Annotated in this window: 51 protein-coding genes (2 of these 51 running past the window's edge); 28 read left to right on the forward strand and 23 right to left on the reverse strand. The window is 68.8% G+C overall.

The window, feature by feature from the left end; translation table 11 throughout:
* The 4 genes from KVT39_RS19180 to KVT39_RS19195 form a co-directional block, all read left to right on the forward strand.
* Positions 1 to 795, forward strand: partial view of a DegQ family serine endoprotease gene (locus KVT39_RS19180; RefSeq protein ID WP_217589991.1) — the 3' portion only. Its footprint begins 690 nt before the window's first position; only the last 795 of its 1,485 coding nucleotides appear in the window; the start codon falls outside the window, past its left edge; the stop codon is at positions 793 to 795.
* Positions 796 to 896: 101 nt separating this feature from the next.
* A complete protein-coding gene (locus KVT39_RS19185; RefSeq protein ID WP_034178906.1) occupies positions 897 to 1,334 on the forward strand; it encodes a carboxypeptidase-like regulatory domain-containing protein in 438 nt (145 codons plus the stop codon).
* A gap of 136 nt (positions 1,335 to 1,470) precedes the next feature.
* Positions 1,471 to 1,830: a DUF427 domain-containing protein gene (locus tag KVT39_RS19190; protein WP_034179415.1), complete on the forward strand. Its 360-nt coding sequence runs from the start codon at positions 1,471 to 1,473 to the stop codon at positions 1,828 to 1,830.
* 28 nt (positions 1,831 to 1,858) lie between these two features.
* Positions 1,859 to 2,566 carry a CoxG family protein gene (locus KVT39_RS19195; RefSeq protein ID WP_217589992.1) on the forward strand — a complete coding sequence of 236 codons (708 nt, stop codon included), beginning with the start codon at positions 1,859 to 1,861 and terminating at the stop codon, positions 2,564 to 2,566.
* A 66-nt stretch (positions 2,567 to 2,632) separates the two neighbouring features.
* Here the strand turns inward: KVT39_RS19195 and KVT39_RS19200 are convergent, their stop codons facing one another.
* Entirely contained in the window at positions 2,633 to 3,640 is a 1,008-nt protein-coding gene (locus KVT39_RS19200; protein WP_217589993.1) for a helix-turn-helix domain-containing protein, read from the reverse strand.
* A gap of 152 nt (positions 3,641 to 3,792) precedes the next feature.
* Here KVT39_RS19200 and KVT39_RS19205 point away from each other — a divergent pair, with 152 nt between their 5' ends.
* Positions 3,793 to 4,446: a cysteine hydrolase family protein gene (locus tag KVT39_RS19205; protein WP_217589994.1), complete on the forward strand. Its 654-nt coding sequence runs from the start codon at positions 3,793 to 3,795 to the stop codon at positions 4,444 to 4,446.
* Between the two features lie 110 nt (positions 4,447 to 4,556).
* On the opposite strand, the gene KVT39_RS19210 is transcribed toward KVT39_RS19205, so the two are convergent.
* Positions 4,557 to 5,198, reverse strand: a complete 642-nt coding sequence (locus KVT39_RS19210; protein WP_217589995.1) for a TetR family transcriptional regulator — start codon at positions 5,196 to 5,198, stop codon at positions 4,557 to 4,559.
* 398 nt (positions 5,199 to 5,596) lie between these two features.
* Between KVT39_RS19210 and KVT39_RS19215 the strand changes: the two genes are divergently transcribed.
* The 3 genes from KVT39_RS19215 to KVT39_RS19225 are packed head-to-tail and all read left to right on the forward strand — an operon-like array spanning position 5,597 to position 11,613.
* Positions 5,597 to 6,874 carry an efflux RND transporter periplasmic adaptor subunit gene (locus KVT39_RS19215; RefSeq protein ID WP_034178902.1) on the forward strand — a complete coding sequence of 426 codons (1,278 nt, stop codon included), beginning with the start codon at positions 5,597 to 5,599 and terminating at the stop codon, positions 6,872 to 6,874.
* A 15-nt stretch (positions 6,875 to 6,889) separates the two neighbouring features.
* Positions 6,890 to 10,090 carry an efflux RND transporter permease subunit gene (locus tag KVT39_RS19220; RefSeq protein WP_105390039.1) on the forward strand — a complete coding sequence of 1,067 codons (3,201 nt, stop codon included), beginning with the start codon at positions 6,890 to 6,892 and terminating at the stop codon, positions 10,088 to 10,090.
* Positions 10,090 to 11,613: an efflux transporter outer membrane subunit gene (locus KVT39_RS19225; protein ID WP_175748923.1), complete on the forward strand. Its 1,524-nt coding sequence runs from the start codon at positions 10,090 to 10,092 to the stop codon at positions 11,611 to 11,613. The genes KVT39_RS19220 and KVT39_RS19225 overlap by 1 nt, the downstream gene beginning before the upstream one ends.
* 133 nt (positions 11,614 to 11,746) lie before the next feature.
* Here the strand turns inward: KVT39_RS19225 and KVT39_RS19230 are convergent, their stop codons facing one another.
* Positions 11,747 to 13,123, reverse strand: a complete 1,377-nt coding sequence (locus KVT39_RS19230) for a nucleobase:cation symporter-2 family protein (RefSeq protein WP_034178899.1) — start codon at positions 13,121 to 13,123, stop codon at positions 11,747 to 11,749.
* A gap of 449 nt (positions 13,124 to 13,572) precedes the next feature.
* On the opposite strand from KVT39_RS19230, the gene KVT39_RS19235 reads away from it, so the two are divergent.
* The 3 genes from KVT39_RS19235 (at position 13,573) to fghA (ending at position 17,253) form a co-directional block, all read left to right on the forward strand.
* Positions 13,573 to 15,039, forward strand: coding sequence for a xylulokinase (locus tag KVT39_RS19235; protein ID WP_217589996.1), 1,467 nt, complete (start codon positions 13,573 to 13,575; stop codon positions 15,037 to 15,039).
* A 242-nt stretch (positions 15,040 to 15,281) separates the two neighbouring features.
* On the forward strand, positions 15,282 to 16,388 hold the full coding sequence (locus tag KVT39_RS19240; protein ID WP_034178897.1) for an S-(hydroxymethyl)glutathione dehydrogenase/class III alcohol dehydrogenase: 1,107 nt from the start codon (positions 15,282 to 15,284) through the stop codon (positions 16,386 to 16,388).
* Between the two features lie 16 nt (positions 16,389 to 16,404).
* Positions 16,405 to 17,253: an S-formylglutathione hydrolase gene (gene fghA / locus KVT39_RS19245; protein ID WP_217589997.1), complete on the forward strand. Its 849-nt coding sequence runs from the start codon at positions 16,405 to 16,407 to the stop codon at positions 17,251 to 17,253.
* Between the two features lie 105 nt (positions 17,254 to 17,358).
* On the opposite strand, the gene KVT39_RS19250 is transcribed toward fghA, so the two are convergent.
* From KVT39_RS19250 to KVT39_RS19265, 4 genes are read right to left on the reverse strand one after another with little or no spacing between them, the layout of a single operon-like run.
* Positions 17,359 to 18,141, reverse strand: a complete 783-nt coding sequence (locus KVT39_RS19250; protein ID WP_034178895.1) for a metal ABC transporter permease — start codon at positions 18,139 to 18,141, stop codon at positions 17,359 to 17,361.
* Entirely contained in the window at positions 18,134 to 19,018 is an 885-nt protein-coding gene (locus tag KVT39_RS19255; protein ID WP_034178894.1) for an ABC transporter ATP-binding protein, read from the reverse strand. The genes KVT39_RS19250 and KVT39_RS19255 overlap by 8 nt, the downstream gene beginning before the upstream one ends.
* Positions 19,019 to 19,032: 14 nt before the next feature.
* Entirely contained in the window at positions 19,033 to 19,947 is a 915-nt protein-coding gene (locus tag KVT39_RS19260; RefSeq protein WP_217589998.1) for a metal ABC transporter solute-binding protein, read from the reverse strand.
* A gap of 46 nt (positions 19,948 to 19,993) precedes the next feature.
* A complete protein-coding gene (locus KVT39_RS19265; RefSeq protein ID WP_212107441.1) occupies positions 19,994 to 20,455 on the reverse strand; it encodes a Fur family transcriptional regulator in 462 nt (153 codons plus the stop codon).
* 334 nt (positions 20,456 to 20,789) lie between these two features.
* Here KVT39_RS19265 and KVT39_RS19270 point away from each other — a divergent pair, with 334 nt between their 5' ends.
* A complete protein-coding gene (locus KVT39_RS19270; protein ID WP_034178892.1) occupies positions 20,790 to 21,566 on the forward strand; it encodes an L-iditol 2-dehydrogenase in 777 nt (258 codons plus the stop codon).
* Positions 21,567 to 21,584: 18 nt separating this feature from the next.
* Here the strand turns inward: KVT39_RS19270 and KVT39_RS19275 are convergent, their stop codons facing one another.
* Positions 21,585 to 22,637: an RNA-guided endonuclease TnpB family protein gene (locus KVT39_RS19275; protein WP_034178891.1), complete on the reverse strand. Its 1,053-nt coding sequence runs from the start codon at positions 22,635 to 22,637 to the stop codon at positions 21,585 to 21,587.
* Positions 22,638 to 22,807: 170 nt separating this feature from the next.
* Between KVT39_RS19275 and KVT39_RS19280 the strand changes: the two genes are divergently transcribed.
* From KVT39_RS19280 to KVT39_RS19310, 7 genes are all read left to right on the forward strand, one after another.
* On the forward strand, positions 22,808 to 23,764 hold the full coding sequence (locus tag KVT39_RS19280; RefSeq protein ID WP_034178890.1) for a sugar kinase: 957 nt from the start codon (positions 22,808 to 22,810) through the stop codon (positions 23,762 to 23,764).
* Complete coding sequence (locus KVT39_RS19285) at positions 23,752 to 25,113, forward strand: D-tagatose-bisphosphate aldolase, class II, non-catalytic subunit (protein ID WP_217589999.1); 1,362 nt, start codon at positions 23,752 to 23,754, stop codon at positions 25,111 to 25,113. The genes KVT39_RS19280 and KVT39_RS19285 overlap by 13 nt, the downstream gene beginning before the upstream one ends.
* A gap of 58 nt (positions 25,114 to 25,171) precedes the next feature.
* Entirely contained in the window at positions 25,172 to 26,497 is a 1,326-nt protein-coding gene (locus KVT39_RS19290) for a sugar ABC transporter substrate-binding protein (RefSeq protein ID WP_034178888.1), read from the forward strand.
* Between the two features lie 114 nt (positions 26,498 to 26,611).
* Complete coding sequence (locus tag KVT39_RS19295) at positions 26,612 to 27,559, forward strand: carbohydrate ABC transporter permease (RefSeq protein WP_175748916.1); 948 nt, start codon at positions 26,612 to 26,614, stop codon at positions 27,557 to 27,559.
* Positions 27,556 to 28,407, forward strand: coding sequence for a carbohydrate ABC transporter permease (locus KVT39_RS19300; RefSeq protein WP_034178886.1), 852 nt, complete (start codon positions 27,556 to 27,558; stop codon positions 28,405 to 28,407). The genes KVT39_RS19295 and KVT39_RS19300 overlap by 4 nt, the downstream gene beginning before the upstream one ends.
* Positions 28,404 to 29,102: an HAD family phosphatase gene (locus tag KVT39_RS19305; RefSeq protein ID WP_034178885.1), complete on the forward strand. Its 699-nt coding sequence runs from the start codon at positions 28,404 to 28,406 to the stop codon at positions 29,100 to 29,102. The genes KVT39_RS19300 and KVT39_RS19305 overlap by 4 nt, the downstream gene beginning before the upstream one ends.
* A 58-nt stretch (positions 29,103 to 29,160) precedes the next feature.
* Positions 29,161 to 30,270, forward strand: coding sequence for an ABC transporter ATP-binding protein (locus tag KVT39_RS19310; RefSeq protein WP_034179413.1), 1,110 nt, complete (start codon positions 29,161 to 29,163; stop codon positions 30,268 to 30,270).
* A 13-nt stretch (positions 30,271 to 30,283) separates the two neighbouring features.
* On the opposite strand, the gene KVT39_RS19315 is transcribed toward KVT39_RS19310, so the two are convergent.
* On the reverse strand, positions 30,284 to 31,168 hold the full coding sequence (locus KVT39_RS19315; protein WP_034178884.1) for a LysR family transcriptional regulator: 885 nt from the start codon (positions 31,166 to 31,168) through the stop codon (positions 30,284 to 30,286).
* A 114-nt stretch (positions 31,169 to 31,282) separates the two neighbouring features.
* On the opposite strand from KVT39_RS19315, the gene KVT39_RS19320 reads away from it, so the two are divergent.
* Both KVT39_RS19320 and KVT39_RS19325 read left to right on the forward strand, forming a co-directional pair.
* A complete protein-coding gene (locus tag KVT39_RS19320; RefSeq protein WP_217590000.1) occupies positions 31,283 to 32,479 on the forward strand; it encodes a serine hydrolase in 1,197 nt (398 codons plus the stop codon).
* Positions 32,476 to 33,687: an MFS transporter gene (locus KVT39_RS19325; RefSeq protein ID WP_217590001.1), complete on the forward strand. Its 1,212-nt coding sequence runs from the start codon at positions 32,476 to 32,478 to the stop codon at positions 33,685 to 33,687. Before KVT39_RS19320 ends, KVT39_RS19325 begins: the two co-directional genes overlap by 4 nt.
* 16 nt (positions 33,688 to 33,703) lie before the next feature.
* On the opposite strand, the gene KVT39_RS19330 is transcribed toward KVT39_RS19325, so the two are convergent.
* From KVT39_RS19330 to KVT39_RS19345, 4 genes are all read right to left on the reverse strand, one after another.
* Positions 33,704 to 34,660 carry a sugar-binding transcriptional regulator gene (locus tag KVT39_RS19330; protein ID WP_034178881.1) on the reverse strand — a complete coding sequence of 319 codons (957 nt, stop codon included), beginning with the start codon at positions 34,658 to 34,660 and terminating at the stop codon, positions 33,704 to 33,706.
* Between the two features lie 122 nt (positions 34,661 to 34,782).
* Positions 34,783 to 36,264: a xylulokinase gene (xylB, locus tag KVT39_RS19335; protein WP_217590002.1), complete on the reverse strand. Its 1,482-nt coding sequence runs from the start codon at positions 36,262 to 36,264 to the stop codon at positions 34,783 to 34,785.
* Between the two features lie 104 nt (positions 36,265 to 36,368).
* On the reverse strand, positions 36,369 to 37,778 hold the full coding sequence (dalD, locus tag KVT39_RS19340) for a D-arabinitol 4-dehydrogenase (RefSeq protein WP_217590003.1): 1,410 nt from the start codon (positions 37,776 to 37,778) through the stop codon (positions 36,369 to 36,371).
* 196 nt (positions 37,779 to 37,974) lie between these two features.
* Positions 37,975 to 38,886 carry a LysR family transcriptional regulator gene (locus KVT39_RS19345; protein ID WP_217590004.1) on the reverse strand — a complete coding sequence of 304 codons (912 nt, stop codon included), beginning with the start codon at positions 38,884 to 38,886 and terminating at the stop codon, positions 37,975 to 37,977.
* A gap of 99 nt (positions 38,887 to 38,985) precedes the next feature.
* Between KVT39_RS19345 and mdlC the strand changes: the two genes are divergently transcribed.
* The 4 genes from mdlC (at position 38,986) to KVT39_RS19365 (ending at position 44,697) form a co-directional block, all read left to right on the forward strand.
* Complete coding sequence (mdlC, locus tag KVT39_RS19350; RefSeq protein ID WP_217590005.1) at positions 38,986 to 40,593, forward strand: benzoylformate decarboxylase; 1,608 nt, start codon at positions 38,986 to 38,988, stop codon at positions 40,591 to 40,593.
* Positions 40,594 to 40,622: 29 nt separating this feature from the next.
* Positions 40,623 to 42,074, forward strand: coding sequence for an aldehyde dehydrogenase (locus KVT39_RS19355; RefSeq protein WP_217590006.1), 1,452 nt, complete (start codon positions 40,623 to 40,625; stop codon positions 42,072 to 42,074).
* A gap of 14 nt (positions 42,075 to 42,088) precedes the next feature.
* Positions 42,089 to 43,033 (forward strand): ketopantoate reductase family protein, encoded by a 945-nt coding sequence (locus KVT39_RS19360; RefSeq protein WP_217590007.1) that lies wholly within the window; start codon positions 42,089 to 42,091, stop codon positions 43,031 to 43,033.
* 266 nt (positions 43,034 to 43,299) lie between these two features.
* Positions 43,300 to 44,697: an MFS transporter gene (locus tag KVT39_RS19365; protein ID WP_217590008.1), complete on the forward strand. Its 1,398-nt coding sequence runs from the start codon at positions 43,300 to 43,302 to the stop codon at positions 44,695 to 44,697.
* 30 nt (positions 44,698 to 44,727) lie between these two features.
* On the opposite strand, the gene kynA is transcribed toward KVT39_RS19365, so the two are convergent.
* The 3 genes from kynA to kynB all read right to left on the reverse strand — a co-directional run bounded on the left by kynA (position 44,728) and on the right by kynB (position 47,694).
* Positions 44,728 to 45,681 carry a tryptophan 2,3-dioxygenase gene (kynA, locus tag KVT39_RS19370; protein ID WP_217590075.1) on the reverse strand — a complete coding sequence of 318 codons (954 nt, stop codon included), beginning with the start codon at positions 45,679 to 45,681 and terminating at the stop codon, positions 44,728 to 44,730.
* Positions 45,682 to 45,773: 92 nt separating this feature from the next.
* Positions 45,774 to 47,024, reverse strand: a complete 1,251-nt coding sequence (gene kynU, locus KVT39_RS19375; RefSeq protein WP_217590074.1) for a kynureninase — start codon at positions 47,022 to 47,024, stop codon at positions 45,774 to 45,776.
* Between the two features lie 28 nt (positions 47,025 to 47,052).
* Positions 47,053 to 47,694 (reverse strand): arylformamidase, encoded by a 642-nt coding sequence (gene kynB, locus KVT39_RS19380; protein WP_034178872.1) that lies wholly within the window; start codon positions 47,692 to 47,694, stop codon positions 47,053 to 47,055.
* 130 nt (positions 47,695 to 47,824) lie between these two features.
* Between kynB and KVT39_RS19385 the strand changes: the two genes are divergently transcribed.
* Positions 47,825 to 48,325: an Lrp/AsnC family transcriptional regulator gene (locus KVT39_RS19385; protein ID WP_006477992.1), complete on the forward strand. Its 501-nt coding sequence runs from the start codon at positions 47,825 to 47,827 to the stop codon at positions 48,323 to 48,325.
* Here the strand turns inward: KVT39_RS19385 and KVT39_RS19390 are convergent.
* The 4 genes from KVT39_RS19390 to KVT39_RS19405 form a co-directional block, all read right to left on the reverse strand.
* Entirely contained in the window at positions 48,312 to 48,821 is a 510-nt protein-coding gene (locus KVT39_RS19390) for a flavin reductase family protein (protein ID WP_034178871.1), read from the reverse strand. The genes KVT39_RS19385 and KVT39_RS19390 overlap by 14 nt on opposite strands.
* A 302-nt stretch (positions 48,822 to 49,123) precedes the next feature.
* On the reverse strand, positions 49,124 to 49,789 hold the full coding sequence (locus KVT39_RS19395; RefSeq protein WP_175961924.1) for a hypothetical protein: 666 nt from the start codon (positions 49,787 to 49,789) through the stop codon (positions 49,124 to 49,126).
* Positions 49,786 to 51,192: a selenium-binding protein SBP56-related protein gene (locus KVT39_RS19400; RefSeq protein WP_105390059.1), complete on the reverse strand. Its 1,407-nt coding sequence runs from the start codon at positions 51,190 to 51,192 to the stop codon at positions 49,786 to 49,788. The genes KVT39_RS19395 and KVT39_RS19400 overlap by 4 nt, the downstream gene beginning before the upstream one ends.
* A 393-nt stretch (positions 51,193 to 51,585) precedes the next feature.
* Positions 51,586 to 51,753 carry a hypothetical protein gene (locus tag KVT39_RS19405; protein WP_165948103.1) on the reverse strand — a complete coding sequence of 56 codons (168 nt, stop codon included), beginning with the start codon at positions 51,751 to 51,753 and terminating at the stop codon, positions 51,586 to 51,588.
* An 18-nt stretch (positions 51,754 to 51,771) separates the two neighbouring features.
* On the opposite strand from KVT39_RS19405, the gene msrA reads away from it, so the two are divergent.
* Positions 51,772 to 52,332, forward strand: coding sequence for a peptide-methionine (S)-S-oxide reductase MsrA (gene msrA, locus KVT39_RS19410; protein ID WP_034178868.1), 561 nt, complete (start codon positions 51,772 to 51,774; stop codon positions 52,330 to 52,332).
* A gap of 33 nt (positions 52,333 to 52,365) precedes the next feature.
* Here msrA and KVT39_RS19415 read toward each other — a convergent pair whose 3' ends face one another.
* The 3 genes from KVT39_RS19415 to pdxH all read right to left on the reverse strand — a co-directional run bounded on the left by KVT39_RS19415 (position 52,366) and on the right by pdxH (position 55,676).
* A complete protein-coding gene (locus KVT39_RS19415) occupies positions 52,366 to 53,667 on the reverse strand; it encodes a DUF72 domain-containing protein (RefSeq protein ID WP_217590009.1) in 1,302 nt (433 codons plus the stop codon).
* Positions 53,668 to 53,690: 23 nt separating this feature from the next.
* Positions 53,691 to 54,911: a cyclopropane-fatty-acyl-phospholipid synthase family protein gene (locus KVT39_RS19420; RefSeq protein ID WP_105390061.1), complete on the reverse strand. Its 1,221-nt coding sequence runs from the start codon at positions 54,909 to 54,911 to the stop codon at positions 53,691 to 53,693.
* Between the two features lie 120 nt (positions 54,912 to 55,031).
* Positions 55,032 to 55,676, reverse strand: coding sequence for a pyridoxamine 5'-phosphate oxidase (gene pdxH, locus KVT39_RS19425; protein WP_034178865.1), 645 nt, complete (start codon positions 55,674 to 55,676; stop codon positions 55,032 to 55,034).
* Positions 55,677 to 55,804: 128 nt separating this feature from the next.
* Here pdxH and tcdA point away from each other — a divergent pair, with 128 nt between their 5' ends.
* On the forward strand, positions 55,805 to 56,489 hold the 5' portion of the coding sequence (gene tcdA, locus KVT39_RS19430) for a tRNA cyclic N6-threonylcarbamoyladenosine(37) synthase TcdA (RefSeq protein ID WP_034178864.1). The gene runs 173 nt beyond the window's last position; only the first 685 of its 858 coding nucleotides appear in the window; it begins with the start codon at positions 55,805 to 55,807; its stop codon lies off the right edge, out of view.

The raw sequence follows: 56,489 nt of genomic DNA on the forward strand, positions 1-56,489 counted from the left end.
ACGCCGTTCATCCAGACCGACGTGCCGGTGAACCCCGGCAACTCGGGCGGCCCGCTGTTCAACCTGCAGGGCGAGGTGATCGGCATCAACTCGATGATCTACTCGCAGACGGGCGGCTTCCAGGGCCTGTCGTTCGCGATCCCGATCAACGAGGCGATCAAGGTGAAGGACGAACTCGTGAAGACGGGCCACGTGAGCCGCGGCCGCCTCGGCGTCGCCGTGCAGGGGCTGAACCAGACGCTCGCGAGTTCGTTCGGGCTGCAGAAGCCGGACGGCGCGCTCGTCAGCTCCGTCGATTCGAACGGCCCGGCCGCGAAGGCGGGCCTGCAGCCGGGCGACGTGATCCTGTCGGTCAACGGCTCGCCGGTCGCCGATTCGACGTCGCTGCCCGCGCAGATCGCGAACCTGAAGCCGGGTACGAAGGCCGACCTGCAGATCTGGCGCGACAAGTCGAAGAAGTCGATCAGCGTGACGCTCGGCGCGATGGCCGATGCAAAACTCGCGTCGAACGACGGCGGGCCGGTCGAGCAGGGCCGCCTGGGCGTCGCGGTGCGTCCGCTGTCGCCGCAGGAGCGCAGCGCCAGCAACCTGTCGCACGGGCTGATCGTGCAGCAGGCCGGCGGGCCGGCCGCCAACGCGGGCATCCAGCCCGGCGACGTGATCCTCGCGGTCAACGGCCGCCCGGTCACGAGCCCCGAGCAGTTGCGCGACGCGGTGAAGGGCGCGGGCAACAGTCTTGCTCTGCTGATCCAGCGCGATAATGCACAGATCTTCGTGCCGGTCGACCTGAGCTGACCGGCGACGGCCGACGGCCGGCCAGGCCGGCCGCGGCGGGCGCCGTCGTCCGACCCCGTGGCGTGGCGCCCCGTATGTGTTCCGACCCAAAGGAGAGAGCCATGCAATATCTACGCAACGTGTCCCGATTTGCCGTCGCCGCGGCGTTGGCCGCCGGCCTCGCAGCCGGCGCGACCGGCGCGTACGCGCAGTCGGACGGCTTGCCCGCCGCGCGCCAGCAGGGCGACGTCACCTTCGTGTCCGGCGGCATCGGGCTGGACGAATCGACGGCGTTCCAGCGCAACGAGGCGAAGTGGCCGCTGGCGCTGCGCTTCACCGGCAAGGGCGGCGAATTCCTGGCCGACGTCCATGTGCGGATCGTCGACGGCAAGGGTGCCGAAGTGCTGAAAACCGACACGCGCGGGCCGTACATGCTCGTGCAGGTGCCGCCGGGGCGCTATACGGTGCAGGCGTCGTACCAGGGTAGCGACGAATCCCGTACCGTCACGGTCGGCGCGAAGGGCGGCGCGAAAGCCGCGTTCCAGTGGAGCGCGCAGTAGCCCGCCGCACGCAGCCCCCGCCCGGGTTGCGCAATCGGACGAAGTTTCGCCCATAATGAAAGCCACGGCACTCGTGCCGTGGCTTTTTTCGTTTCCTGTCACCGGCCTGCCTGCCGGGCCGCCCGAAGGAGAAACGATGTCAGACGCCGCCGCCCCTCACGTTGAAATCGTGCCCAACCGCCATCGCGTGCGCGTGATCCACCGCGGCATCACGTATGCCGATTCGCACGGCGTGCTGACCGTGCGGGAAGCGGGGCTGCCGGACGTCCATTACCTGCCGCGCGGCGACGTCAACATGCGCAGGCTCGTGAAGTCGGGCGTGACGAGCGCCTGCCCGTTCAGGGGCGAAGCCGTGCATTTCGACTTGCAGACGGAAGACGGCGTGATCGAGAACGCTGCATGGAGTTACGAGGAACCGAAGGCGGCCGCTGCCGCGCTTGCGCACTACGTCGCCTTCGATGTCGCACGGATCGACAGTCTCGTCGAGACGTCCTGATGCGGCGCGCGTTCATCGGGGAGACATCATGGAACTGAACGACACGTTACGCGTCCCGCTCGCGCCGCCTGTCGTGCGGGAGGCCTTCGAGGATCCCGCATTGCTGCGGGCGAGCTTCGACCATTGCGAATCGTTCGTGAAGCTCGCGCACGGCGAGTTCGCGCTGACGATCACGGTGCCGCTCGGCCCGCTGCGCGCACGCTACGACGTGCGTGCGCATGCGGCCGGCGAGCAGGGCGATGCGGAAGGGCGGCCGCGCCGCGTGATCAATTTCAAGGCGCGGGCCGACGGCCTCGGCGCGCTGCGCGGCCAGGTCGAACTGGTGCTGCTGCCCGATGACGAGGCGAACGCCACAAGCATCGAGTACGTGGTCTGGGCGACGGCGAGCGGGCCGCTCGTCGAGTTGCCGGCGCGGCAGATCGAGAATGCGCTGCGCGAGTGGACCGACGATTTCTTCCGCGAGTTCTGCGCGGTCGTGCAGGCGAAGCACGGCCTCGCGCCGAATCGCGCGAACCCGGCCGCACAGCGGCGCCAGCATGTGTTCCTGCGGCCGGCGTCGCTGATGGCCGCGACGAAGCGTCCGCTGCCGCCGCACGCTGGCGGCGCGCCGACCGGGCGTGCGGCCAGCGTGCTTCATCATCGTGCTGCCGGCACGGTGCCCGTCTGGGCATGGGCGGCGATGATCGTGTTCGTCGCGCTGCTGCTTTATGCGGCGCGCTGGATCAACGGCGGCTGAGCGGCCGAGCCGCTGAACCCCGCCGGTTTCGCTTCACGGCCCGCCCGCCTCCGCGCGCGGCGAGCATCACTGCCTCGCATCGGCGCCGGCTCCGGCGCCGCGGAATTCCCTTCGATACGCAGACGGCGACGTGCCGAGCGCGCCCGCGAAATGCTGGCGCAGCGACACGCTCGACCCGTAGCCGGCCGCCTGCGCGATCGCGTCGATCGATTGCCCGGTGGTTTCCAGCAGATGCTGCGCGCGCGCGAGCCGCTCGGCCTGCAGCCACGCGGTGACGGTCGTGCCGGTCGCCTGGCGGAAGTGGCGCGTGAACGTGCGCCGGCTCATCAGCACGCGTTCGGCGAGCGAATCGACGCTGTGCGCGGCGTCGAGGTGCGCGCGCACCCAGTCGAGCAGGCCCGCGAGCCGCGCATCGCGCGGGTGCGCGGCGACCGGCTGCGGCACGTACTGGGCCTGCCCGCCCTGGCGGTGCGGCGGGATCACGAGGCGGCGCGCGATCCGGTTCGCGGCATCCGAGCCGAAGCGCCGCCGCACGACGTGCAGGCAGCAGTCGAGCCCGGCGGCCGTGCCGGCCGACGTCATCAGGTTGCCGTCGTCCACGTACAGCACGTCGGGATCGAGCTTCACGCGCGGAAAGCGTTGTGCGAAGTCGTCGGCCCACGCCCAGTGCGTGGTGGCCGGGCGGCCGTCGAGCAGGCCGGCCGCGGCGAGCACGTACGCGCCGAGGCACAGCCCGACGAGCTGCGCGCCGCGTGCGGCGACCGCGCGCACCGCGTCGAGCAGCTCGTCGGGCGGCGCTTCGTCCGGGTCGCGCCACGCCGGCACGATGACGATGTCCGCGTCGTCGAGTGCGTCGAGCCCGTACGGCGCGGTGATCGTGAAGCCGCCCGTCGTCGCGAGCGGGCCGCGCTCGGCCGAGCAGACGCGAAACTCGAACGCCGGCGATGCGACCGCGTCGCGCTCCTTGCCGAACACGACGGACGGCACCGACAGGTGGAACGGGCTGATGCCGTCGTATGCGATCACGGCGACGACGGTCGGGGCAGGCGAGGCGGGTGACGCGACGGCGGTCATGACGGGCTCCGGAATGGCGATGGCCCGATTTTATCGAAGAATGGCTATCGGGCCACTGTCCGCACGGGCGATGCGGTCCGACAATGCATCGCATCGCGCCGCTGGCCGCCTCGTTCCGGGGCGGGGCCGCGCGTCAGGACCAGGAGCCATTCATGTCGAACACCGCCTCGCATACCACCTCCCGCCGCGCGCTGATCGTGATCGACGTCCAGAACGAATACGTGACGGGCAACCTGCCGATCGAGTATCCGCCGCTCGACGTGTCGCTCGCGAACATCGGCCGCGCGATCGACGCCGCGCATGCGGCCGGCGTGCCGGTGATCGTCGTCCAGCACGTCGCGCCGGCCGGCGCGCCGATCTTCGCGCCCGGCACCGACGGTGTCGCGCTGCACGCAGTCGTCGCCGGCCGGCCGTACGCGCACCTGATCGAGAAGGCGCAGGCGAGCTCGTTCGCCGGGACCGATCTTGCCGCATGGCTCGACGCGCACGGGGTCGACACGCTCGCGGTGGCCGGCTACATGACGCACAACTGCAATGCGTCGACGGTCTATCACGCGGCGCACGCGGGACTGAACGTCGAGTATCTCGAGGATGCGACGGGCGCGTTGCCGTACGAGAACGAAGCGGGCGCGGCGAGCGCCGAAGAGATTCACCGCGCGTACACGGTGGTGTTCCAGTCGAATTTCGCGGCCGTGATGTCGACCGACGCGTGGATCGCCGGGCTGGCCGGCGCGCCGATGCCGAAGCGCGATTCGGTAGCCGCGTCGAACCGGCGGGCACGCGCGCATCGCGCGAAGGCGGCCTGAGCCTGGCGGGGAGACGGAGGCGGGCAAGCGCATTGCCGCGACTGTTGCGCGGCCCGGCCCGGCTCGCCGATCGATGAAAATGAAACGGCGCGCGGGCGGCCGCCGTGCCGTCAGTCTTTTTCCTTCAGCATCGCCGGGCTGTAGCGCAGCATGTCGAAGCAGCCGTCGACGAGCTTTTCCGCATGCTGCTCGGCGTCGATCTCGTCGGGCAGCATCAGCATGTCGCGCACGAAGCCGCTGACGAGCGTGTGCAGCATCAGCGTCGCGCGCCACGTATCGAGCCGCTCGGGCAGCAGCTTGAGCCGCACGGCGCCCGCGAGATCGGCGTCGATCGTGTGCAGCGCCTCGCTCATCCCCGCGCGGTTGCGCTGCAGCAGCGGCTCCATGTCCGCGACGTATTCGCACTTCATGAACAGGATGCTGAACACGCGCCGCAACTGCGAGTCGCGCTGCACGCCGAGCAGGCACCAGATCAGGATCTTGCGGATCTTCTCGAGCGGATTGCCGCCCGGTGCATCGAGCGGCATCCGCTTCAGCTCGTCGATCGGCAGGAACACGCGGTCGAACATCGCGTCGAACAGCTCGCTCTTGTTCGCGAAATGCCAGTAGATCGCGCCGCGCGTGACGCCGGCGTGGTGGGCGATGTCCGCGAGCGACGTGTGCGACACGCCCTTCTCGAAGAACACGTGTTCGGCGGCATCGAGAATGCGATTGCGCGTCTCGAGCGCCTCCTCCTTGGTACGTCTGACCATGTGCAGGCCTGATTGGATCGATCGTAGGTGAATATAGGGTCCGCAACCCTCGTTGCCGTCATGCGGATTGGCTATGCTTGCGACGGGTAATAATTCGTAAGACTGGACAGTCGGCGCGATACAAACGGGCTTTTTACATACATTCGTGAATGTATATACAATACCACCCTACGATCGAATGACCCAAGTGGCAATCAGTTAATATCCCACTCTGCTGATTCCCGCCCCAAGTACCATCCGCAGTTCGCGGCATCCCGTCGGCATGGAGGTTTCGTGCCGACGTGCTGTATCCAGCAGTCCAGTAATTCAGGTGTTCGATCTGCGCCGCGAGGCGCATCCGTGTTGCGCTCCCGCCGGGTGCTGCACTTATTCCATTGGTTACACACAGAGGTCGCTCCATGCGCGTCGAACGGGTTCCATACCGCTTGATCACTGTCGCGGCAGCCGCGGTTTTCCTGGCTGCCTGCGGAAAAAAAGAATCGGCACCGCCGCCGCAAACGCCGGAAGTCGGCGTCGTCACCGTCCAGCCGCAAGCCGTACCGGTCTTCAGCGAGCTGCCCGGCCGCACCAGCGCGTTCCTCGTCGCGCAGGTCCGCGCGCGGGTCGACGGCATCGTGCTGCGCCGTGAATTCACCGAAGGCACCGACGTCAAGGCCGGCCAGCGTCTGTACAAGATCGATCCGGCGCCGTATATCGCCGCGCTGAACAGCGCGAAGGCGACGCTCGCGAAGGCGCAGGCGAACCTCGCCACGCAGAACGCGCTGGTCGCGCGCTACAAGGTGCTGGTGGCCGCGAACGCGGTCAGCAAGCAGGACTACGACAACGCGGTGGCCACGCAAGGGCAGGCCGCGGCGGACGTCGCGTCCGGCAAGGCGGCGGTCGACACCGCGCAGATCAACCTCGGCTACACCGACGTGGTCTCGCCGATCACCGGCCGCGTCGGCATTTCGCAAGTGACGCCGGGCGCGTACGTGCAGGCGAGCCAGGCGACGCTGATGTCGACGGTGCAGCAGCTCGACCCGGTGTATGTCGACCTCACGCAGTCGAGCCTCGAAGGCCTGAAGCTGCGCCAGGACGTGCAGAGCGGCCGCCTGAAGACGAGCGGCCCGGGCGCGGCGAAGGTGTCGCTGATCCTCGAGGACGGCAAGACCTATGCGGAGCCGGGCAAGCTGCAGTTCTCGGACGTGACGGTCGACCAGGCCACCGGCTCGGTGACGATCCGTGCGGTCTTCCCGAACCCGGGCAAGGTGCTGCTGCCGGGGATGTTCGTGCGCGCCCGGATCGAGCAGGGCGTGAACGAGAACGCGTTCCTGGTGCCGCAGATCGGCGTCACGCATGACCAGAAGGGCCAGGCGATCGCGATGGTGGTGAACGCCGGCAACAAGGTCGAGCCGCGTCCGCTGAAGACGACGGGCATGCAGGGCCAGAACTGGATCGTCGAAGGCGGTCTGCAAGCGGGCGATCACGTGATCGTGCAGGGCGGCGAGAAGGTACGCCCGGGTGCGACCGTGAAGTCGGTACCGGCGCAGCTCGCACCGGCGGCCGATGCCGCATCGGGCGCCGCCGCCGCAACCGCCGCACCGGCTGCCGCCGGTTCCGGCGCCGCCGCCGCTTCCGGTGCCGCCGCATCGGGCGCCGCGCCGGCGAGTGCTGCCGCTGCTTCGAGCGCGCAATAACAGGGAGCCTGTTTCATGGCAAAGTTTTTTATCGATCGCCCGATCTTCGCGTGGGTGATCGCCATCATCCTGATGCTGGCCGGGGTCGCGGCGATCTTCACGCTGCCGATCTCGCAGTATCCGACGATCGCGCCGCCATCGATCCAGATCACCGCGAACTACCCGGGTGCTTCCGCGAAGACGGTGGAAGACACGGTGACGCAGGTGATCGAGCAGCAGATGAGCGGTCTCGACAACTTCCTGTACATGTCGTCGACGAGTGACGACTCGGGCAACGCGACGATCACGCTGACCTTCGCGCCGGGCACCAACGCCGACATCGCGCAGGTCCAGGTGCAGAACAAGCTGTCGCTCGCGACGCCGGTTCTGCCGCAGGTCGTGCAGCAGCTCGGCCTGTCGGTGACGAAGTCGAGCAGCAGCTTCCTGCTGGTGCTCGCCTTCAACTCCGAAGACGGCAGCATGAACAAGTACGACCTCGCGAACTTCGTGGCGTCGCACGTGAAGGATCCGATCAGCCGGTTGAACGGCGTCGGTACCGTCACGCTGTTCGGCTCGCAGTACGCGATGCGGATCTGGCTCGACCCGAACCGCCTGACGAACTACGGCCTCACGCCGGTCGACGTGAGCTCGGCGATCACCGCGCAGAACGTGCAGATCGCGGGCGGCCAGATCGGCGGCACGCCGGCGAAGCCGGGCACCGTGCTGCAGGCGACGATCACCGAATCGACGCTGCTGCAGACGCCCGAGCAGTTCGGCAACATCCTGCTGAAGGTCAACCAGGACGGCTCGCAGGTGCGCCTGAAGGACGTCGCGAAGCTTGAGCTCGGCGGCGAGAACTACAACTTCGACACGAAGTACAACGGTCAGCCGACCGCGGCACTCGGTATCCAGCTCGCGACCAACGCGAACGCGCTCGCGACCGCGAAGGCCGTGCGCGCGAAGATCGACGAGCTGGCACCGTTCTTCCCGCACGGCCTCGTCGTGAAGTATCCGTACGACACGACGCCGTTCGTGAAGCTGTCGATCGAGGAAGTGGTCAAGACGCTGCTCGAAGGTATCGTGCTGGTGTTCCTCGTGATGTATCTGTTCCTGCAGAACCTGCGGGCGACGATCATCCCGACGATCGCGGTGCCGGTCGTGCTGCTCGGTACGTTCGCAGTCATGTCGCTGGTGGGCTTCTCGATCAACACGCTGTCGATGTTCGGCCTCGTGCTCGCGATCGGCCTGCTGGTCGACGATGCGATCGTGGTGGTCGAGAACGTCGAGCGCGTGATGGCGGAAGAGGGCCTGTCACCGAAGGAGGCAACCCGCAAGGCGATGGGCCAGATCACCGGCGCACTCGTCGGCATCGCGCTCGTGCTGTCGGCCGTGTTCGTGCCGGTCGCGTTCTCCGGCGGTTCGGTCGGCGCGATCTATCGCCAGTTCTCGCTGACGATCGTGACGGCGATGGTGCTGTCGGTGCTCGTCGCGTTGATTCTGACGCCGGCACTGTGCGCGACGATCCTGAAGCCGATCCCGCAAGGGCATCACGAAGAGAAGAAGGGTTTCTTCGGCTGGTTCAACCGCACGTTCAACAACAGCCGCGACAAGTACCACGTCGGCGTGCACCACGTGATCAAGCGCTCGGGCCGCTGGCTCATCATCTACCTGGCCGTGATCGTCGGGGTCGGCCTGCTGTTCGTGCGCTTGCCGAAGTCGTTCCTGCCCGATGAAGACCAGGGCCTGATGTTCGTGATCGTGCAGACGCCGTCGGGTTCGACGCAGGAAACGACCGCGAAGACGCTGGCGAACATTTCCGACTACCTGCTGAAGGACGAGAAGGAAATCGTCGAATCGGCGTTCACGGTGAACGGCTTCAGCTTCGCGGGTCGCGGCCAGAACTCCGGTCTCGTGTTCGTGCGCCTGAAGGACTACTCGCAGCGTCAGCATGCGAACCAGAAGGTGCAGGCACTGATCGGCCGGATGTTCGGGCGCTATGCGGGCTACAAGGACGCGATCGTGATCCCGTTCAACCCGCCGTCGATTCCTGAACTCGGTACGGCCGCCGGCTTCGACTTCGAGCTGACGGACAATGCCGGTCTCGGCCACGATGCGCTGATGGCCGCGCGCAACCAGTTGCTCGGGATGGCCTCGAAGGATCCGACGCTGCAGGGCGTGCGCCCGAACGGCCTGAACGACACGCCGCAGTACAAGGTCGACATCGACCGCGAGAAGGCGAATGCGCTCGGCGTGACGGCGGATGCGATCGACCAGACGTTCTCGATCGCGTGGGCGTCGAAGTACGTGAACAACTTCCTCGACACCGATGGCCGGATCAAGAAGGTCTACGTGCAGGCCGATGCGCCGTTCCGGATGACGCCGGAGGACATGAACATCTGGTACGTGCGCAACGGGTCGGGCGGGATGGTGCCGTTCAGCGCGTTCGCGACCGGTCACTGGACCTACGGTTCGCCGAAGCTCGAGCGTTATAACGGCATCTCGGCGATGGAAATCCAGGGTCAGGCCGCACCGGGCAAGTCGACCGGTCAGGCGATGACCGCGATGGAAGGGCTCGCGAAGAAGCTGCCGGTCGGTATCGGCTATTCGTGGACCGGCCTGTCGTTCCAGGAAATCCAGTCCGGTTCGCAGGCGCCGATCCTGTACGCGATCTCGATCCTCGTCGTGTTCCTGTGTCTCGCGGCGCTGTATGAAAGCTGGTCGATCCCGTTCTCGGTGATCATGGTGGTGCCGCTCGGCGTAATCGGTGCACTGCTCGCGGCGACGATGCGCGGCCTCGAGAACGATGTGTACTTCCAGGTCGGCCTGTTGACCACCGTGGGCTTGTCGGCGAAGAACGCGATCCTGATCGTCGAGTTCGCGCGCGAGTTGCAGGTGACGGAGAAGATGGGGCCGGTCGAGGCCGCACTGGAAGCGGCGCGCCAGCGGCTGCGCCCGATCCTGATGACGTCGATGGCGTTCATTCTCGGCGTGATGCCGCTCGCGATCAGCAACGGCGCGGGCTCGGGGAGCCAGCACGCGATCGGCACGGGCGTGATCGGCGGGATGATCACGGCGACGTTCCTCGCGATCTTCCTGATCCCGATGTTCTTCGTGAAGGTCCGCGCGATCTTCAGCGGCGAACGGGAAGATGCCGACGAGGCATTGCGCCTGGCTCAGGAGCACGCGAAGCACGAAGAGAAGCCGGGCAACGGCGACGAAGGCAACAAGGGACAGTGATGATGCAAAAACACGCTTTGACTGCAATCGCGGTCGCGCTCTTTGCCACGGGCTGCACGATGGCGCCGCATTACAAGCGGCCCGACGCACCCGTTGCGCAGGCGTACCCGGCCGGCGGCGTCTACGCGACGCAGCCGGGCGCTGCCGGCGCGCGCAGCGCGAACGGCCAGGCGGCGACCGCCATCGGCTGGCGCGAATTCTTCGTCGATCCGCGCCTGCAGCGGCTGATCGAGATCGCGCTGAAGAACAACCGCGACCTGCGCGTGTCGGTGCTGAACATCGAGGCGGCGCGCGCGCAGTACCAGATCACGCGCGCGGGCCTGTTCCCGACGCTCGACGGCACCGGTACGGGCAGCATCCAGCGGTTCCCGGCCGGCGTGTCGTCGACGGGGCAGCCGCTGATCTCGCGCACCTACAACGTCGGGCTTTCCGCGTCGTGGGAGCTCGACCTGTTCGGCCGCGTGCAGAGCCTGAAGGATCAGGCGCTCGCGCAGTACCTGTCGACCGCATACGCGCGGCAGGCGTCGGAAATCTCGCTGGTGTCGCAGGTGGCTGACCAGTACCTGACGCTGCTGTCGACCGACGATCTGCTGAAGGTCACGGAGAACACGCTGAAGTCCGCTCAGGCGTCGTACGACCTGACGAAGCTGCAGTTCGACAACGGCACGGGCTCCGAGCTCGAGCTGCGTCAGTCGCAGACGGTGGTCGAGACGGCGCTCGCGAACCAGCAGGCGCAGGCGCGTGCGCGTGCGCAGGCGCTGAACGCGCTGGTGCTGCTGATCGGCGAGCCGCTGCCGGACGACCTGCCGCCGGGCATGCCGCTCGACGCGCAGAACCTGCTGACGGACGTGCCGGCCGGGTTGCCGTCGGACCTGCTGACGCGCCGTCCGGACGTGATGCAGGCCGAGCAGACGCTGCTGGCCGCGAACGCGAACATCGGTGCGGCACGCGCGGCGTTCTTCCCGAAGATCTCGCTGACCGCGGCATTCGGCACCGCGAGCCCGACGCTCGGCGGCCTGTTCAAGGCCGGTACGGCGGCGTGGTCGTTTGCGCCGAGTATTGCGCTGCCGATCTTCGAGGGCGGTTCGAACATCGCCAATCTCGATCTCGCGCACGTGCAGAAGCGCATCGAGATCGCGAACTACGAGAAGGCGATCCAGTCGGCATTCCGCGAAGTGTCGGACGGGCTGGCCGCACGCGGCACGTACGACCAGCAGATCGCCGCGCTGGAGCGCAACGAGCACGCGCAGCAGCGTCGTTTCGACCTGTCGGACCTGCGCTACAAGAACGGCGTCGACAGCTACCTGTCGGTGCTGACCGCGCAGACGGACCTGTACTCGGCGCAGCAGACGCTCATCAGCGCGCGCCTGGCGCGCTGGACGAACCTGGTCGACCTGTACCGCGCACTGGGCGGCGGCTGGACCCAGCGGGCCGGCGAGACGCCGCGCGCGCCGGATGAGCCGGTCGACTACGACAAGGCGGCCGCCCCGGCGCCCGCGTCGGCAGCGGCAACCAACGGGTAAGCGCGAAGCAGCGCGGGAGCGGGCAACCGCTCCTGTCCGTCGAACCGGCGGTATGTGGAAACGACAACGCCACGGACGAAAGTCCGTGGCGTTTTTTCATTACCGCGTTGCGCCGTCGTCCGGCGCGGCGCGATCAGTGGTGCACGTCGGCGGGGCGCCCGTCGAAGTCGTGTCCGGCGCGGCGGATGTCGCAGCGCGCATCCTTTTCGCCTTTCACGCCGTTGAACACGATGTTCAGGATCACGGCCGTGGCCGATGCCAGCAGGATGCCGCTGTGCAGGATCGGTGCGAGCGCGGGCGGCAGCTTCGAGAAGAAGTGCGGCGACACGACCGGCACGAGGCCCATGCCGACGCTCACGGCGACGATGAACAGGTTGTGGCTGTTGTTCACGAAATCGACCTTCGACAGCACCTTGATGCCGTTCGCGGCCACCATCCCGAACATCACGATGCCCGCGCCGCCGAGCACGAACGGCGGCACCGACGCGACGACCTGCGCCATCTTCGGGAACAGGCCGAGCATCACGAGGATCACGCCGCCCGTCGCGCACACGAACCGGCTCTTCACGCCCGTCACGCCGATCAGGCCGACGTTCTGCGAGAACGACGTATGCGGGAACGAGTTGAAGATGCCGCCGATCAGCGTGCCGAGGCCGTCGACGCGCAGGCCGCGCACCAGGCGATCCTGGTCGACCGGACGATCGACCATGTCGCCGACCGCGAGGAACATGCCGGTCGATTCGATGAACGTGACGAACATCACGGTGACCATCGTCGCGATCGACAGCGGGTCGAAATGCGGCCAGCCGAAGTGGAACGGCATCACGAAGCCGACCCACGGCGCGAGCGACACGCCTTCGGTGTTCACGCGGCCGAGGATGAACGCGATCACGAAGCCGGCGACGATGCCGAGCAGCACCGAGATGTTCGCGATGAAGCCGCGGCCGAACTTGTTGATCAGCAGGATCAGCGTGAGCACGAGCAGCGACAGGCCGAGATAGACCGGGCTGCCGTATTCGGGGTTGCCGACGCCGCCGGCGGCCCAGTTGATGCCGACCTCCATCAGCGACAGCCCGATCACGGCAATCACGGTGCCGACGACCACCGGCGGGAAGAACCGCAACAGCTTGCCGATCGTCGGCGCCAGCACGATGCCGATGATGCCGGCCGCGATGGTCGAGCCGAAGATGTCGAGAATGCCGAGGCCGGGGTTCGTACCGATCGCGATCATCGGGCCGACGGCCGCGAACGTGCAGCCCATGATGACGGGCAGGCGGATCCCGAAGATCCACAGGCCCAGCGTCTGGATCAGCGTGGCGATGCCGCACGAAAACAGATCGGCGCTGATCAGGAACGCGATCTGGTCTTTCGGCAGCTTGAGCGCGCCGCCGACGATAAGCGGCACGGCGACGGCGCCGGCGTACATGACGAGGACGTGTTGCAGGCCAAGCGTTACCAGCTTGCCGGTCGGCAGCACCTCATCGCACGGATGGACCGTGTTCGATTGCATCTGTCTCACTCCATGATCTTGTTTTCGGGGTGATACGAAGTTATGCGGAATGAATCCACGCAACAAGAGCGCTGGGTTCTATTCCGTGCTTTGCTGGTTCGATATGCCATTTCGGCATGAAACAGGGTGTCGATCATCGGGAAACTGCCGCAGGAGTGAGGTTCCCCGGTTTTATAGCCCTTCAAAATAGCGCCGGCCCCCATGTCAAATATCGGCCGCTTTATGGTGTGTATCGGCGCGGCCGCATAGTGGCAAAAAGGGGTGTCGGAAAACCGCGCCGGGTTAACCCGCGAACGGCCGCTTTTGCACGCAAGGTGCAGCCCGGCGAAACCCGGCTGCCGACTGCGGCTTCCGTGCATCGCATTGCGCTGCGGTGACCGCAAAAGCCGGGGCGAGTATCGCGATCCCGTTATCATCGACATCCGTTCATTCGAATTCACCGTCACGTCATGCGCCTGCTCGGAATCGACCTCGGCACCGGCTCCGTCAAACTCGTCACGCTCGATGCCGATGGCGTCGAGCGCGCGGTCGCGAGCGAACCTTATGCGTTGTCGTCGCCGCGGCCCGGCTGGGCCGAGATCGCGCCCGACGCGTGGTGGCAGGCGCTCGTGCGCGCGGCCGCGCGCCTGCCGGCCGGCGAGCGCGCGCAGGTCGCGGCGATCGGCTTCTCGGGGCAAATGCATGGCGTCGTGCTGATCGACGCGGCCGGGCAGCCGGTGCGGCCCGCGCTGCTGTGGCCCGACACGCGCGCGGTGCGCGAAGCGGACGCGTCCGATTGGTCCGTCGCCGGATCGCCCGCCGCCGGATTGCCCGTCGCCCCGAACCCCGTTGCGCCGGGCATGGCAGGCCCGCTGTTGCGCTGGCTGGCCGAGCACGAACCCGATGCGCTGCGCGCCGCGCGCTGGGCCGTGCAGCCGAAGGACTGGTTGCGCATCGTGCTCGGCGGCGACGTCGCGGCCGATCCGAGCGATGCGTGCGCGACCGCGCTCGCGACGCCCGACGGTGCATGGGATACGGCATTGATCGCAGCGCTCGGCCTGCCGGCCGACCGGTTCGCGCCGGTCCTTGCGTCGACTGCGCGCTGCGGTACGCTCGGTGCGCAGGCGGCCGCGGCGCTCGGCCTGCCGGCCGGCGTGCCGCTGGCGACGGGCGCGGCCGACACCGCATGCGCGGCGCTCGGCAGCGGGCTCGCCGCGGCCGGCGACGCGCTGCTGACGACGGGCAGCGGCGGCCAGATCGTCGTGCTCGCGGACGCGCTGCCGCCTGCGCGGCGCGGGCTGCATCGCTATCGCGCCGCGGCCGGCGGCGGTTATTACACGATGGCCGCGATGCAGAACGTCGGGCTCGCGCTCGAAGCCGTGCGCGGCTGGCTCGGCTATTCGGGATGGGCGGATGCGTACGACGACGCGTTCGCGCAACCGGCGTCGGAACGGCTGTGCTTCCTGCCCTACCTGACCGGGGAGCGTTCGCCGTGGATGAACCCCGATGCGCGCGGCGGCTGGCTCGGTCTCGGGCTCGGCGACACGCGCGGCGCGATGATGCGTGCCGCGTTCGAAGGCGTCGCGTTCGCGTTGCGCGCGGGGCTCGATGCGATCCGCGATGCGGATCGTCGCGACCCGGTGACGACGCTGCGTCTCGCGGGCGGCGGCTCGGTCGATCCGCGCTGGCGCCAGTTGCTCGCCGACGCGCTCGGCGCGTCGCTGCACGCGATCGATTGCCCGAACGCCGCGACGCGCGGCGCCGCGCTGCTCGCGGGCGTCGCGATCGGACACTGGCGCGAAGATGCGTTGCGCGCGCTGGCGCCGGCCGCGTCGCCGGTCGCCGCGCCGCGCGACGACCGCCTGCTGGCCGCGCGCCACGCCCGCTTCATCGATCTGTATGCGCGCACGGATGCATGGTTCACGACGGGCGTTTAAACTCGAACACTTGTTCTTTTGCGTCAGCGATGACGCATCGTGGCAAGCCGGCGACCGTTTCCGGCTCGCGGTATGCGGCGGGAGCGGCCATCATGGCGAGCACGAGATGCTTTTGCCGTGTCGCGCGCGAGGTCGCGCGGCATGGTTTCGACAGCTTTGAACGGGGCCCGGTGCGAATGGGACCTGCGTAAGCGCCGAAGCGCCGCCCCGGGGCAACCTAATTGACAGACAGGAGTGACACGATGAAAACGAAAGCCGCGATTGCATGGAAGGCGGGTGCACCGCTGACGATCGAGGAAGTCGATCTCGAAGGGCCGCGCGCAGGCGAAGTGCTGATCGAAGTGAAGGCGACGGGCATCTGCCACACCGACTACTACACGCTGTCGGGTGCCGATCCGGAAGGGATCTTCCCGGCGATCCTCGGCCATGAAGGCGCGGGCGTGGTGGTCGACGTCGGCCCTGGCGTCGGCACCGTCAGGAAGGGCGACCACGTGATTCCGCTCTACACGCCGGAATGCCGCGAGTGCAAGTTCTGCCTGTCGCGCAAGACCAACCTGTGCCAGAAGATCCGCGCGACGCAGGGCAAGGGCCTGATGCCCGACGCGACGTCGCGCTTCTCGCTCGACGGCAAGCCGCTGTTCCACTACATGGGCACGTCGACGTTCTCGAACTACATCGTCGTGCCGGAAATCGCAGTCGCGAAGGTGCGCGAGGACGCGCCGTTCGACAAGATCTGCTACATCGGCTGCGGCGTGACGACGGGCGTCGGCGCGGTCGTCTACTCGGCGAAGGTCGAGGCCGGTGCGAACGTCGTCGTGTTCGGCCTCGGCGGGATCGGCCTGAACGTGATCCAGGGCGCGAAGATGGTCGGCGCGGACAAGATCATCGGCGTCGACATCAACCCGAAGCGCGTCGAGCTCGCGAAGAAGTTCGGGATGACGCACTTCATCAACCCGAACGAAGTCGAGAACGTCGTCGACCACATCGTGCAGCTGACCGACGGCGGCGCCGACTACTCGTTCGAATGCGTCGGCAACGTGAAGCTGATGCGCCAGGCGCTCGAGTGCACGCACAAGGGCTGGGGCCAGTCGTTCATCATCGGCGTGGCCGCGGCGGGCGAGGAAATCAGCACGCGTCCGTTCCAGCTCGTGACGGGCCGCGAGTGGAAGGGCTCGGCGTTCGGCGGCGCGCGCGGCCGCACCGACGTGCCGAAGATCGTCGACTGGTACATGGAAGGCAAGATCAACATCGACGACCTGATCACGCACACGCTGCCGCTCGAGCGGATCAACGAAGGCTTCGACCTGATGAAGCAGGGCGAGTCGATCCGCTCGGTCGTGCTGTACTGACCGGGAGCGCACCGTCATGCTCGAACTCGTTTCCTCGCATGCGTGCCACGGCGGCGAGCAGCGCTTCTACCGCCACGATTCGACGGCGATCGGCCTGCCGATGAAGTTCTCGGTGTACCTGCCGCCGCAGGCCGCGCACGGCCGCGTGCCGGCGCTGTTCTACCTCGCGGGGCTGACCTGCACCGACGAGACGTTCGCGATCAAGGCCGGCGCGCAGCAATACGCGGCGCAGCACGGCATCGCGCTCGTGATGCCCGACACGAGCCCGCGCGGCGCGGGCGTGCCGGGCGAGACCGATGCGTGGGACTTCGGCGTCGGCGCGGGTTTCTACGTCGATGCGACCGAGGCGCCGTGGTCCACGCATTACCGGATGGAGTCGTACGTGACGGGCGAGCTGCGCGAACTCGTCGCGGCCGAGCTGCCGATCGACGGCGCGCGGCTCGGGATCTTCGGCCACTCGATGGGCGGGCACGGCGCGCTGACGCTCGCGCTGCGTCATCCCGGCCTGTACCGGTCGGTGTCGGCGTTCGCGCCGATCGCCGCGCCGACACGCTGCCCGTGGGGCGAGAAGGCATTCTCGGGTTATCTCGGCGACGATCGCGACGCGTGGAACGCGCACGACGCGAGCGAGCTCGTCGCGCGCGCCGATGCGCCGAAGTTCGCGGACGGCATCCTGGTCGACCAGGGCCTCGCCGATCAATTCCTCGCGAACCAGCTGAACCCCGACGTGTTCGAAGCCGCGTGCGCGAAGGCCGGCCAGCCGCTGACGCTGCGCCGCCATCCGGGCTACGACCACGGGTACTACTTCATCTCGACGTTCATCGCCGATCACATTGGGCATCACGCGCGCGTGCTCGCCCGATGAGCGGAGTCAGGTAACGCACGCATCGCCGCAAGCGATTGCGGGCGCATAAAAAACGCCGGCGCTGCCCTCGGGCACGCCGGCGTTTTCTTTGGCATTGAGCAGCGATCAGTGGCGCCGCAACAGGCTCGCGCCGTACACGAGCGCCGACAGCGCGGTGATCCAGAAGCTCGTCGGCCAGTCGGTGTGATATGCAAGCGTGATGCCGGCCCACGCCTCGAACAGCGCGAACAGCGCGGCGAGCAGCACGCCCGTCGACAGCCGCGTCGACACGTTCTGCGCGGCCGCGGCCGGCCCGACCAGCAGCGTGAACACGAGCAGCACGCCGACGATCTGCGTCGCGGCGGCCACCGCGAGCGCGCACACTGCGAGGAACAGCATCGACACCGTGCGCAGCGACACGCCCTTGGCTTCGGCCAGTTCGGGCTGCAGCGACGCGAACAGCAGCGGCCGCGCGATCAGCGCGAGCGCGATCAGGCTCACCGCGCCGATGCCGGCCAGCACCGCGAGCGTGTCGTGGTTGACCGCGAGCACGTTGCCGAACAGCAGCGCGGTCACCTGCGTCGCGAACGACGTATAGAAATGCAGGAACAGCAGGCCGAAGCCGAGCGCGCCCGACAGGATCACGCCGATCGCGACGTCGCGGCCCGCGAGCCGTTCGCCGAGCGCGCCCATCCCGATCCCGGCCGCGAGCGTGAAGCCGACCATCCCCCAGATCGGCGAGATGCCGAGCAGCACCGCGCCCGTCGCGCCGGTGAAGCCGACGTGCGACAGCGCATGGCCGGCGAAGGTCTGCCCGCGCAGCACCAGGAAGTAGCCGACGATGCCCGCGAGCACCGCGACGATGCCCGACGCCGCGAAGGCATTGATCATGAAGTCGTATTCAAACATCGTGCGAATGCCCGGGATGAGCGTGTCCGTGGTGGTGATGGCCGTGGCCGCCGCCGTGCGAGTGGCCGTCGTCGTCCTCGTGTTCGTGGTCGTGCTTCTCGATCTCGACGTCGCCCGACATCACGAAGATCTTGCCGTTCACGCGCATCACGTCGATCGGCGATCCGTAGAGGCGCGACAGCACGGGCTTCGTGATCACCTCGTCGACGGTGCCGAGCGCCGCGACGCCGTTGCCGAGATACAGCACGCGGTCGAGCGCGTTCAGCAGCGGATTCAGTTCGTGCGCGGAGAACAGCACGGTGATGCCGAGCTCGCGCTGCACGTTGCGCACGAGTTCGACCACGCCGCGCTGGTGGTTCGGGTCGAGGCTGATCAGCGGTTCGTCGAGCAGCAGCAGCTTCGGGCTGCCGAGCAGGCACTGCGCGAGCAGCAGGCGCTGCCGCTCGCCGCCCGACAGCTCCGACAGCGGTCGGCGCGCGAGCGTCGGGCCGCCGACGAGGTCGAGCACGCGGTCGACGTCGCGGCGCGTCGCCGCGTTGGTGTGCGGCAGCCCCCAGCGATGGCCGTCGGCGGCCATCGCGACGAAGTCGTAGCCGCGCATCCGGCGGTTCGCGAGGCCGCTCCTGATCTGCGGCATGTAGCCGATCGACGCGTTGCCGCGCACGACCGGCACGCCGCCGACCGATAGCGTGCCGGCCGAGACGGGCACGAGGCCGAGCACCGCGCGCATCAGCGTCGTCTTGCCCGCGCCGTTCGGCCCGAGCACGCCGACGAATTCGCCGGGTTCGATCGAGAAGCTGACGTCGCGCAGGATCGTGCGTCCGCCCAGTTCGAGCGTGACGCGATCGACTGCGAGTGCGTGGGGAGTGGCGGTCATGTCGTTGCAGTCGCTTATTTCTTGCCGGCCGAAAGCGCGCTGGAGAGCGCATCGAGCTGGCCGGCCATCCATTGCTGGAAGGTCTTGCCGGCAGGCTGCGTCTCGGTGACGCTGACGGCCGGCACGCCGCCGTCGCGCGCGATCTTCAGCATGCGCTTGGTCATCGGCGCTTCGGCCTGGCTGTTGTAGATCAGTACGCGCACCTGCTTCTTGCGCAGGTCGTTCTCGAACGCCGCGACGTCCTGCGCGCTCGCCTCGGTGTCGTTCATCGTCGCGAGCTGGAAGCGCTGGTTGCGCATGTCGAGCCCGATCGCGTCGGACATGTAGCCGAACACGGGCTCGGTGGCCGTCACCGGCACGCCCTTGTACTGCGCGCGCAGCGCGGCGACCTTGTCGTCGACGGGCTTCAGCGACGCGACGAACTTCTGCAGGTTCGCGTCGTAGTCGGCCTTGTTCGCCGGGTCGGCGCGGCCGAACTCGGCCGCGATCGCGCGCGCGGCGGCCGGCATCGTCGCCGGGTCGTACCACAGGTGCGGGTTGTCGCCGGCCTTCTTGCCGACGAGATCGGCGACGACGATCGTCGCGCGCTTCGCCTGCTTCGATGCGCCGAGCAGCTTGCCCATCCACGGATCGTAGTCGGCGCCGTTGTAGATCACGACCTGCGCGTGCTGGAGCGCGCGGGCGGTCTTCGGGCTGGCTTCGAACAGGTGCGGATCCTGGTCGGGATTGCTGAGGATGCTCGTGACCGCGACGTGGCGGCCGCCGATCTGCGCCGCGACATCGCCGTAGAAATTCTCGGCGGCGACGACGTTGACGGTCGCGGCCTGCGCGAACGCGGGCGCCGCGAGCGACAGCGCGGCGGCAGCGGCGGCAAGCCAGCGGACAGGCGACAGGGCGCGCCGCGGCGCGCGCTTCAAGGCAATGGACATGAAACTCCTCGTTGGAAAGGCGGCGCATGCGCCGCGCGATGCGGCGTCAGCGTTGTACGGGCTTGCGCTTGCAGTGCCCGCACAGGCCGCTCAGCTCGACGACCTGGTGGTGGACTTCGAAACCGTGCGCGGGCTCGCTCGCGGACAACTGCTTCGCGAGGTCGCCGCCGGGAATCTCGACGGTGTCGCCGCACGAATCGCAGATCAGGAACTGGCCTTCATGCGGCACGCCGATCTCGCAGCACGCGAAGAACGCGTTCTTCGATTCGATCCGGTGGATGAAGCCGTGCTCGACGAGGAAATCCAGCGCGCGATAGACGGTCGTGGGCGGCACGCGGCCGCGCTGCGGTTCGAGCTCGGCGAGCAGGTCGTACGCGCCGATCGGGCGCTGCGCGGCCAGCACGCGTTCGTAGACCTGGCGGCGCAGCGGCGTCCACGCGAGCCCGTGCTCGGCGGCGAATGCGTCGGCCCGGGACAGCCGGGCGTCAATGGACGATGAGGTAGCCATGGCGTGAAGCAGGCAGGGGAAACAGAGTACGGCGATGATATAACGTATCGCCGCGCCGTGCAGCGCGAATTCGCCGTTCCGTCCACGCTCCGTCCCCTTCATCGCCGATCCGGCCGCACCGCACCGCACCGCGCGCGCCGCGCCTTGCCGGGCGTGCGCTGCGGGCCGGTGCGATGCGCCGTTGTGCCGCAGCGCGTCATAGAAAGCCGTCGCGTTGCCTTGACAGCGCGAATCGCGTATCCGATCATTCGATCAACAACAGAGCAATTGATCGGTCGGCGAGCGTTCGCTCACCTCGCGACCGTCGTACAGCAGAACGAACCGGAGACAACCAGTGAGACTGGAAGACAAGGTCGCGATCCTGACGGGCGCCGCAAGCGGCATCGGCGAGGCGGTCGCGCAACGCTATCTGGACGAGGGCGCGCGCTGCGTGCTCGTCGACGTGAAGCCGGCAGGCGGCTCGCTTGCGCGGCTCATCGAAGCGAACCCCGGCCGCGCGGTGGCCGTCACCGCGGACGTCACGCGCCGCGACGACATCGAGCGGATCGTCGCCACCGCCGTCGAGCGCTTCGGCGGCGTCGACATCCTGTTCAACAACGCGGCGCTGTTCGACATGCGCCCGATCCTCGACGAATCCTGGGACGTGTTCGACCGGCTGTTCGCGGTCAACGTGAAAGGGCTGTTCTTCCTGATGCAGGCCGTCGCGCAGCGGATGGTCGAGCAGGGCCGCGGCGGCAAGATCGTCAACATGTCGTCGCAGGCCGGCCGTCGCGGCGAGGCACTCGTTTCGCACTACTGCGCGACCAAGGCGGCGGTGATCAGCTATACGCAGTCGGCCGCGCTCGCGCTCGCGCCGCACCGGATCAACGTGAACGGGATCGCGCCGGGTGTCGTCGATACGCCGATGTGGGAGCAGGTCGACGCGCTGTTCGCGCGCTACGAGAACCGGCCGCTCGGCGAGAAGAAGCGGCTGGTGGGCGAAGCCGTGCCGCTCGGCCGCATGGGCGTGCCGGGCGACCTGACGGGCGCCGCGCTGTTCCTTGCGTCGGCCGACGCCGATTACATCACCGCCCAGACGCTGAACGTCGACGGCGGCAACTGGATGAGCTGACTTGACGTCCTCCGCCGCCTAAAGGCGGTGGATTCCCACACTTGGCGATGCACGTCCGCATCGGAGAATGTTCAGCGCAGCGTTGGTATCACGATCATGCTCGACACCACAGTCACTGCAGGCCCACTCTCTTACTCGCAGTCCCGCGATACCTTTCGGCCGCGTCGTGCTGTCTTTCGACCCGCACGCCGAACAGGACTGGGTAGAACCGCTTTCGTCCACTTCTTCGAACGTGGCTCCGTGCGCGATCGCTTTATAACGGAGCATGTTTCTGAAAGACGACCAGGATGCGTCGTAGACGCTCTTCGCCATCCTGGTTCTGGCGAGTTTGACGGCAGAGACATTGCCGACCGCGATGTAATCGAACCGCCGCACCAGATCGAGTGCGAGCTTGTGCTGGGAATCGGCGCGGGCATTCGCAACCTTGGCGTGCAGCTTCGCGATATGTCGTTTGTGCTTTCGCGCCCGTTGCGCTTTCGCGAGCTTCTCGGCCGCGCGCCGGCCGAACCGGTCGTTAGGCAGTTTCTCGCCGGTCGAAAGTGTGGCGAAGTCTTTCAGGCCGAGATCGATACCGACGCCGGAACGAATCGGGCGCGCTTGAACATCTGGCATTTCGATCACGATGTTGAGAAACCAGTTGCCCCGCGCATCCTGCGCGAAGTTGGTTCCATCCTTGATCTTGCCTTCGGGAAGCGGCCGACTGTTGAACACGCGGAAGGTGTTGCCGGCGAAACGGAACGCGTCGCCTTCACGCTTCAGGTCGCGCCCTTTCAACGGTACCCATCCGAGCGTTCTCTTGCCGCGATAGCGCAGGTAAGGGCGTCGGTGCTGGCTACGGGATTGTGCGTACTGCAAGCAAGTTGCGTTGATCGTGCCGGAGTGAATGCCAAGCTCCTTGCTGCTGCCGCTCGTCAGTCCATTCAGGTCGAAACCTGTTGGCCACTTCTTGCTCCACATGAGCGCGTGTTTCTGTGTGTCATTGCAGAAGTTCCAGACGTAGTTCACCGCACGACTCTGCTTGTTAAGCAGCCCGTTGAGCGACTTCACCCGGTAGCGGTAGACAAGGATCATGCCAATGATCCTACCCCCTGGACGAAGCGGCCTGTCAAGCGCATACCGTTCCTTCTCGCCGCCGATAATGGTTTGTCGGAGCAACGGATGAAGTGGCATTCATGTTCGCTTGGATGGCCGCTGCCACAGGCTGCGGCCCTTTGCACGCCGGTCTCGGGAGGGCACGCCTGATGGCCGAGATCGTCGTCGCCGGCGAGCTGCTCGCCGAATTCGTCGCCGCCGAGCGCGGCCAGGGCTTCGATACGCCGGGCCTGTTCGCCGGACCGTTCCCGAGCGGCGCGCCCGCGATCTTTGCCGATCAGGCAGCACGGCTCGGCGCGCGCGTCGCGTATGCGGGCTGCGTCGGTCGCGACGCGTTCGGCGACGCGATCGTCGCGCGGCTCGAACGCGACGGCGTCGATGTCGCGCGCATCCGCCGCGTCGCGCGCCCGACCGGCACCGCGTTCGTCGCGTATCGCGACGACGGCTCGCGCAGCTTCGTCTTCAGTCTTTCCACCAGCGCTGCCGCGTGTGTCGATGCATCCGACGTCGATACGGCGATGTTCGACGGCTGCCGCTACTTCCACGTGATGGGCTCGTCGCTGACGAGCGAATCGGCGATCGCGGCGGTCCAGCGCGGCGTGATCGAGGCCGCGCGCGCCGGCGCGAAGGTGTCGTTCGATCCGAACGTGCGCCCCGAGATGCTGAGCTTCCGCCCGATGCGCGCGGCGCTCGACGAGATGCTCGCCGCCTGCCACCTGTTCCTGCCGAGCGAGGCCGACCTGCCGTTCTTCTGCGGGCCGCAGCCGGCCGAGCGCGCGATCGCGGGCCTGCTCGCGACGCATCCGCTGCTCGAGCGCGTCGTGCTGAAGCGCGGCGCCGCGGGCAGCGTCGCGTTCGACCGCGCGAGCCGTGCCGAAGCGCCGGCGTTTCCGGTCGATGAAATCGACCCGACCGGCGCCGGCGACTGCTTCGGCGGCACGCTGGTCGCGAGCCTCGTCGCGGGCATGTCGATCGAGGTCGCGCTGCGCCGCGCGAACGCGGCAGGCGCGATCGCGGTCACGCGGCGCGGCCCGATGGAAGGCAACAGCAGCGCGGCCGAGATCGACCGTTTCCTGACCGAACGAGGTGTGGCATGTCCGGCCTGACGACCATCGCCGAACGCCCGCGCATCGCGCACGCGGATGCCGTGCTGCGGATGATCTTCGACGCGAACCGTGCGGACGCGCAGCGCGGCATCTATTCGATCTGCAGCGCGCACCGGCTGGTGCTGGAGGCCGCGTGCGAAGCCGCGCGCGCGGACGGCTCGCCGCTGTTGATCGAGGCGACCTGCAACCAGGTGAACCATCTCGGCGGCTATACGGGCATGACGCCCGCCGATTTCCGCCGCGACGTCGATGCGATCGCCGCGCGCTGCGGGCTCGCTCCGTCGGCGCTCGTGCTCGGCGGCGACCATCTCGGTCCGAACCCGTGGCGGCACCGCCGCGCGGCCGACGCGATGCGCGAGGCCAGTGCGATGGTCGCCGCGTATGTCGAAGCCGGTTTCGAAAAGATCCACCTCGACGCGAGCATGGCGTGCGCGGACGATCCGGCGCGGCTCGACGACCGCACGATCGCCGCCCGCGCGGCCGAGCTGTGCCGCGTGGCGGAAGACGCGGCGTCGCGCGCCGGTGTCGCGCCCGTCTACGTGATCGGCACCGAGGTGCCGACGCCGGGCGGCGAAGTCAGCGGCAATCCGGGCGATGCGAACGGCGCGGCGATCGCTCGGATCGCGGTTACGCGCAGCGACAGCATCGCGGCGACGCTCGACGCGCACCGCCGCGCGTTCGCGGCGGCCGGGCTCGACGACGCGTGGACGCGCGTCGTCGCGATCGTCGCGCAGCCGGGCGTCGACTTCGACGATCGCCACGTGCTCGACTACGACAGCGCCAAGGCAGCGTCGCTCGGCGCGAGTATCCTGCATACACCGCGCCTCGTGTTCGAGGCGCATTCGACCGATTACCAGACCGAGGGCGCGCTCGCCGCGCTCGTGCGCGACCACTTCGCGGTGCTGAAGGTCGGCCCCGCGCTGACGTTCGCGCTGCGCGAGGCGCTGTTCGCATTGACGTTCATCGAGGATGCGCTGATCGACGACGTCGCGCAGCGCTCGCGGCTGCGCGACGTCGTCGACGCCGCGATGCGCGCGCAGCCCGAGCACTGGGCGCCGTACTACCGCGGCGACGAAACCGAGCAGCGGCTCGCGCGCCAGTTCAGCTACAGCGACCGGATTCGCTACTACTGGCTGCAGCCGGCCGTCGCGGCTGCGGTCGAGCAGCTGTTCGGCAACCTCGCGCGGCAGCCGGTGCCCGAGACGCTCGTCGCGCAGTGGCTGCCGGATGTCTACGCGGCGTGCCGCGCGGGCGGGCTCGCGAAGGAGCCGCGCGCGTGGGTGCGCCACCGGATACGCGACGTGATCGCGCACTATGCGCGCGCGTGCGGAATGCAGCGGCCGGCGTGACGGGCCGCGAAGGAAACGCAAGACCGACGACACATCGAACAATCACAGGAGACATGCCATGCAACGAAAGATGCTCGACGCCGCCGCACGCTGCTTCGCCGGAGCCGCGCTCGCGACGGCCGCCTGCGCCGCGTCCGCCGGCACGCTGACGATCGCGACGCTGAACAACCCCGACATGATCGAGCTGAAGAAGCTGTCGCCGGCGTTCGAGAAGGCGAACCCCGACATCAAGCTGAACTGGGTGATCCTCGAGGAAAACGTGCTGCGCCAGCGCGCGACGACCGACATCACGACCGGCAGCGGCCAGTTCGACGTGATGGCGATCGGCACCTACGAGACGCCGCAGTGGGGCAAGCGCGGCTGGCTCGCGCCGATCACGGGCCTGCCCGCCGACTACGATCTGAACGACATCGTGAAGACCGCGCGCGACAGCCTGTCGTACAACGGCCAGCTGTATGCGCTGCCGTTCTACGTCGAAAGCTCGATGACGTTCTACCGCAAGGACCTGTTCGCGGCGAAGGGGCTGAAGATGCCCGACCAGCCGACCTACGACCAGATCGCCGAGTTCGCGGACAAGCTCACCGACAAGTCGAAGGGCACCTACGGGATCTGCCTGCGCGGCAAGGCCGGCTGGGGCGAGAACATGGCGTTCGTGTCGACGGTCGTGAACACGTTCGGCGGGCGCTGGTTCGACGAGAACTGGAACGCGCAGCTCACGTCGCCCGAATGGAAGAAGGCGATCACGTTCTACGTGAACCTGCTGAAGAAGGACGGGCCGCCGGGAGCGAGCTCGAACGGCTTCAACGAGAACCTGACGCTGACCGCATCGGGCAAGTGCGCGATGTGGATCGACGCGACGGTCGCGGCCGGGATGCTCTATAACAAGCAGCAGTCGCAGGTGGCCGACAAGATCGGCTTCGCGGCCGCGCCGGTCGCCGCCACGCCGAAGGGCTCGCACTGGCTGTGGGCGTGGGCGCTGGCCGTGCCGAAGACATCGAAGCAGCAGGACGCCGCGCGCAAGTTCATCGCGTGGGCGACGTCGAAGCAGTACATCGAGATGGTCGGCAAGGACGAGGGCTGGGCGTCGGTGCCGCCGGGCACGCGCGCGTCGACCTATCAGCGCCCCGAGTACAAGGCCGCCGCGCCGTTCTCGGACTTCGTGCTGAAGGCGATCGAGACGGCCGACCCGAACGATCCGTCGCTGAAGAAGGTGCCGTACACGGGCGTGCAGTACGTCGGGATTCCTGAATTCCAGTCGTTCGGCACGGTGGTCGGCCAGTCGATCGCGGGCGCGGTTGCAGGGCAGATGACGGTCGACCAGGCGCTCGCCGCCGGGCAGGCCGCCGCCGACCGCGCGGTACGGCAGGCCGGCTACAAGAAGTAACGCGCAAGCAGTCGCGTGGCCCGCGCCGTGCGCCGTCGCGCGCGGTGCGGGCCGGCGAAGCCGAAAGGCGGGCAGGCCGTTCGCGCCCGCGCATCAACCGGAGGGACTCCGATCATGCGTCACCTGCGTCTTCCCCTGAGCCACGCGCCGTCGGTCGGCGACGCGTCGTTGCCGCCGGGCGCGCCGCGCCGCGCGCGCGGCGGCGCGAGCTGGCTCGTCTCGCCGTCCGTCGCGGTGCTGCTGCTGTGGATGTCGATTCCGCTCGCGATGACGATCTGGTATTCGTTCTCGCGCTACAACCTGCTGAACCCGGACGTGAAGGGTTTCGCGGGGCTCGACAACTACCGCTTCCTCGCGACCGATCCGTCGTTCCTGCCCGCGATCTGGCACACGCTCGTGCTGATCGGCGCGGTGCTCGCGATCACGGTGATCGGCGGCGTGCTGATGTCCGTGCTGTTCGACCGCAAGTTCTACGGGCAGGGCGTGGCACGCCTGCTCGCGATCGCGCCGTTCTTCGTGATGCCGACGGTATCCGCGCTGATCTGGAAGAACATGATCCTGCACCCGGTGTACGGGCTCGTCGCGAACGCGATGCGCGCGTTCGGGATGACGCCGATCGACTGGTTCGCCGATTACCCGCTCACCGCGGTGATCATCATCGTCGCGTGGCAGTGGCTGCCGTTCGCGTTCCTGATCCTGTTCACCGCGATCCAGTCGCTCGACCAGGAACAGAAGGAAGCCGCGCGCATCGACGGCGCGGGCCCGATCGCGATGTTCTTCTACATCACGCTGCCGCACCTGAAGCGCGCGATCGCCGTGGTCGTGATGATGGAGACGATCTTCCTGCTGTCGATCTTCGCGGAGATCTACACGACGACCGGCGGCGGCCCCGGCGACGCGACGACCAACCTGTCGTACCTGATCTACGCGCTCGGTCTGCAGCAGTTCGACGTCGGCCTCGCGTCCGCGGGCGGCATCATCGCCGTCGTGGTCGCGAACGTCGTGTCGTTCTTCCTCGTGCGGATGCTCGCGCGCAACCTGAAGGGGGAATACGAAAAATGAGCGACCTGACCTTCGAAGGCCGGCGCGTGCCGGCCGTGTTCGACCTGGTGCGGCGCGCGCTGCCCGGCGCGCTCGCGTGGCTGATCGCGCTGCTGCTGTTCTTCCCGATCTTCTGGATGGCGATCACCGCGTTCAAGACCGAGCAGCAGGCATACGCATCGGCGCTGTTCTTCATGCCGACGCTCGACAGCTTCCGCGAGGTGTTCGCGCGCAGCAACTACTTCTCGTTCGCGTGGAATTCGGTGCTGATCTCGGCGGGCGTCACGGTGATCTCGCTGCTGTTCGCGGTGCCGGCCGCGTATGCGATGGCGTTCTTCCCGAACCGCCGCACGCAGAAGGTGCTGCTGTGGATGCTGTCGACGAAGATGATGCCGTCGGTCGGCGTGCTCGTGCCGATCTACCTGCTGTGGAAGAACGCTGGGCTGCTCGACACGGTGTCGGGCCTCGTGATCGTCTACACGCTGATCAACCTGCCGATCGCGGTGTGGATGACCTTCACGTACTTCAACGAGATCCCGAAGGACATCCTGGAAGCCGGGCGCATCGACGGCGCGTCGACGTGGCAGGAGATCGTCTACCTGCTGATGCCGATGGCGCTGCCGGGGCTTGCGTCGACCGCGCTGCTGCTCGTAATCCTGTCGTGGAACGAGGCGTTCTGGAGCATCAACCTGTCGAGCTCGAACGCGGCGCCGCTGACCGTGTTCATCGCGTCGTACTCGAGCCCCGAGGGGCTGTTCTGGGCGAAGCTGTCCGCGGCGTCGCTGCTCGCGGTCGCGCCGATCCTGATCGTCGGCTGGCTGTCGCAGAAGCAGCTCGTGCGCGGGCTCACGTTCGGGGCGGTCAAGTGAGCGCGGCCGGCCAAGGTGCGAACGTGCTGATCTGCGATTGCGACGGCGTGCTGATCGACAGCGAGGCCGTCGCCGCCGACGTGATCGTGCGCGAGCTCGACATGCGCTGGCCGGGTGTCGATGCGCGGCCGGCCGTGATGCCGCTGCTCGGGCTGCGCATCGAGCGCGTGCTGGCGGGTGCGGGCGACGCCGTCGGACGCACGCTGTCGGCCGGCGACGTCGACGCGATCCGCCGTGCGGTCGAGGCGGCGGCCGTCAATGCGCCGATGGTCGACGGCATCGACGCGGCGCTCGGCGCGATTCAGTTGACGACGGCCTGCGCGAGCAACAGCTACCGCGCATACGTCGAGGCGGCGCTTGCGCGCACGGGCCTCGCGCGCTTCTTCGGCGAACGGCTGTTCTGCGCGGATTCGGTCGCGCGGCCGAAGCCGGCGCCGGACGTGTATCTCGCGGCCGCGCGCACGCTCGGCGTCGCGCCCGCGCAGTGCCTGGTCGTCGAGGACAGCGCGACCGGCATCACCGCGGCGGCCGCGGCCGGCATGACCGTACTCGGCTTCGTCGGCGGCGGGCATGCGTCGGCCGCGCAGATCGACGCGCTTCGCGGGATCGGCGCGCGTCACGTATTCGACGACATGCACGAGCTGCCCGGCTACGTCGCGCGCTGGCAGGCGACGGGCGCGGTGCTGCCGAACTAGCAACGATTACGCGCCGCATGCGTGAATGCGGCGCATCACGAACGAACGGAGACAGATCATGGCAAGCGTGCTCCTGCGCAATATCGCGAAGCGCTACGACGAAACCGAAGTGCTGCGCAACGTGAACCTCGACATCGCCGACGGCGAATTCGTCGTGTTCGTCGGCCCGAGCGGCTGCGGCAAATCCACGCTGATGCGGATGATCGCGGGCCTCGAGGATATTTCGAGCGGCGACCTGCTGATCGACGGCGCGAAGGTCAACGACGTGCCGAGCGCGAAGCGCGGCATCGCGATGGTGTTCCAGTCGTATGCGCTGTACCCGCACATGACGCTGTACGACAACATGGCGTTCGGCCTCAAGCTCGCGGGTGCGAAGAAGCCCGAGATCGACCAGGCCGTAAAGCAGGCCGCGAAGATCCTGCACATCGATCACCTGCTCGACCGCAAGCCGAAGCAGCTGTCGGGCGGCCAGCGGCAGCGCGTCGCGATCGGCCGCGCGATCACGCGCAAGCCGAAGGTGTTCCTGTTCGACGAGCCGCTGTCGAACCTCGACGCCGCGCTGCGCGTGAAGATGCGGCTGGAGTTCGCGCGGCTGCACGACGAGCTGAAGACGACGATGATCTACGTGACGCACGACCAGGTCGAGGCGATGACGCTCGCCGACAAGATCGTCGTGCTGTCGGGCGGCGCGGTGCAGCAGGTCGGCACGCCGAACGAGCTGTATCACGCGCCGGCGAACCAGTTCGTCGCGGGCTTCATCGGTTCGCCGAAGATGAACTTCCTGAAAGGCACGGTCGAATCGGTCGACGCGGGCGGCGTGCTCGTGCGTTTCGACAGCGGCGAGACTCAGTACGTCGCGGTCGAAGCGGCCGGGCTGCAGCGCGGTGCCGCGGTGACGGTCGGCGTGCGGCCCGAGCATCTGCTGGTGGGCACGGCGGCCACGGGCGTCGCCGCGCGGACGATGGCCGTCGAGTCGCTCGGCGATGCCGCGTATCTGTACGCGGAGTCGGCGGTCGCGCCGGACGGGCTGATCGCGCGGATTCCGCCGCTCGATACGTATCGCACCGGCGAGGCGCTGCACGTACACGCGCAGGCCGAGCACTGCCATCTGTTCGACGAGCACGGGCAGGCGTTCCGCCGGCTCGGCGTGCACGCGAAGGCCGCGTGACGGCCGGGATCGGTCAGAAGCGCAGGTTTGCGGCCATGAAGTCGACGAACGCGCGCAGCTTCGGCGTCGGATGTCGGCCCGACGGCCACAGCACGTAGATCGGCGTGCAACTCGCGACGTGTTCGTCGAGCACCGCGCACAGCGTGCCGTCGTCGAGCGCGCCGCGCACGAAGAACTCGGGCAGGCACGCGATGCCGAGCCCGCGCAGCGTGAAGCACAGGCGCGCTTCCGCGCTGTTGCTGACCATCGAGACGGGCACGTCGGGCGGCGTGCCCGAGCGCGGCACGCGCAGCGGCCAGGTTTCGAGCTTGCCGCTGCTCGGAAAGCGGTAGTGCAGGCAGCGGTGCAGCGCGAGATCGGCCGGTGTGCGCGGCGTGCCGTGCCGGGCGAGGTAGTCGGGCGACGCGACGAGGTGCTGGCGGAAATGGCGGAGCAGCCGCGACGACAGCCGTGAATCCGACGGCTGGCCGGTGCGCAGCACCGCGTCGAACCCTTCCTCGACGACGTCGACGAGCCGGTCGCTGAAATCGATATCGAGTTCGATCTCCGGATACTCGGCCATGAAATCGGCGAGCACCGGCAGCAGCAGCGTGCCGATCGTCGGCAGGCTCACGCGCAGGCGTCCGCGCGGCGCTTCGGCACTGTGCGTCAGTTCCTGCTCGGCTGCTTCGATCTCGGCGATCACGCGCCGGCACCGTTCGAGAAAGCGCGTGCCTTCGGCCGTCAGCGTGATGCTGCGCGTGCTGCGGTGAAACAGCCGCACGTTCAGGCGCGCCTCGAGCCGCGCGATGCGCTTGCCGATCGCCGACGCCGACAGCCCGAGCGCGCGGCCGGCCGCGACGAAGCTGCGCGTTTCCGCGACCTGAACGAACACGACGAAACCGCCGAGATTTTCCATGCAAGTTCCCGATTGCGGACGCCAGCGTCCGGATTGTCCGGAACTCTAACCCGGTTTTTCTTCTTGCGTCGGCTCCCTACGATGAACGTTCGTTCACTGTTGAGAGGTCACGCCATGTCATCCCTGCCTGTCACCGCATCCCGTGCCGAACCGGACGCCGCGCTGCGCCGCCGGCTCGACGACGCGCTCGATCGCGCGCTCGCCGACGAGCGCATCGTCGGCGCGGTCGTGCTGGTCGCGTGCGACGGCGAGCTGCGCTATGCGCGCGCCGCCGGGCTCGCCGATCGCGAAGCCGGTACGCCGATGCGGGAAGACGCGCTGTTCCGGCTCGCATCGGTCACGAAGCCGGTCGTGACGGCCGCCGCGATGCGGCTGGTCGCGGCGGGGCGCATCGCGCTCGACGAACCCGTCGCGCGCTGGTTGCCCGAATTCCGCCCGGCGCTGCCCGACGGCGCACCCGCCGCGATCACGTTGCGTCATCTGCTGTCGCATACGGCCGGCCTCGGCTACCGCTTCCTCGAAGCCGACGGCGACGGCCCGTATGCGCGTGCCGGCGTGTCCGACGGGATGGACCGCGCGGGCATTTCGCTCGCCGAGAACGTGCGGCGCATCGCAAGCGTGCCGCTGCGGTTCGCGCCCGGCACGTCGTGGGACTATTCGCTCGCGACCGACGTGGTTGGCGCGCTGATCGAGGCGGTCGACGGCCGGCCGCTCGCCGATGCGGTAGCCGCGCTCGTCACGACGCCGCTCGGGATGACCGACACCGCGTTCGTCGCGCACGACGCCGCGCGCGTCGCGACGCCATACGTGAGCACGACGGGCGCGCCGCGCCGGATGGCGGACACCGATCTCGTGCCTGTGTACGACGGCACGATCGGCATCCGCTTCGAACCGGCGCGCGTGTTCGATCGCGCTGCGTGGCCGTCGGGCGGCGCGGGGATGGTCGGCACCGCGCGCGATTGCGTGACGCTGCTCGACGTGCTGCGCACCGGCCGCGACGGCTGGCTCGAGCGCGCATGGATCGACGAGATGGCGCGCATCCAGCCGGGCGCGCACGAACTGCAGGATGCGCCGGGTTTCGGCTTCGGGCTCGGCTTTTCGGTGCTGCACGATCCGGTGGCCGCGCAGGCGCCGGAGTCGGTCGGCACGTGGCGGTGGGGCGGCGCGTACGGGCATGCGTGGTTCGTCGACCGCGCGGCCGGGCTGACGGTCGTCGCACTGACCAATACGCTGTACGAGGGCATGCACGGGCGGATCGTGACCGACGTACGCGATGCGGTCTACGGTGTCGATATCGGGAGCGCGGCATGAGCGACTGCACGTCGATCGACGACGAGGTTTCCGTCGGGCCGGTGCAGGCGCGTGAGCGCCTGCCGGTCGCGAACCTGCTGGCGCTCGCGACGGCCGCCTTCATCACGATCCTCACCGAGGCATTGCCGGCCGGCCTGTTGCCGCTGATGAGCGCCGACCTGCGCGTGCCCGACGCGCTGATCGGCCAGCTCGTGACCGTGTATGCGCTCGGCTCGATCGTCGCGGCGATACCGCTCGTCGCCGCGACTCGCGCGATGCGCCGGCGCCGCCTGCTGCTTGCGGCGCTGGCCGGCTTCGTCGTGTCGAATGCGCTGACCGCCGCATCGCCGTACTACGCGCTCACGCTCGCTGCGCGCTTCGTCGCGGGCATGTCGGCCGGCCTGCTGTGGGCGCTGCTGGCAGGTTATGCGAGCCGGATGGTCGACGCGTCGCTGCGCGGCCGCGCGATCGCGGTCGCGATGCTCGGCGCGCCGGTCGCGATGTCGATCGGCATTCCGGCCGGCGCCGCGCTGGGCGCGGCGCTCGGCTGGCGCGTCGCGTTCGCGTTGATCACGCTCGCGGCGCTCGCGCTGATCGGCTGGATCCGCTGGCGCGTGCCCGATTACCCGGGGCAGCAGGCCGGCGCGCGCGAACCGGTGCTCGGCGTGATGACGCTGCCCGGCGTGCGGCCGGTGCTGACCGTGATGTTCGCGTACGTGCTTGCGCACAACATGCTGTACACGTACGTCGCGCCGTTTCTCGCGGGCGTGCGGATGGGCGCGCAGGTCGATGTGGCGCTGCTGGTGTTCGGCATCGCGTCGCTGGTCGGCATCGCGCTGACGGGCGCGTGGATCGGTGCCGCGCAACGGCGCCTGACACTCGCCAGTATCGCGCTGTTCGCGCTCGCGGCGGCGATGCTCGGCGCCGGCTCGGGGATGGCGATCGTCTATGCGGGCGTCGCGCTGTGGGGGCTCGCGTTCGGCGGCGCGCCGACGCTGTTCCAGACGGCTGCCGCGAACGCGGCGGGGGAGTCGGCCGACATCGCGCAGTCGATGCTCGTGACGGTGTGGAATCTCGCGATCGCCGGTGGCGGCATCGCGGGCGGGATGCTGCTCGGCGCAACCGGCGCCGGCGCGATTCCGTGGGTGCTCGTGGCGTTGCTGGCGGCCGCGTGGATCGGCGCGTGGCGCGCGCGCCGGCATGCGTTTCCGGCGCCGCGGGCCGCGTGAGCGTCCGGCTGCGGCGTCAGTCTGCGTTCGCGTCGAGCGCCGCCCGCGCGCACGTCTCGTCGGTGACGAGCCCCGACACCCAGCCGCCGCGCAGCGCGGCGATCACCGCGTCGCGTTTCTTCGGGCCGCCCGCGAACGCGATCGTCGGGCGTTTCGGCGGCGCGGCGAGCGACACGCTCGTCACGCGCGCGCTGGTCGACACGTCGATCATCTTGCCGTGCGCGTCGATCGGCATACCGAGCAGTTCCGCCACCGCGCCGAGCGAGGTCATCTCGTCGCGCTCCTGTTCGGTGATGAAGCCGTCTTCGTACAGCGGGCAGTGCGGGCCGGTGTTGCCGATCCCGACGAACGCGACGTCGGCCTTGCCCGACAGCGCCTCGACGATCCGGTACAGCCGGTGGTTGCACCACTGCGCGCGCTCGGCCGCGCTGTCGGCGAACAGCGGCGCGGGCAGCAGGAAGTGCTTGCTGCCGGTTTTCTCGGAGATGTACTGCGCGACGTCGTAGCGGTTCGACGAGCCGTCGGCCGCGATCGCGCCGACCATCGACACGAGCCGGTGCTGCGGGCGGTCGATCTGCGCGATCTGCGCGACCGCGGCCTTCAGCGTCCGGCCGCTGCTGACGGCGATCACCATCGGCCGCGTCTCGCCCAGGTAGCGCTCCATCACCTGCGCGCCGGCGACCGCGAGCTTGCGGTCGATCGCTTCGGGCGCATCGGCATCGACGGGCACGACTTCGCACATCGCAAGGCCGTAGCGTTTCGACAACTGCGCGCCGAGATCGAGGCAGTCGGCGAGCTGGTGGTCGACGCGCACGCGGATCAGGTTCTTCTCGACCGCGAACGCGACGAGGCGCTGCGCGACCGGGCGCGACACCTGCAGCTTTTCGGCGATTTCGTTCTGCGTGTCGCCCGCGACGTAATAGAGCCACGCGGCACGCGTGGCGAGATCGAGTTTTTCTGAGGACTTGGACACGATAGCGATTCGGTTCGGAGCTGGGGGGCCGCCCGCGGACCGGCCGGCGGGCCGCGCGACGGCATCCACTGTACCGTATGTCGTGCGCGCGGCCGACGGCCGCAAGCGCGCCGCGGCGGCGCTTACGCGAGCCGCGTGCGCGACGGTTCGTACAGCGGCCGCACGTGGCGGTACAGCGCGCGGAACGCGTCGAGGCGTTCGCGCAGCAACGCATGGCGGGCCGCGTCCGGCGCGTATTCGGCGCGCACCGGCGGCTTGGTCAGCACCGTCTGCGGATCGCCGCCGACGGCCAGCCAGCCGAGCCGCGCAGCGCCGAGCGCCGCGCCCGTTTCGCCGCCGCCGATCTGGCGCGTGCGCACGTTCAGCGCATCGGCGATCAGTTGCGCCCAGAACGCGCTGCGCGCGCCGCCGCCGATCAGCGACAGCTGGTCGGTTTCGACGCCGGCCGCATGCAGCGCGTCGAGGCCGTCGGCGAGGCCGAGCGTCACGCCTTCGAGCACCGCGTAGCCGAGATGCGCGCGTTCGGTTGCATGCGTCATCCCGAAGAACACGCCTTGCGCATACGGATCGTTGTGCGGCGTCCGTTCGCCGGACAGGTAGGGCAGGAACAGCGGCGCCGTCGCAAGCGCGTCGGCGTCGAGCGCCTCGACTTCGGCGAGCAGCGCGGGCTCGTCGGTGCCCGTCAGCTTGCAGACCCAGCGCAGGCAGCTCGCGGCCGACAGCACGACGCTCATCAATTGCCAGCGATCGGGAATCGCATGGCAGAACGCATGCACGGCCGACGCGGGATTCGGCATGAAGCGGTCGCCGACCACGCTCAGCACGCCCGACGTGCCGAGCGACACGAAGCCGTCGCCCGCGTGGATCGCGCCGATGCCGAGCGCGCTCGTCGCGTTGTCGCCGCCGCCGCCGGCCACCACGACGGCCTCCGACAGCCCGAGCTCGCGCGCGACATCGGCGCGCAGCGTGCCGGACGGCGCGTTGCCTTCGACGATGCGCGGCATCTGGTCGCGCGTCATCCCGCATGCGGCGAGCAGTGCGTCGGACCAGTCGCGCCGCGCGACGTCGAGCCACAGCGTGCCGGCCGCGTCCGACGGATCGGACACCTTCGCGCCGGTCAGCCGGAACCGCAGGTAGTCCTTCGGCATCAGCACGCACGCGGTCGCCGCGAACACGTCGGGTTCGTGCTTCGCTACCCAAAGCAGTTTCGGCGCGGTGAAACCCGGCATCGCGAGATTGCCGGCGAGGGCGTGGAGATCGGGCGCGCGTTCGGTGAGCAGCGCGCATTCGTCGGCGCTGCGCATGTCGTTCCACAGGATCGCGGGGCGCAGCACGCGGTCGTCGCGGCCGAGCAGCACGGCGCCGTGCATCTGGCCCGACAGGCCGATGCCGCGCACCTGCGCGAACGCTTGCGGATGCCGTTCGCGCAGCGCCGCGAGCGCGGCGAGCGTGCCTTGCCACCAGTCGTCCGGATGCTGTTCGGCCCAGCGCGGATGCGGCCGCGACACGGTGAACGGCGAGCCGGCGGCGCCGACGACCGCACCGTCCGGGGCGAGCAGCAGCACCTTCACTTCCGAGGTGCCGAGGTCGATGCCGAGATACATGAGCGATCCGTTCCGTCAGAGAGGAGCCGCTACTTTAGCCGTGCCGCACGGCATGTGCCAAGCGGGTTTGCCCGGCCGCGCGGCCGGGCGCCGGCTGTCGCTCGTCAGCGCTGCGCGAGCCATGCGTCGACGCGGGCGAGCGCGGCGCGCAGCGCCTCGAACAGCGCCGCATTGCCGGCGAGCGAGCCCCACAGCGGGCGGCTCGCGCACAGCGCGGCGACGGGATCGTCGGCTTCCGGATGGCCGGCCCCGACGATCGCCCGTGCGGCGGCTTCGTCCATCACGCCGTCCTGGTACGCGTACGGCAGCGTGCCGCGCGCCCAGCGTTCGAGAAAGCGCAGGAACAGTGCGGGCAGCACGGCGGTGGCGACCGGCGCCGCGCCGCGCGCGAACGATTCGACGAGCGTCGGCGCGATGAAGCCGGGGATCTTCGAGAAGCCGTCGGCCGCGACGCGCTGGTTCGTGTCGAGCACGTACGGGTTGCCGAAGCGTTCGAGCACGACGTCGCGATAGCGCGCGAGATCGAGCGGGCTCGGGGTCAGGCAAGGGATTACGTCCTGCGTCACGTAGTCGTGCGCGAAGCGGCGGATCGCCGCGTCGTGCGTGCCTTCGTGGATATACGTGTAGCCCGCGAGCGTGCCGGCCCACGCGATGCAGCTGTGCGTCGCGTTGAGGATGCGGATCTTCGCTTCCTCGTACGGGTGCACGTCGTCGACGAGCTCCGCGCCGGCCAGCTCCCAGCGCGGCCGGCCGGCCGCGAAGCGGTCCTCGATCACCCACTGGATGAACGATTCGCCCATCACCGGGCAAGCGTCGTCGATGCCGGTCGCCGCCAGCACGCGTTCGCGCACGTCGGCGGTCGGGCGCGGCGTGATGCGGTCGACCATCGCGCTCGGCGTCGCGACGTTCGCGTCGAACCACGCGAGCAGGTCGACTGCGCCGCGCCGTTCGAGAAATTCGCGCATGCCGGCGCGAAAGCGCGCGCCGTTGTTGCGCAGGTTGTCGCAACTTTGCAGCGTGAGCGGGCCCGCACCGCGCTGCATGCGTTCGGCGAGCAGCGCCGCGAGCGCGCCGTACAGCGTCGTGCGCGCGCCCTGCAGGTCGGCCGCGAGATCGGCGTTCGCGACGTCGAGCCGGTTGTGTTCGTCGAGGTAGTAGCCGCCTTCGGTGACGGTGAACGACACGATCCGGCAGGCCGGATCGGCGCCGGCGTCGATCAGCGCGGCGAGGTCGATCGACCAGGGCAGCACGCGCGTGATCGCGCGGATCGTCTCGTACGCGCGCTCGCCTTGCGGCGTGACGGTTTCGAGCGTGTATTCGCCGTGCTGCGCGGCGAGCGCGTCCATCGTCGCGCGCATGTCGTCGCGGATGTTGCCGACGGTCAGCGACCAGCGTTCGTCGGCCGGCACGGCCGCGTTCACGCGATGCAGATACCACGCTTGGTGCGCGCGGTGAAACGAGCCTGCGCCGATGTGCAGCAGCACGGGCGCGCGGGCGGAGGGCGATTCGCTCATCCGGTGTCTCCTGTTCGTGCCAGTCTTTCCTGTCGACTAGATCATTTGCTCTTCGTGTGAGCGAATGATCGTATTCGGGCGAGCGAAAGTCAAGGCGGGGAGACGGCATTTCGATGGTGCGCTGCGGCGGCGTGCGTGCGGGAAGTGCGGGAAGTGCGGGAAGGGGCGCGAACAGGCGGCCAGCCGGGAACGGGCGTCAGCGCCCTTCGCGCGTGAGCGCGACGAGTTCGTCGAGCAGTTTGCCGGCCGGCCCCGGCAGGATCCCGTGGCGGCGTCGGAACGCGGTGAGCGTGCGCACCGCGACGACCTCCCGCACCGGCAGCGTGTCGATCGTACCGGCCGCCTGCTCGGCGCCGTACATCGGCTCGGCCATCCAGCTCAGGAAACCGGCATGCGCGACGAGGCTCTTCAGCGTCGTGACCGAGCGCGTTTCGACCGCGATGTCGGGCAGTGGGAGCCCGTGTGCGTCGAAGGTCGCGCGCATATGGTCGAACGGCGCGGTGCCGCGCGGCGGAATCGCCCAGCGCGCGTGCAGCGTATCGGCGAGCGTCGGCGCGCGGCCGAGCGCGCGCAGCGGATGGTGCGGCGCCGCAACGATATGGCTGCGATCTTCCCAGCGGCACTCGGGAATCGCGACGATCTCGTCGGTGTCGGGCCCGTGCGCGGACAGCGCGAGATCGATCTCGTGCTTGTTCAGCCCGTCGGCGAGCCGGTCCCACACGCCTTCGAGGATCTCGACGCGCAGGTTCGGCCAGCGGTCGAGCACGCGGCCGACCGCGACCGGCAGCACGAGGCTCGCGATGCTGCCCACCGCGCCGACCTTGATCGTGCCCTTCGCGAATCCGCGCATCGCGTCGAGTTCCTCGCGTGCGTGCTCGGCCTCGTGCTGCAGCAGCGTCGCGTGCGGCAGCAGCGCGTCGCCGAACGCGGTGAGCTGCACGCCCTTCGAATGGCGCTCGAACAGCGGCGCGCCGACCTGGTCCTCGAGCCGCTTCAGGATCCGGCTCAGTGCCGGCTGCGTCACATGCAGCGCGTCGGCCGCGCGGCCGAGGCTGCCGCACGCGACGATCGTCGTGAAGGCGCGCAATTGTCGGAGATCGAAAGTCATGTTGGAACGTAATGGCTTTTTGCAGAAAATACAGTATCCGAGAATGGCTTGCGCTTCGATACTGTGGAAACCGCCAAGCCATCGAGGAGACGCCCGAGCATGTCCGGCCATCAGCCCCCATTCGCCGCATCGATCACCGTTCGCGATGCGGTCATCGACCTGCTTCGCCAGTTCGGCATCGACCGCGTGTTCGGCAATCCCGGCTCGACCGAGCTGCCGACGTTCCGCGACTTCCCCGCCGATTTCCGCTATGTGCTCGGCCTGCACGAGGCCGTCGTGGTCGGGATGGCCGACGGCCATGCGCAGGCCACCGGCAATGCGGCGGTCGTCAACCTGCATTCGGCGGCGGGCGTCGGCAATGCGATGGGCAATCTCTTTACCGCGTTCAGGAACCGCACGCCGCTGGTCGTCACCGCGGGCCAGCAGGCGCGCGCGATCTTGCCGTTCGATCCGTTCCTCGGTTCGACACAGGCCGCCGAGCTGCCGAAGCCGTACGTGAAATGGAGCATCGAACCCGCACGCGCGCAGGACGTGCCGGCCGCGATCGCGCGTGCGTACCGCATCGCGATGCAGGAGCCGCGCGGTCCCGTGTTCGTGTCGATCCCGGTCGACGACTGGGACCAGCCGGCCGAACTGCTGCCGCGGCGCGACGTCAGCAGCGTCGTGCGGCCCGATCCCGATGCGCTCGCGCGGCTCGGCGACGCGCTCGACGCCGCGCGGCGCCCCGCGTTCGTGGTCGGCGCGGCCGTCGATCGCGCCGGTGCGTGGGACGACGTCGTGCGGCTCGCGGAGCGGCACCGTGCGCGCGTGTACGTCGCGCCGATGTCGGGGCGCTGCAGCTTCCCCGAGGACCATCCGCTGTTCGCCGGCTTCCTTCCCGCGATCCGCGAGACGATCGTCGCGCGGCTCGACGGGCACGATCTCGTGTTCGCGTTCGGCGCGCCTGCATTTACCTACCACATCGAAGGCTTCGGCCCGCACGTGCCGCCGGGTGCGACGCTCGTGCAGCTCGTCGACGATCCGGGCGTCGCCGCGTGGACGCCGGAGGGCGATGCGGTCGTCGGCAACCTGCGGCTCGCGGCGCGCGACCTGCTGGCGCGGCCGGCGCCGCCCGAGCGGCCGATGCCCGCGCCGCGGCCGCCGCGCGCACGCGTCGACGCACCGGCCGCCGGCGAGCGCATGTCGGCCGCGTTCGCGCTGCAGACGCTCGCCGACGTGCGTGACGCGCAGGACATCGTCGTCGAGGAAGCGCCGAGCGCGCGGCCCGTGATGCAGGAACACCTGCCGTTCACGCGCAGCGGCACGTTCTACACGATGGACAGCGGCGGGCTCGGCTACGGGATGCCGGCGGCCGTCGGCGTCGCACTCGCGCAGCCGGGCCGGCGCGTGATCGCGCTGATCGGCGACGGGTCGAGCCTGTATTCGATCCAGGCACTGTGGAGCGCAGCGCAGCTGAAGCTGCCGATCACGTTCGTGATCCTGAACAACCGGCGCTACGCAGCACTGCAGGATTTCGCGCCGGTGTTCGGCTTCGGCCCCGGCGATCCCGTGCAGGGCACCGATCTGCCCGACCTGGATTTCGTCGCGCTCGCCGAAGGGATGGGCTGCCGCGGCGTGCGCGTCGCCGATGCAGCGCGCCTGCGCGACACGCTGACCGACGCGCTGCAGGCCGCGACGCCGGTCGTCGTCGAAGTCGAGATTGCCTGACGCGCAACGCGCGTCTTTCCGGAGACTCCATGCAAACCGTATCGATGCTGATCGGCGGCGAACGCCGCCATTCATCCAGCAGCGCGACCTTCGTGCGCCGCAACCCGCTCGACGGCGAAATCGCGTCCGAGGCGCCCGCGTGCACCGTCGACGATGCGCGTGCGGCGGCCGACGCGGCCGCGCGCGCCTTTCCCGAATGGGCCGCGCTCGGCCCCGGTGCGCGCCGCGCGCTGCTGCTGAAGGCGGCCGCCGCGCTCGAAGCGATGCATGAGCAGTTCGTCACTGCGATGGCGGCGGAGACGGGCGCATCCGCGCTGTGGGCCGGCTTCAACGTGCACCTTGCCGCGAGCGGGCTCGTCGAGGCCGCGTCGCTGACCACGCAGGTCGGCGGCGAACTGATTCCGTCCGACGTGCCCGGTTCGCTCGCGATGGGCGTGCGGCAGCCGGCCGGCGTGGTGCTCGGCATCGCGCCGTGGAACGCGCCGGTGATCCTCGCGACGCGCGCGCTCGCGCTGCCGCTCGCATGCGGCAACACGGTCGTGCTGAAGGGCTCGGAGCTGTGTCCCGCCACGCACGGGCTGATCGTCGAGGCGCTGCAGGAGGCTGGATTGCCGCCGGGCGTCGTCAACTTCGTGACGAATGCGCCCGACGACGCGGGCGCCGTCGTCGACGCATTGATCGCGCATCCGGCCGTGCGCCGCGTGAATTTCACCGGCTCGACGCGCGTCGGCAGGATCGTCGCCGAAGCGTGCGCGCGCCACCTGAAGCCGTCGGTGCTGGAGCTTGGCGGCAAGGCGCCGTTCGTCGTGCTCGACGATGCCGATCTCGACGCGGCGGTCGCGGCGGCCGCGTTCGGCGCGTTCGCGAATTCCGGGCAGATCTGCATGTCGACCGAGCGGATCATCGTCGACGCGTCGATCGCCGATGCGTTCGTCGCGAAGCTCGCCGACAAGGCCGCGTCGCTGCCGCTCGGCGATCCGCGCAACGGCCCCGTCGTGCTCGGCTCGCTGATCGACATGAAGGCCGTCGAGCGCTGCAACGCACTGATCGACGATGCGCTCGCGCACGGCGCGACACTGCTGTGCGGCGGCAAGGCCGACAGCACGCTGTTCCCGGCGACGCTGCTCGATCGCGTGACGCCGGCGATGCGCATCTATGCCGAGGAATCGTTCGGCCCGGTGAAGGGCATCGTGCGCGTCGACGGCGAGGCGGCGGCGATCCGCTGCGCGAACGACAACGCGTTCGGGCTGTCGTCGGCCGTGTTCAGCCGCGACGTCGCGCGCGCGATGCGCGTTGCGGCACGCATCGAATCGGGCATCTGTCACGTGAACGGCCCGACCGTGCACGACGAGGCGCAGATGCCGTTCGGCGGCGTGAAGGACAGCGGCTTCGGCCACTTTGGCGGCAAGGCCGGCATCGCGGCGTTCACGGATCTGCGCTGGATCACCGTGCAGACCGCGCCGCGCCACTATCCGTTCTGACGAGGCCACCGACGATGAGAATCGCAATTCTGGGCGCGGGCGCGATGGGCTCGCTGTTCGGCGGGCTGCTGGCCGAAAGCGACGAGGCCGTCACGCTGATCGACGTGAACGACGCACATCTCGATGCGATCCGCCGCGACGGGCTGCGCATCGACGACGATCGCGGCGAACGCCGCATCCGCGTTTTGCGGGCCGTGCGGCCGGAAGCCGCGAATGCGGACGCGGCCGCATCGCCCGATGCATCGTTCGACCTGCTGATCGTTTTCACGAAATCGCTGCATACGCGCGCCGCGCTCGACGGCGTGCGCGCGCTGCTGACGCCGCGCACGCACGTGCTGACATTGCAGAACGGGCTCGGCAACGTCGAGACGCTGAATGCGTTCGTGCCGCTCGAACGCATCCTGGTTGGCGTGACGACGTGGCCGGCCGATTTCGCGGGGCCCGCGCACGTTCGCTCGCACGGCGCGGGCACGATCCGCATGATGACGGCCGACGGCCACGCACACCCGTTCGCGACCGCCGTGGCCGATGCGCTGTCGCGCGCGGGGCTCGCATGCACGCTCGATGCCGACGTATGGGCCGCGATCTGGGAGAAGGTCGCGTTCAACGCGGCGCTCAACACGCTGTGCGCGGTGACCGGCTGCACGGTCGACCAGCTCGGCAACCATCACGACGGGCCGCGGCTCGCGCTCGCGATCGCGGCCGAGACGGCCGCCGTCGCCCGCGCGAAGGGGATCGCGGTCGACGGCGAACGCGTCGCACGCAACGTCGAACATGCAATCACCGAGCATCGCGGCCATCGCCCGTCGATGCTGCAGGACGTGCTCGCGGGCCGCCGCACGGAAATCGACGCGATCAGCGGCAAGGTCGTCGCGGCCGCGCGCGAAGCGGGCGTGGCGGTGCCGCATACCGAGACGCTGCTCGCGCTCGTCCGGCTGATCGACGCACGGGTGAGCTGAGCATCAGACTGGCGGCGCTGCGTGCGCCGCCCAACGATACGAGCGCGTCGCACGCAGACGATGGCGCCGGATCGAGACGGGTTGGACAAGACACCGGAGCCGGCGCCGACGCGTTGACGCCGGCCGACCGCGCAGTACGAGATCCGGGCACGCGCCGACGCGCCAGCCCGGGCAACTGGAGACGCCATGAAAGCCATCGAATGCCGTTGTCTTGCCGCGCGCCGTTCGCGCGCGTTGCCGCCGACGCGCGGCGCACGGGAGGTCGCATGAGCACGCGCGACGGATTGCCGCCGCCGTCGGTCGACATCGGCACGACGCTCGACGACGGGCCGTTCACGACGATGCAGCGCTGCGTGGTGCTGCTCGCCGCGCTCGCGATCGTGCTCGATGGCTTCGACGGCCAGTTGATCGGTTTCGCGATTCCCGTGCTGATCCGCGAATGGGGCATCACGCGCGGCGCGTTCGCGCCGGCCGTCGCGGCCGGGCTGATCGGGATGGGCATCGGCAGCGCGTGCGCGGGGATCGTCGCGGACCGCTTCGGCCGCCGACAGGCCGTGATCGGCAGCGTGTTCCTGTTCGGCGTCGCGACCTGCGCGATCGGCTTCGCACCCGACGTCGCGGCGATCGCGATGCTGCGCTTCTGCGCGGGGCTCGGGATCGGCGGCGCACTGCCGACGGCCACGACGATGACGGCCGAATACACGCCCGCGCGGCGCCGCACGATGATGGTGACCGCGACGATCGTCTGCGTGCCGCTCGGCGGGATGCTGGCCGGCCTGTTCGCGCACGAGGTGCTGCCGCGCTACGGCTGGCGCGGGCTGTTCTTTGCAGGCGGCGCGCTGCCGCTCGTGCTCGGCTTCGTGCTCGTGCGTGCGCTGCCCGAATCGCCGCGTTATCTCGCGCGGCGCCCCGCGCGCTGGCCGGAGCTCGGCGCGCTGCTCGCGCGGATGCAGCGGCCGGTGGCGCCGGGCACCGTGTTCACCGATACGAAAGACGTGCGCGCGCCCGGCAGCCGCGACGGCTTCGGCGCGCTGTTCGCGAGCGGCCAGGCGCGCGACACGATCGCACTGTGGTGCGCGTTCTTCATGTGTCTGCTTGCTGTCTACGCGGCGTTCAGCTGGCTGCCGACGATGCTGGCCGCGAGCGGGCTCAGCGTATCGGTCGCGGGCGCGGGCCTTACCGCGTACAACCTCGGCGGCGTGATCGGCGCGCTGCTGTGCGCTTGGGCGATCGCGCATGCCGGGTCGCGCTGGCCGCTCGCGCTGTGCAGCATCGGCGGCGCGGTGAGCGCGGTGTGGCTGATGGGTGTCGATGCGAGCCGCCACACGAACTGGCTGATCGTCGGGCTCGGTCTGCACGGGCTGTTCGTCAACGCGGTGCAGTCGACGATGTATGCGCTCTGTGCGTACATCTACCCGACGGCGGTGCGCGCGACGGGCACCGCGAGCGCGCTCGCGTTCGGCCGGCTCGGCGCGATCCTCAGCGCGTTCGCGGGCGCGATCGTGATCACGGCGGGTGGTGCCGGTGCGTACCTGACGATGCTGGCCGCGGCGATGGGCGTCGTGTGCATCGCGCTGCTCGCGGTGCGGCGGCACATTCCGCGACTGTCGCGCGCGCAGTCGCTGCCGCGCGAAGGGGAGGAGCTGGCCCGCACGTCGTCGTGACGTGCGGGCGCATCGCGTGCATCGTGTGCGTTACAGCGTGGTGCGCACGTGCCAGAGCTCGGGGAACAGCACGACGTCGAGCATCTTGCGCAGATACGGCGCGCCGCTGGTGCCGCCCGTGCCCTGCTTGAAGCCGATGATGCGCTCGACGGTCGTCACGTGACGGAAGCGCCACTGGCGGAACGCGTCCTCGAGATCGACCAGTTCCTCGGCCATCTCGTACAGCTCCCAGTGCTGCTGCGGGTGTCGGTACACCTCGAGCCACGCGGCTTCGACCGTCTCGTCGTGCCGCGTCGGCTGCGTCCAGTCGCGCTCGAGCCGCTCCGCTGCGATCGGGAACCCGCGCCGTGCGAGCAGGCGCACGACCTCGTCGTAGAACGACGGCGCGTCGAGCGTCGCGCGCACCTGTTCGAGGATGTCGGGCCGGTGCGCATGCGGCTGCAGCATCTGCACGTTCTTGTTGCCGAGCAGGAATTCGAGCTGGCGATACTGGTAGGACTGGAAGCCCGACGACTGCCCGAGATACGGCCGCATCGCCGAATACTCGGACGGCGTCATCGTCGACAGCACGTTCCACGCCTGCACGAGCTGCTCGAGGATGCGCGACACGCGCGCGAGCATCTTGAATGCGGGCGGCAACGCGTCGGAGCGCACCGCGCCGAGCGCGCCGCGCAGCTCGAACAGCGCGAGCTTCATCCACAGCTCGCTCGTCTGATGCTGGATGATGAACAGCATCTCGTTGTGATCGGGCGACAGCGGGTGCTGCGCGTCGAGGATCGAATTCAGCGACAGGTAGTCGCCGTAGCTCATCGACTTCGAGAAATCGAGCTGCGCGTTGTGCCAGCCGGCTTCACCGGCGGCATCGCCCGGCACGTGCGGCGCTTCGTGTGCCGCTTGCGCGGAATGTGCCGAATGTACCGGTTGCGCGGCGCGTGCGCCCGAGAACGGGCAGCCCGCCGGCGCGTCGTCGCCGGGTGGCTGCATATGACCAGAATTCACGACTTTCTCCAGGATTGAATGACGGGGGCGCGGCGCGCGTTCCACACGTCACTGCGGCGCGCGCCGGGCAAGACCGGTCAGGTCACCGCGCCGCGTTCGGCGAACTCGGGCGCCTTCCACGCGTCGGTGGCCAGGATGTCGCGCAGCGTCTCGACGGCATCCCACACGTCGACGAAGCGCACATAGAGCGGCGTGAAGCCGAAGCGCAGCACGTACGGCTCGCGGTAGTCGCCGATCACGCCGCGCGCGATCAGTGCCTGCATCACTTCGTAGCCGTGCGGATGCTCGAAGCTCGCCTGCGAGCCGCGCTGGTGATGCGAGCGCGGCGTGACGAGCTTCAGCGACAGGCCCGCGCAGCGCGCTTCGACGAGCGCAATGAACGCGTCGGTCAGCGCGAGCGACTTGCGGCGGATCGCCTGCATGTCGGTCTGCAGGAACACGTCGAGCCCGCATTCGACCATCGACATCGACACGATCGGCTGCGTGCCGCACAGGAAGCGCGCGATGCCCGGATCGGGCGCGAAGCCCGGCTGCATCGCGAACGGCGCGCGGTGGCCCCACCAGCCGGACAGCGGCTGCGAGAAATGCGCGTGATGGCGCTGCGGCACCCACACGAACGCGGGCGAACCGGGGCCGCCGTTCAGGTACTTGTACGTGCAGCCGACCGCGCCGTCCGCGCGCGCGCCGTTCAGGTCGACCGGCACCGCGCCGGCCGAGTGCGCGAGATCCCACAGCATCAGCGCGCCTGCGTCGTGCACGAGCTGCGTGACGGCCGGCATGTCGTGCATGTAGCCGGTGCGGTAGTTCACGTGCGTGATCATCGCGACGGCCGTGTCCGCGCCGAGCGCGTCGGGCAGGTCGGCCGGATCGTCGATCAGGCGCAGCTCGTAGCCGCCGCCGAGCTGCTCGATCAGCCCCTGCGCGATATACAGGTCGGTCGGGAAGTTCGAACGCTCCGACACGATCACGCGGCGCTCGGGCGCGCGCTCGGCCTGGTGGCGCAGCATCGCCGACAGCAGCTTGAACAGGTTGATCGAGATCGTGTCGGTCACGACCGTTTCACCGGATGCACCGCCGATCAGCGTCGCGAGCTTGTCGCCGAGACGGCGCGGCAGCGCGAACCAGCCGGCCGTGTTCCAGCTGCGGATCAACCCTTCGCCCCATTCGGCGCTAATCACCTGCTGCGCGCGGGCGACCGACGCACGCGGCTGCGCGCCGAGCGAGTTGCCGTCGAGGTAGATCACGCCGTCGGGCAGCGCGAACTGGTCGCGCAGCGGGGCGAGCGGGTCGTCGCGGTCGAGGGCGAGCGCGTCTTCACGGGTCTTGATCATGATGTGGGGTCGTAGGTCGGGGTAATCAGGAAGCACGCGCGGGCAGCGCGCGCAGCACCGCGCGCACGGGGCTTGCGTCGAGCGTCGCGAACTTCAGCGGCAGTGCGATCAGTTCGTAGTCGCCGGGCGGCACGTCGTCGAGCACGATGCCTTCGAGGATCGCCATCCGGTGCGCACGCACGCGGTGATGCGCGTCCATCGTCTTCGATTCCTGCGGGTCGAGCGACGGCGTGTCGATGCCGATCAGCTTCACGCCATGCGCGGCGAGCAGGTCGATCGCTTCGGGCGCGACTGCGCAGAAGCCGGGGTCCCATTGCGCGACCGGCGCTTGCGCACAGGTGCGCAGCAGCACGCGCGGCGGCACGCCGTCGAGCGCGGCCGCGATATCGGCCGGCTGCACGACGGGCGATGCGCCGATGCAATGGATCACGCGGCACGGGCCGAGATAGGTGTCGAGCGGCACGGCGCCGATCGGCGCGCCGTCGGCGTCGTAGTGCAGCGGCGCGTCGCAGTGCGCGCCCGTATGCGGCGACAGCGTCAGGCGCGCGACGTTGACCGGCGAGCCGGCCTCCATCCGCCACACGCGTTCGACGGAAACCGGCGTATCACCCGGCCATACGGGAGTGGCGGGGCTGACAGGCGGCGAGATGTCCCAGAGTGTGTCCATGGCACGACGAAGCGGTGAGTCGATGCTTCGAATGATAGGTGGACGCTCGCAGAAAGTGCTTGCGAAATAAACATGGACAATCCGCCGGATTGGCAGATAATTCGACTGAGAGGGAAAACGGGGACCAAAAATGCACGCGATCACGCTCGATGCCACCGACTGCCGGATTCTGGCGGTATTGCAGGAGGAGGGCAGAATCAGCAATCTCGACCTGGCGGAGCGGATTTCGCTTTCGCCGTCCGCCTGCCTGCGCCGCATGCGCCTGCTCGAGGAGCAGGGCGTGATCGAGCACTATCGCGCGTGCCTGAGCCGCGAGAAGCTCGGCTTCGAGCTCGAGGCGTTCGTGCAGGTATCGATGCGCAACGAAGAGAATCAATGGCACGAGCGCTTCGCGGAAGCGCTGCGCGAATGGCCCGAGGTGGTCGGCGCGTTCGTCGTGACGGGCGAGAGCCACTATCTGCTGCGCGTGCTCGCGCACAACCTCAAGCACTATTCGGATTTCGTGCTGAACCGGCTCTACAAGGCGCCCGGCGTGATGGACATCCGTTCGAACATCGTGCTGCAGACGTTGAAGGACGAAGCCGGCGCGCCGGTCGGGCTGGCGCGCACGGGCGCGATCAAAGCGGTGTAAGGCCGTGGAAGCCGCCGCCGTGGAACACGAGCGGCGGTGTCTCGTCCGAAGCGGCGCGCACGCCGCAGCGTTCCACTTCGCCGACGAAGATCACGTGGTCGCCTTCGTCGTAGCGGCTGCGGTTATGGCATTCGAACCACGCGAGCGCGCCGTCGAGCACGGGCATCCCCGAGTTGCCGGCCACATGCGCGATTCCTTCGAAGCGGTCGCCCTTGTAGGTCGAGAAGCGCTTGCACAGGTCGAGTTGCGACGCCGCAAGCACGTTCACCACGTAATGACTGTTGCCGCGAAACACGGGCGTCGACGCCGATTTGTGCGCGAGGCTCCACAGCACGAGCGGCGGATCGAGCGATACCGAGTTGAACGAGCTGGCGGTGATGCCGATCAGTTGCCCGGACGGTGCGCGCGTCGTGATCACCGTCACGCCCGTCGCGAACTGGCCGAGTGCCTGGCGGAAGGCGGCCGCATCGAAATCCGGCGGGTTGGCGCGGCTCATCGGGCGGCCATCCGGAACGAAACGGGCGGGCGCGGCGCGACGCGGGTGCGACGGGCGCGGCGGACGAAAGGCGACAAGGCGGTCGATTGGGAAGTGGTGCGCATGGCCCGATTTTAGCGGAATCGGGGCCGCCGGACCCGGCCGGACGGCACATCGCGGGGGTAGCGTGACGTAACGAACACTGCAACGCGCTGCCGGGTTCACGATGGCGCGCGGTCGGCATGGCCGTTCTGTCGCGTTTTTGTGCGGTGCCGCCGGCCTGTCCACCTGCCGATCCGCCATGCGCGCCATCGACGCCCGCGCTATTGCGTCGCCGCCAGCCCGAGCGACAGCGCACCCGTCACGATCAGGCTCGATGCCCACACCGCATCGAGATTGAACCAGCTCCGCGACACGAACTTCAGCCCGAGATAGCGGTACACGAGCCACGCGAGCCCGCCGCCGGCGGCGATCATCGCGGCCGCATGCACGGCCGCGACGACGAGCGCCATCCCGAGATGCGCATCGACGAGCGTGGCCGCCGCGCGGTGGCCGGCATCCATGTCGAGACCGCAAAGCCCGAGGTAGATCGGCACCAGCATCAGCCCCGCGCCGTGCGCGATCGCGACCGCGAACGACCACAGGCCGAGCCGCGCCGGCGGGATCCGCGCGAGCGCACGCGGATGCCGGCGCCGGATCAGCAGCACGGCGCCGAAGCCGATCACGAGCGCGCTCGCGCCGATCCGGATCGCCGACTGCCACGCGAGCAGCGCCGCGAGCAGCCCGAACGGCAGCATCACCGCGAATACCGCGAGCGCATGGCCGAGCGCGAGATAGCCGAGCGCCGCGACGAGCGCGCCGCCGCGGCGCGTCATCAGCGCGTTCGACACCGCGAGCGGCCAGCCCATCGCGGGATTGAGCCCGTGATACACGCCGCTCGCGAGCACGGCCGCCCACAGCGCGAACTGCGCGTGAAGTCCGGTGTTCAACGCTTGACCGACGGGTAGCAGAACGAGTCGGTCGAGCAGTCGCCGCCTTCGAGCCGGATCTGGTGCGCGCGATAGCCGTCGGGGAACTCGACCCAGTAATCATCGGCGAGCGTCAGCCCGCCGTCCGGCCCCGCATGTGCGAGCACCTGCGCGGCGGGCACGCCGTCCGGATAGAACTGGTCGTCCCATGTCGAATAAAGCGAGTTGGTCCAGTACACGCGCCGGCCGTCGCGGCTGATCTCGACCATCTGCGGGCCGCCCGCGAACGCGCGGCCGTTCGTGTGCGGCGCGCGGCGCACGATGCCGCCGATCCGCACCGACCCCGCGAGCACCGGGTTATGCGGATCCGACACGTCGTACTGGCGCATCTCGCCGGTGCCCCAGCACGACACGTAGAGGAAGCGATCGTCGAGCGACAGGTCGATGTCGGTCACGAGCGGCGGCACCGCGCCGAACGCTTTCAGCAGCGGCGGCAACTCGTCGGCCGCGGCCGGCTCGGCCGGGATCGTCGCGGTCTTCTTCACATGGAACTTGCCGTCCTCGCGCCACCAGGTCCAGATCGAGCCTTCGAGGTTCGTCGTATCGACCACCACGCCGACGAATCCGTATTCGCGCACCGGGTCGTGCGCGGGCCGCACTTCGAGCGCCATCTGGTGCTGCGCGCCGAGATCGATCGTCTGCACGTTGCGCCGCGCGCGCAGGTCCCAGAAATGCAGCCGGTGCCCGTATTTGTTCGCGAGCAGGTCCTCGGGCACGATGCCGTTCTCGAATTGCGGCGGCAGCGCCCATTCGCTCGACACCATGTAGTCGCGCGGCAGGTTCCACCAGAAATCGTAGTGCTTGTCCTGCGGGCCGCGATCGATCTCCCAGCGGCCGAGCACGTCGAAGGTTTCGCAATCCATGATGAAGATGCCTGGCGCGCCGTCGGTGCCGTCCTTGCCCGCGCCGCCGAGCGTGCTCACGTAGATGCCCTCGGGGCCGCAGTGAACGGTGTGCGGCCGCGAATAACCGGTCTTCGCGAAGATCTCCTCGGGCTCGATGATCTTGTGGATCCGTGCCTGCGTCGGATGCGGCTTCGTGTCGATCACGTAGATGCGCGACGAGCGCAGGCCGGGGATGATCAGGAAGCGGCGTTCGAGGAACGCATGGCCGGTCAGCGGCGACAGCGCCGACGAGCACGCATTCCAGCCGAAGTGGTGAAACTCGTCGCCGGTGTTCGGCATCGTCACCGTGTGCACGATCTTTCCGTAGGTCGGCGAGCCGGGCTTCACGTCGATCACGGCGAGCGCGTCGGGTCTGGAAAAATCGGGGCTCAGCAACAACGTATAGGCAAACTCTTCCGCCGGCGCCTGCATCGCAAGCTCGGGCGAAGCGTGAAACGTCGGGTCAGGCCGCATGCTCATGGTGATGCCCTCTCTGTGGTATCGGACTACTGACGCACGGCCGTGCGCTGCGGGCGTGCGGGTCGAGGTGGCCGCGCGGCGCGCATCTCGCCGGCGGGCGCGATCGGCAGGCGGACGCACGCGTCGGCGACACGCGCGGCGCCGTGCATCAGATCGTGAAAGCGGGTGAAGACGATGAACCGGATCGCGACGCCCTGAGTGACACGCGCGCACGATATCGCGAAGGTGAAGTTGAAGCGTCGGCTCGCGACGTGGCGGCGACCGGGCCCGCGACGCGGGCGATGTCTGTCAAGACGTGCATATCGATGTTCCGGCAGATGATGGGTGCATCAGGGTCGGGCGTGCATCGGACGCTTTGCGTGGCCGGACGGTTTGCGCCGCGGTTACGCGTGCCTAAGTGTAGTCGAGAAACGTGTGGCCGGTCGCGCGCGGCACCTGTGCGATCTGCCAGGTTCGCGCGCGAGTGAGATACTTGCCGAAGTGCCGCTGCGTCCCGTACCACGGACGCGCAGCGGCGAGATGCAACGGTGGCGCCGGCACCTGCGTGCCGGCTGCTGTCATCAACGAGGGTCTGATTTCATGGGGAACGAAATGCTTGAAACCGCGACGTTGGGAGGCGGGTGTTTCTGGTGCACGGAGGCCGTGTTTCTCGACGTCGACGGCGTGACGGCCGTCCAGTCGGGCTATGCGGGCGGCCATACGCGCAATCCCGGTTATCGCGACATCTGCGAAGGCGACACGGGCCACGCGGAAGTCGTCAACGTGACGTTCGATCCGGCGCGCATCGGCTATCGCGAGATTCTCGAGATCTTCTTCGCGACGCACGATCCGACCCAGTTGAACCGGCAGGGCAACGACGTCGGCACGCAGTACCGGTCGGTCGTGTTCACGCATTCCGATGCGCAGCGCGACACCGCGCTGGACGTGATCAGCGAGCTGGAGCGCGAGCAGGTGTTCGGGCAGCCGATCGTCACGCAGGTCGTGCCGCTCGACGGCAACTACTGGCCGGCCGAGGACTATCACCAGAACTATTACGCGCGTAACCCGGGGCAGGGCTACTGCTCGGTCGTGATCGGGCCGAAGCTCGCGAAATTCCGGCAGAAGTTCTCGCACCGGCTGAAGTCGCTGCGCGGCGCGTAAGCGCGCGACCGGCGGAAACCGGCGAACCCGACGTCAAGCCGCCTCGTTGCGCCACTGCGCGCACGCGGCGGCGATTTCGCGCGCGAGCGCGATGCACGACAGCGGCGCGGAGCCTTCCGCCTTGTTGTTGATCGTGATGATCACCGGCTGCCCGGCCAGCGCGTAGCGCGCGGCCAGTTCGGCGAGCGCCGAGCGCGTGGCCGGATCCTCGTCGACGAGCTTGTCGAACGGTTCGTACTTCGCTTTCGCCTGTTCGTACTTGAAGCCGCCGTGCAGGCTCCAGCGCACGATCAGCGGGCCCGGCGCGTCGCCGTCGAGCAGCGCGAGGGCGGCGGCCTGGCGCAGCGGGTCGGGCATCCGCGCGTGCAGGCCGACGCAGTAGCGCACGCCGAGCGCGGCGAGCGCGCGGATGAAGCGCGGCGTGAGCAGGCTCGCGTCGCGGATCTCGATCGCGTAGCGCGGGCCGTCGGCTTCCGGCGGCAGCGGCGGCAGCGCCGCGAAGAACGCGGCGAGCCGGTCGATCAGCGCGGCCGGTTCGGCGAGCAGATGATCGGGCAGCGGCGAGAACTGGAACACGAGCACGCCGGCCTTCCGGCCGAGCCCTTCGACGCAAGGCTGCACGAATTCCCGGGTGGCGAGTTGCGCGTCGAGGAAGGTCGGGTTCGGTCCCGACGGCTCGCCGCGCCGGCCGCGCACGACCGCGTCGGTCACGGCGGCCGGCGCCTTCACGACGAAACGGAAATCGTCGGGCACCTGCTGCGCGTAGCGCAGGTAGTCGGCCACCGACAGCGGGCCGTAGAACGACCGGTCGAGGCTCACGCTCTTCAATAGCGGATGTGCGCCGTATGCTTCGAGCCCTTCGCGCGACAGCTTCGTCTGCGCGAAATCGCCGTCGTAGACGATGCCGTTCCAGCCGGGGAAGTACCACGACGACGTGCCGAGCCGGACGTTAGGCGGCAGGCCGGCCGCTGCATCGGCGACGTCCGCTGCGATCGGCGCGGGCGGCACGCCGCGCTGGCGCCGGCCTTTTTTCGTCGGCGCGGCCGGTGGCGACGGTTCGTTCCACAGCAGGCCGGAGGCGGGCGGTGGTTCGTCGGAGTCGGAACGGCGGGAGGCTGCGCGGGCGGGTGGCGCCTGCCGCGCATCGTCATGCGGGTTCGACGTCACGCGTTCATCGGCGTTTGCAGCGGGCGGGTCGCCTGCGGGAGGCGACGCGCGTGCGGCGTCCGCCGGCACGCCGAACAGGTCGAATTGTCCGTCGGCGTGCGACTCGTCCGTGTCGTCGCGCTGCTGTCGTTCCGGCGGCGCCTTGCGCCGCGTCCTGCCGTCACCCATGCATGCCCAGCGTGAAGCGCCGCCTAGCGCGGCAGCGCGTGTTCGTACATATAGCGCCGCGACCACGGCAGCGTTTTCGCGCTGCGTCCGGCCTTGCGGCACACGATCTGGAAGATCGACACGTCGTCGTGTTCGAACGCATACGCGCAGCCGGCGAGATACACGCGCCAGATGCGGAATTTTTCGTCGTCGACGAGTTTTCGCGCTTCCTCGGCCTTCGCCTCGAAGTTTTCCGTCCAGATGTCGAGCGTGCGCGCATAGTGCCGCCGCAGGCTTTCGACGTCAACCGCTTCCAGCCCGCCGCGCTGCGCCGCTTCGAGCGCGAGGCTGATGTGCGGCAGCTCGCCGTCCGGGAACACGTAGCGGTCGATGAACTCGCCGCCGCCGAGCGCCGTTTCGCCGCTTTCCGCGTCGGTCGACGTGATGCCGTGGTTCATCGCGATGCCGTCGTCGGCGAGCAGTTCGCGCACCCGCGAGAAGTACAGCGGCAGGTTCTTGCGGCCGACGTGCTCGAACATCCCGACGCTCGTGATGCGGTCGAACTGGCCGTCGATTTCGCGGTAGTCCTGCAGGCGGATCTCGATCTTGTCTTCCAGTCCCGCGGCCTTCACGCGCGCGGTCGCGAGGTCGAACTGGTTCTGCGACAGCGTCACGCCGAGACACGTCGCGCCGAACTTCTGCGCGGCGCGCAGCACGAGCGCGCCCCAGCCGCAGCCGATGTCGAGCAGGCGCTGGCCCGGCTGCAACTGGATTTTCGTGAGGATGTGGTCGATCTTCTTGATCTGCGCGGTGGCGAGATCCTCGTCGCCGTTCTCGAAGTACGCGCACGAGTACACCATGTTCTCGTCGAGCCACAGCTTGTAGAACTCGTTCGAGACGTCGTAGTGGTACTGGATCGCCTTCTTGTCGGTGTTCTTCGTGTGATTGAAGTAGCGCTTCACGCGCGCGAGCTTGCTCGCGCTCGTCACCGTGTTGCGCGCGAGCGAGTAGCCGATGTTGATGATGTCCGACAGCTTGCCCTCGATGTCGATCTTGCCCTTCACGTACGCCTCGCCGAGATTGTCGAGGCTCGGTTCGAGCAACAGCGGCAACGCCGACGCGCTGTTCACCTTCAGCGTGACCTGCGGCGCGCTGAAGGTGCCGAAATCGAGTTGCTCGCCGTTCCACAGCACGAGGCGCGCCGGTATGTTCGCTTTCGCCCGTACTTCGTCCGCCCACTGTGCCAGCTTCTTTTCCCAGAACATTTGGATTCTCCGTTTGTTCGTTGAATCGAATACAGCCAAGTATCTTGACGGCGCCCGCCGCTTGCGGCGCGGGCGCCCGGATGCAATACGAGACACGACCGGCGTGCGCCTGCGCCGCGCTTACGGCGACAGGCGCGAAATCGTCCAGCCCGGCGACGTGTCGGCGTCGCGCGTATAGAGCAGACGGTCGTGCAGCCGCGACGGGCGCCCCTGCCAGAACTCGATCGCGTCGGGCACGAGGCGGTAGCCGCCCCAGTGCGGCGGGCGCGGCGGGGCGTCGCCGTAGCGTTCGCTGACGGCCTTCTCGCGCGCTTCGAGCGTCGCGCGGCTGTCGATCACCGCGCTCTGGTCGGACGCCCATGCGCCGATGCGCGAACCGAGCGGGCGCGACGCGAAATAGCGGTCGCTTTCTTCGGCGCTGGTTTTCTCGATCCGGCCTTCGATGCGCACCTGGCGCTCGAGCTCGATCCAGTAGAACAGCAGCGCCGCTTGCGGATGCGCGGCGAGGTCGTGCCCCTTGCGGCTTTCGTAATTGGTGAAAAAGACGAACCCGCGTTCGTCGACGCCCTTGATGAGCACGATCCGGGCCGACGGCCGGCCGTCGGCGCCGACGGTCGCGAGCGTCATCGTGTTCGGCTCGGGCAGTTTGGCGGCGAGCGCCTCCTTGAACCAGCGGTCGAACTGGACGAAGGGGTCGGGGGCGGCATCGGCTTCGTCGAGCGAAGCACGCGAATAGTTGATGCGGAGATCGGCGAGAGTCGTCATGTTATGCAAACGCTTCAATCTGGGGCCAGTATAGCGAACGCGCAAGAATCGTGCGTGCACAGTGGGACGTGGGAGCGGGGAGTTCAGGCAAAATAGAGGGCTGCTCGACTTACGTTTTCCTTGCTGCCATGTCCGCTGCCGACACTGCCCCGCCCAGTTCTTCTGATCTTACCCCGACCCCGACAATCCAGCTTGACGTGGATCGCGAACGGCGTTTCGGCGGCGTCGCGCGGCTGTATGGCGCGCCGGCGGCCGCCGCTTTCGAGCGTGCGCACGTCGCGGTGATCGGGATCGGCGGCGTCGGGTCGTGGACGGCCGAGGCGCTCGCGCGCAGCGCGGTCGGCACGCTGACGCTGATCGATCTCGACAACGTCGCGGAAAGCAATACGAACCGGCAGATCCATGCGCTCGACGGCAATTACGGCAAGCCGAAGGTCGACGCGATGGCCGAGCGGATCGCGCTGATCGATCCCGCGTGCCGCGTGAACCGGATCGAGGATTTCGCGGAACCCGACAACTTCGACGCGCTGCTCGGCGGCGGCTTCGACTACGTGATCGATGCGATCGACAGCGTGCGCACGAAGGTCGCGCTGATCGCGTGGTGCGTCGCGAAGCGGCAGCCGCTCGTCACGGTCGGCGGCGCGGGCGGGCAGCTCGACCCGACACGCATCCGGATCGACGATCTCGCGCTGACGATCCAGGATCCATTGCTGTCGAAGGTGCGCGCGCAGTTGCGCAAGCAGCACGGCTTTCCGCGCGGGCCGAAGGCGCGCTTCAAGGTCAGCGCCGTGTATTCGGACGAGCCGCTGATCT

The sequence above is a fragment of the Burkholderia sp. GbtcB21 genome (assembly GCF_019091065.1).
Classification (GTDB): domain Bacteria; phylum Pseudomonadota; class Gammaproteobacteria; order Burkholderiales; family Burkholderiaceae; genus Burkholderia; species Burkholderia pyrrocinia_C.

Coding starts and splice junctions, on each gene's coding strand:
- KVT39_RS19185 (WP_034178906.1), top strand. CDS start 897: ATGCAATATCTACGCAACGTGTCCCGATTTGCCGTCGCCGCGGCGTTG.
- KVT39_RS19190 (WP_034179415.1), top strand. CDS start 1,471: ATGTCAGACGCCGCCGCCCCTCACGTTGAAATCGTGCCCAACCGCCAT.
- KVT39_RS19195 (WP_217589992.1), top strand. CDS start 1,859: ATGGAACTGAACGACACGTTACGCGTCCCGCTCGCGCCGCCTGTCGTG.
- KVT39_RS19200 (WP_217589993.1), bottom strand. CDS start 3,640: ATGACCGCCGTCGCGTCACCCGCCTCGCCTGCCCCGACCGTCGTCGCC.
- KVT39_RS19205 (WP_217589994.1), top strand. CDS start 3,793: ATGTCGAACACCGCCTCGCATACCACCTCCCGCCGCGCGCTGATCGTG.
- KVT39_RS19210 (WP_217589995.1), bottom strand. CDS start 5,198: ATGGTCAGACGTACCAAGGAGGAGGCGCTCGAGACGCGCAATCGCATT.
- KVT39_RS19215 (WP_034178902.1), top strand. CDS start 5,597: ATGCGCGTCGAACGGGTTCCATACCGCTTGATCACTGTCGCGGCAGCC.
- KVT39_RS19220 (WP_105390039.1), top strand. CDS start 6,890: ATGGCAAAGTTTTTTATCGATCGCCCGATCTTCGCGTGGGTGATCGCC.
- KVT39_RS19225 (WP_175748923.1), top strand. CDS start 10,090: ATGATGCAAAAACACGCTTTGACTGCAATCGCGGTCGCGCTCTTTGCC.
- KVT39_RS19230 (WP_034178899.1), bottom strand. CDS start 13,123: ATGCAATCGAACACGGTCCATCCGTGCGATGAGGTGCTGCCGACCGGC.
- KVT39_RS19235 (WP_217589996.1), top strand. CDS start 13,573: ATGCGCCTGCTCGGAATCGACCTCGGCACCGGCTCCGTCAAACTCGTC.
- KVT39_RS19240 (WP_034178897.1), top strand. CDS start 15,282: ATGAAAACGAAAGCCGCGATTGCATGGAAGGCGGGTGCACCGCTGACG.
- fghA (WP_217589997.1), top strand. CDS start 16,405: ATGCTCGAACTCGTTTCCTCGCATGCGTGCCACGGCGGCGAGCAGCGC.
- KVT39_RS19250 (WP_034178895.1), bottom strand. CDS start 18,141: ATGTTTGAATACGACTTCATGATCAATGCCTTCGCGGCGTCGGGCATC.
- KVT39_RS19255 (WP_034178894.1), bottom strand. CDS start 19,018: ATGACCGCCACTCCCCACGCACTCGCAGTCGATCGCGTCACGCTCGAA.
- KVT39_RS19260 (WP_217589998.1), bottom strand. CDS start 19,947: ATGTCCATTGCCTTGAAGCGCGCGCCGCGGCGCGCCCTGTCGCCTGTC.
- KVT39_RS19265 (WP_212107441.1), bottom strand. CDS start 20,455: ATGGCTACCTCATCGTCCATTGACGCCCGGCTGTCCCGGGCCGACGCA.
- KVT39_RS19275 (WP_034178891.1), bottom strand. CDS start 22,637: ATGATCCTTGTCTACCGCTACCGGGTGAAGTCGCTCAACGGGCTGCTT.
- KVT39_RS19280 (WP_034178890.1), top strand. CDS start 22,808: ATGGCCGAGATCGTCGTCGCCGGCGAGCTGCTCGCCGAATTCGTCGCC.
- KVT39_RS19285 (WP_217589999.1), top strand. CDS start 23,752: ATGTCCGGCCTGACGACCATCGCCGAACGCCCGCGCATCGCGCACGCG.
- KVT39_RS19290 (WP_034178888.1), top strand. CDS start 25,172: ATGCAACGAAAGATGCTCGACGCCGCCGCACGCTGCTTCGCCGGAGCC.
- KVT39_RS19295 (WP_175748916.1), top strand. CDS start 26,612: ATGCGTCACCTGCGTCTTCCCCTGAGCCACGCGCCGTCGGTCGGCGAC.
- KVT39_RS19300 (WP_034178886.1), top strand. CDS start 27,556: ATGAGCGACCTGACCTTCGAAGGCCGGCGCGTGCCGGCCGTGTTCGAC.
- KVT39_RS19310 (WP_034179413.1), top strand. CDS start 29,161: ATGGCAAGCGTGCTCCTGCGCAATATCGCGAAGCGCTACGACGAAACC.
- KVT39_RS19315 (WP_034178884.1), bottom strand. CDS start 31,168: ATGGAAAATCTCGGCGGTTTCGTCGTGTTCGTTCAGGTCGCGGAAACG.
- KVT39_RS19320 (WP_217590000.1), top strand. CDS start 31,283: ATGTCATCCCTGCCTGTCACCGCATCCCGTGCCGAACCGGACGCCGCG.
- KVT39_RS19325 (WP_217590001.1), top strand. CDS start 32,476: ATGAGCGACTGCACGTCGATCGACGACGAGGTTTCCGTCGGGCCGGTG.
- xylB (WP_217590002.1), bottom strand. CDS start 36,264: ATGTATCTCGGCATCGACCTCGGCACCTCGGAAGTGAAGGTGCTGCTG.
- dalD (WP_217590003.1), bottom strand. CDS start 37,778: ATGAGCGAATCGCCCTCCGCCCGCGCGCCCGTGCTGCTGCACATCGGC.
- KVT39_RS19345 (WP_217590004.1), bottom strand. CDS start 38,886: ATGACTTTCGATCTCCGACAATTGCGCGCCTTCACGACGATCGTCGCG.
- mdlC (WP_217590005.1), top strand. CDS start 38,986: ATGTCCGGCCATCAGCCCCCATTCGCCGCATCGATCACCGTTCGCGAT.
- KVT39_RS19355 (WP_217590006.1), top strand. CDS start 40,623: ATGCAAACCGTATCGATGCTGATCGGCGGCGAACGCCGCCATTCATCC.
- KVT39_RS19360 (WP_217590007.1), top strand. CDS start 42,089: ATGAGAATCGCAATTCTGGGCGCGGGCGCGATGGGCTCGCTGTTCGGC.
- KVT39_RS19365 (WP_217590008.1), top strand. CDS start 43,300: ATGAGCACGCGCGACGGATTGCCGCCGCCGTCGGTCGACATCGGCACG.
- kynA (WP_217590075.1), bottom strand. CDS start 45,681: ATGCAGCCACCCGGCGACGACGCGCCGGCGGGCTGCCCGTTCTCGGGC.
- kynB (WP_034178872.1), bottom strand. CDS start 47,694: ATGGACACACTCTGGGACATCTCGCCGCCTGTCAGCCCCGCCACTCCC.
- KVT39_RS19385 (WP_006477992.1), top strand. CDS start 47,825: ATGCACGCGATCACGCTCGATGCCACCGACTGCCGGATTCTGGCGGTA.
- KVT39_RS19390 (WP_034178871.1), bottom strand. CDS start 48,821: ATGAGCCGCGCCAACCCGCCGGATTTCGATGCGGCCGCCTTCCGCCAG.
- KVT39_RS19400 (WP_105390059.1), bottom strand. CDS start 51,192: ATGAGCATGCGGCCTGACCCGACGTTTCACGCTTCGCCCGAGCTTGCG.
- KVT39_RS19405 (WP_165948103.1), bottom strand. CDS start 51,753: ATGACAGCAGCCGGCACGCAGGTGCCGGCGCCACCGTTGCATCTCGCC.
- msrA (WP_034178868.1), top strand. CDS start 51,772: ATGGGGAACGAAATGCTTGAAACCGCGACGTTGGGAGGCGGGTGTTTC.
- KVT39_RS19415 (WP_217590009.1), bottom strand. CDS start 53,667: ATGGGTGACGGCAGGACGCGGCGCAAGGCGCCGCCGGAACGACAGCAG.
- KVT39_RS19420 (WP_105390061.1), bottom strand. CDS start 54,911: ATGTTCTGGGAAAAGAAGCTGGCACAGTGGGCGGACGAAGTACGGGCG.
- pdxH (WP_034178865.1), bottom strand. CDS start 55,676: ATGACGACTCTCGCCGATCTCCGCATCAACTATTCGCGTGCTTCGCTC.